This is a genomic window from Pseudomonas sp. AGC41 (genome assembly GCF_057334555.1).
The window spans coordinates 12,142-68,342 of sequence record NZ_JBHFJB010000028.1; the positions used below are offsets into that span (position 1 = coordinate 12,142).

The window sequence follows — 56,201 nt, forward strand, 5'->3', positions numbered from 1 at the left end:
ACAGAACGCTATACCTGTGGGAGCGAGCCTGCTCGCGAAGAGCGCGCAGCGCTCCAGGATCACCAGTCTAAAAAAAGAGACTTGAGTCTCTTTATTGAGACTCCGCAATCCCCAGCGCCACCATTTTCTTGTACAACGTCGATCTCCCCAGCCCCAACCGCTCGGCCGCCTCGACTACCTTGCCATCGCATTGCGCGAGGGTGGTTTCGATCAAGTGCCGGTCAAATCGAGCCCGGGCCTGGCTGAAGGTTTCCTGCGCCAATAACGGCTCCAGGCTCGGGCCTGTTGTGCGCGCAACCGGGATGAAGGTGCCGATGGCCGCGCGGATGTCAGCTGCGCTGAGCATCAGGTCGTCGCTGAGCAACGCCGCCCGTTCCAGCACGTTGCGCAATTCCCGAATGTTGCCCGGCCAGGCGTGCTGGCCCAGCAGGTCGAGGGCGTCGCGGTGCAGTTCGTGCTGGCTGCGCAGTTCTTCGAGGATCGCCTCACTCAATGCCGGCAGGTCATCCAGGCGCTCGCGCAGCGGCGGGACCTGGATCGGCAGCACGTTGAGACGGTAATAGAGATCGGCGCGGAACTCGCCGCGTTTGATTGCCGCTTCGAGGTCGGTGGAGGTCGCGGCAATGACCCGTACATCGCTCTGCAACACCTCGTTGGAGCCGACCGGTTCGTATTCCTTTTCCTGCAGTACTCGCAGCAGCTTGCTTTGCAGCGGTAGCGGCATGTCGCCGATCTCGTCGAGGAACAGCGTGCCGCCTTGGGCGATCTGCAGTTTGCCGGCGCGGCCCTTGCGGTCGGCGCCAGTGAAAGCCCCCGGCGCGGTGCCGAAGAACTCGGCTTCGAGCAGCGATTCGGGAATGGCAGCGCTGTTGATGCTGACAAACGCCTTGTGCGCCCGCGGCGAAGCACTGTGGATTGCCTGGGCCAGCAGTTCCTTGCCGGTGCCGGTTTCGCCGAGCAGCAGTACCGGCGAATCGGTGCTTGCGCTGCGTCGAGCGCGGCGCTTGACCTCAAGGCCGGCGTTGCTGGTGCCAATGAAGTGGGCAAAGTTGTACTTGGTCTGCCGCGCCCGCAGCAATGAGCGGGTGGAGGCCAGTTCTTCCTGCATGCTCAGGTAGCGCTTGAGCATCGGCGACAGGCTGCGCAACTCATCGAACAGGGCAAAGCCGATGGCGCCGATCACCGCGCCGGCACTGTCGTGGATCGGCAGGCGCATCACCACCAGCGGCTCCTTGGGGGTGTCCTGCATGTCCAGGAGGATCGGTCGGCCGGTACGCACCACCTCTCGGAGCAAGCTGCCGGGGATGACGCTTTCGCAGGCGCGGCCGATGGCCTGCTCTGCTGAATTCAGGCCGAAGCGACGGGCGTAGCGCTCGTTCATCCAGACGATATTCGCATCGCGGTCGACAATGACCGTGCCTTCGCTGGATTGCTCGATGATCTCGAATAGCGAGCGGATCGCCAGCGTGCGTACGCGCTTGTAGTCCTTGAGACTTTCGGTGGGATTCATCGGGCATTTCCACGGAGGGCGGGCTTGCAGAAGGCAGCCGGTCGTTCGGCCGCATTATGCCGGGGCAAGCAGGCTGATCCAAACTCCCTTCTGAGGCGACGTGGTTTAACTGGCAATACAAAACTTGTACAGTTGCCTCGATATGTATATGAAATTACGAGCACTCCATGAACAAATTTAATCCTCGAAAGCTCAAGCTGTCCAAGTGGACGGCATGCGCGCCGGTCAACCGAGAAAAGCATTTCCTTGTCATCCAGTTACTCAGCGATGAGCAGGGCGTGCCGATGCAAGTCGAGTTGCAGGCTGTTCACAGCGCACGCACCGAGCTTTTGGACTGGCAGGCGCTGCGGGACAGCAAGCGTTGGAAGATGGGCTGGAACTGACTCGCCAATCCCAAGGAGCAAAATTATTACTTGTACAAAAACAAAAAACTGTACAGGTTTTGGTAAGTGATGGCTTAATGGCGTCTAGCCAGGGGCATGGCCCTCAGGCGGGCCATTGCCACGCACTTAACGTCTCCGGGAGCCGCACCCATGTTCATTCGCACTCGCAAGCACCAGGACGCTTTGCACCAGATCCAGGCCAGGCAGGCGATCCTTGAAGCAGAGCGCGCGGCACTCCACGGCGCCCTGGCAGTCGTCGAGTTCACGGTAACGGGAGAGGTGCTCGGTGCCAGCCCGCTTTTTCTCGAGATGACCGGCTATTCCCTTGACGAAGTCTTGGGCAAGCATCACTCGATGTTCTGCGAACCGGCTTATGGGAGCAGTCGGGAAAACGCGGCGTTGTGGCAGCGATTGGCACGCGGCGAAAGCGCCGAGGCTCAGTTTCTGCACCTGCGGCGTACGGGCGGCGGGATTTGGGTGGAAGCAAGCTACGCCCCGGTGCGCGATCAGGGCTCGGGCGTGCAGCGCGTGGTCCAGCTGGTGCGCAACAGCCATGAGCGCGTGCTTCGCGCCCGGGCCGAGTCCAGCGTCATGCAGGCGATCGACCGCTCGATGGCGGTCATCGAGTTTGACCTGAGCGGAACCGTGGTGCGCGCCAATGAGAATTTCCTCAAGGTGATGGGGTACCGAAGCGAAGAGGTGCTCGGCCAGCACCACCGCGTGTTTTGCAATCCCAGCGAAGTGCAGGACGAAGCCTATCGCGGCTTTTGGGCCGCGCTGAACCGTGGCCAATACATGAGCGGGTTGTTCCAGCGTGTCGACAAACGAGGCGCGACGGTCTGGCTGCAAGCGACGTACAACCCGCTCTACGACGCCAATGGTCGTTTATATGGCGTGGTCAAGTTCGCCACTGACAGCACTCGCGAAGTCGAGCAGCGCCAAACTGAATCAAAAGCGGCGCGACTGGCCTTCGAAACGTCGCGCAAAACCGATGAGCACACTCAGCTGGGCACCTCGGTTGTCCAGCAGACCGTGACGGTGGTGCAGAGCATCGCTGATGAATTGCAGCAGGTCGCCATGGGCATTGGCGCGTTGAGCGCCCAGTCCGAAGAAATCGGCAGCATCGTCGACGCCATCCGGGGAATCGCCGAGCAGACCAACCTGCTGGCACTCAATGCCGCCATCGAAGCGGCTCGGGCCGGGGAGCAAGGCCGTGGTTTTGCGGTGGTCGCCGATGAGGTGCGCAACCTTGCGCGCCGCACCAGCCAGGCCACCGTGGCCATCTCCGACGTGGTCGGCAAGAACCGCGAACTGGCCAGGCAGGCGGTGACCAGCATGCAATCCAGCACGCTCAAGGCAGAGCAGGGCGTGAAGTTGGCAAACCAGGCGGGCACGGTCATTCTGGATATTCATCGCGGTGCGCAACAGGTGGTCGAGGTCATCGGCGAGTTTGCCCACGCCATGGACCAGCGCGGCGACGCCTGATCGCGTCACGCCGTCCCGGGATGCGCCGCCGCCAACAGCTCCTGGGTATAAGGGTGGCGGGGCGAGTCGAATACGTCGTGGCTGGCGCCTTGCTCGACGACCTTGCCGTCCTTGATCACGATCAAGTCATGGGCCAGGGCTCGCACGACCGCCAGGTCGTGGCTGATGAACAGGTAGGTCAAGCCGTGTTTTTCCTGGAGCTGGCGGAGCAGGGCGACCACTTGTTTCTGCACCGTGCGATCCAGCGCCGAAGTTGGTTCGTCCAGCAGGATCAGCGCGGGCTTGAGCACCAGCGCCCGGGCGATGGCGATGCGCTGGCGTTGGCCGCCGGAAAACTCGTGCGGGTACCGATGCCGGCTCTGCGGGTCGAGGCCGACTTCCTTGAGCGCCTGGATCACCTGAGATTCGCATTGCTCGGCGCTGGATCTGCTGTGGACCTCCAGGCCTTCGCTGATGATCTGCTGCACCGACATTCGTGGGCTGAGACTGCCAAACGGGTCCTGGAAGACGATCTGCATCTGCTTGCGCCAAGGCCGCAGTTCTTTTTGCGATAACTGATCCAGGGCTGCGCCGCTGAAACGGATGCTGCCTTCGGATTCGATCAACCGCAGGATCGCCTGGCCGAGCGTGGACTTGCCGGAACCGGATTCGCCAACAATGCCCAGGGTCTTGCCGCGCTGGATACTCAGGCTGATGCCATCCACGGCGCGCAGGTATTGCTTGCGCCGCAACAGCCCGCCACCGATGGGGAAGCTGACCCGCAAATCCTCAACCTGCAACACGTCTTCCCGCTCGTCCCGGGGCAGGGCTTCGCCTTCCGGCTCGGCGTGCAGCAGTTCGCAGCTGTAGGGGTGTTGCGGTGCGCTGAACAACGTTTCGCATGGCGCCTGTTCGACGATTTCTCCCGCCTTCATCACGCACACCCGCTGGGCGATGCTGCGCACCAGGTTGAGGTCATGGCTGATCAGCAGCAGGGACATGCCGAGCCGCTGCTGCAATGACTTGAGCAGCAGGAGAATCTTGCGTTGCACCGTCACGTCCAGGGCGGTGGTCGGCTCGTCGGCAATCAGCAACTCCGGTTCGCAGGCCAGGGCCATGGCGATCATGACCCGCTGGCGCTGACCGCCCGATAGTTGGTGGGGATAGGCCTTGAGCCGTTCGGCCGGGTTCTGGATACCCACCAGGTCGAGCAGTTCCAGGATACGCTGACGCGCCGCTTTGCCGCCCAATCCCTTGTGCAGCATCAATGTCTCGCCAATCTGTTTTTCGACGCTGTGCAATGGATTCAGCGACGTCATCGGCTCCTGGAAAATCATTGCGATCCGATTGCCGCGCAACTCACGCAAGGTCTTGGCCGCGGCGCCCACCAGTTCCTGGCCTCGATAGCGAATGCTGCCGGTGGTGCATGCGCCGCTGTCGGTCAGCAATTGCAGAATCGAGTGAGCCGTCACCGACTTGCCTGAGCCGGATTCGCCCACCAGGGCCAGGCATTCGCCAGGGCGGATATCCAGGCACAGGTCGCGCACTACCGGCAGGTCGTTGAAGGCCACGTTCAGGTTGCGGATTTCGATCAGGTTGTCGCTCATCTAAAAGCTCCGTTTCAAGACCGGGGATCAAAGGCGTCGCGCAACGCCTCGCCAATGAACACCAGCAGCGACAGAATCAGTGCCAGGGTGAAAAACGCCGTCAAACCCAGCCACGGCGCCTGCAGGTTCTGTTTGCCCTGGGCAATCAACTCCCCCAGGGACGCGCTGCCGGCCGGCATGCCGAAGCCAAGAAAGTCCAGGGCCGTCAGGGTGGATATCGCGCCGGTGAGGATGAACGGCAGGTAACTCAAGGTCGCGTTCATGGCGTTGGGCAGGATGTGCCGCACGATCACCTTGCGGTCGGTCAGGCCCAAGGCCCTTGCCGCTTTCACGTACTCCAGGTTGCGCCCGCGCAGGAACTCGGCGCGCACCACGTCCACCAACGCCAGCCAGGAGAACAGCGCCATGATCCCCAGCAGCCACCAGAAATTCGGTTCCACGAAACCGGACAGGATGATCAGCAGGTAAAGCACCGGCAACCCGGACCAGACTTCCAGCAGGCGTTGCCCGAGCAGATCCACCCAGCCGCCGTAATAACCCTGCAAGGCGCCGGCGGTAATCCCGATCAGCGCACTGATGGCGGTCAAGGCCAGGGCGAACAGGATCGACACCCGTGCGCCGAAGATCACTCGCGCCAGGACATCACGGGCCTGATCATCGGTGCCCAGCCAGTTGACCGTCGACGGCGGGCTTGGCGCCGGCTGGTTGAGGTCGTAGTTGGGCGTGTCGTCGCTGAAAGGAATGGGCGGGAAGAGCAGCCAGCCGCCGTCCTTGTGAATCAGGTTTTGTACATAGTTGCTGCGATAGTCGGCCTGGAACGGTAGCTGGCCGCCAAATTGTTGTTCGGTGTAGCGTTTGAAAACCGGGAAGTACAGCGAGCCCTGGTAGCTCACCACCCATGGCTTGTCGTTGGCGATCAGTTCACCGCCCAGGGTCAGGGCGAACAGGCCGATGAACAGCCACAGTGACCACCAGCCACGACGGTTTTTCTTGAAGCGTTCGAAACGCCGCCGGCCCAAGGGCGAAAAATTGAACATCAGGCGTTCCTCGCGGCGAAGTCGATACGCGGGTCCACCAGGGTGTAGCAGAGGTCACCGATGAGTTTTATCAGCAGGCCGAACAGGGTGAAAATGAAAAGCGAGCCGAACACCACCGGATAGTCTCGGGACACCGCGGCTTCGTAACTCATGCGCCCCAGGCCATCGAGGGAGAAAATCACCTCGATCAGCAACGAGCCGGCGAAGAACACGCTGATGAATGCCTGGGGAATGCCCGAAACTACCAGCAGCATCGCGTTGCGAAACACGTGGCCGTACAACACACGCCGTTCGCTCATGCCTTTGGCCCGTGCCGTCACCACGTATTGACGGGTGATTTCGTTGAGAAACGAATTTTTGGTCAGGATCGTCAGGGTGGCAAAGCCGCCGATGACCAGCGAGGTGACGGGCAGCACCAGGTGCCAGAAGTAATCGGCGATCTTGCCCAGCGTCGATAATGATTCGAAGTTGTCCGACACCAGCCCGCGCACCGGGAACCAGTTGAGCGAGGTGCCGCCGGCGAACATCACGATCAGGAACATGGCGAACAGGAACGCCGGCATTGCATAACCGATGATGATCGCGGTGCTGCTCCATACATCGAACGCCGAACCGTGGTGCACGGCTTTGCGAATGCCCAGCGGAATCGACACCAGGTAGGTGATCAGCGTCGCCCAGAGCCCGAGGGAAATGGTCACCGGCATCTTTTCCAGGATCAGGTCGGTGACCGTGGCGCCGCGGAAAAAGCTCTTGCCGAAATCCAGGCGGGCGTAGCTGGTGAGCATCAGCCACAGGCGTTCATGGGCGGGCTTGTCGAAACCGTATTGTTTCTCGATGTCCTTGATCAGTTGCGGGTCCAGGCCACGGCTCGCGCGCGAGCTGCCGGCCATTGCATTACCCGAACTGCCGACACTGGTGCCGCCGATACCTTGCAGGTGGGCGATGGCCTGTTCGACCGGCCCGCCCGGTGCGGCCTGCACGATCACGAAGTTGACCAGCAAGATGATCACCAGCGTCGGGATGATCAGCAGCAGGCGCCGTGCAATATAAGCCCACATCAATGATGCCCTCCGGGTGCGCTGCGCTTGATGCGTTCGGCGGTCATCTGTTCGTTGGTCAACGGCGTGGTGCTGACTTCCCACCAGCTTTCGATGGCTTCGTCATTGCTGGCCTGGACCTTCGGCATACCGAAGCGATTCCACCACACGGTCGAGCTGCCTGGCGGGTAGTAGTTGGGGATCCAGTAGTAATTCCATTGCAGTACCCGGTCCAGGGCGTGGGCATGGCGGAGCATGTCGCTCTGGGTAGTGGCCTTGACCAGGCCGTCGATGAGGGTATCCACGGCTGGGTTCTGCAAGGCCATGTAGTTGTTTGCACCCGGATCGTTGGCGGCCGCCGAGCCGAAGTAATTGTAGAGTTCCATGCCGGGAGAGGTACTCACGGGATAACCGGTGATGATCATGTCGTAGTCGCGACTCATCAGTCGGTTGACGTACTGGGACGAGTCGATGCGCCGAATGCTCATGTCGATGCCGATCTGCGCCAGGGTCCGCTTGTAGGGCAACAGCAGACGGTCGATACCGTTCTGGGTGTTGAGGAACGTGAAGCTCAGGGGCTCGCCTTCGGCATTCACCAACCGGTCGCCGTGGGGCTTCCAACCGGCCTGTTCGAGCAGCGCCAGGGCTTGCAGCTGTTTGTCACGGATTACGCCGCTGCCGTCGGTTTTTGGTGCCTCGAATACCTGCGTGAACACCTCATCCGGGACTTTGCCGCGCAATGGTTCGAGGATCGCCAGTTCCGCCGGATCGGGCAGTTGCCGAGCGGCGAGGTCGGTGTTGGAAAAGAAGCTCTGCTGACGCACATAGGCATTGCGCATCATCTGGCGATTGCTCCATTCGAAATCCCAGAGCATGGCCAGCGCCTGGCGTACGCGGCGGTCCTGGAACTGCGGGCGTTGCAGGTTGAACACGAAGCCCTGTGCCGGCTGAGGCGCGTCGGTGGCGAGGTGGGCCTTTTGCAGGCGCCCGTCGCGCAGGGCCGGGCTGTCGTAACCGATGGCAAAACCGGTGGCGGAGAACTCGCGGTTGTAGTCGTAGGCGCCGCCACGCAAGACCTGCCGGGCCACATCGGTGTCGCCGAAATATTCAATGCTGAAATGGTCGAAATTATACAAGCCGCGACTGACCGGCAGGTCCTTACCCCACCAGTCCGCATTGCGTTCGAATGTGATGCTGCGACCCGAGTCGACTTTGCTCACCCGGTACGGACCGCTGCCCAGCGGGGCTTCGTAGCCGCCGCCATTGGCGAAGTCACGGGTTTTCCACCAATGCTCGGGGAACACCGGCAGGGTGGCGATATCCAGTGGTAGCGTGCGGTTCTCGTTGTTCTTGAAATCAAAACGAACGCTGCGAGGCGACTCCACCACGACGCCTTTGACCGCGGCGAACTGTGTGCGATAGCGCAGGCTGCCCTGGGTCATCAGCAGCTCGAAGCTGTAGCGCACGTCCCCGGCGGTAATGGGTTTGCCGTCGGCGAAGCGGGCCTTGGGGTTGAGGTAGAAGCGCAGCGACAGACCGTCCTCGGCACGCTCCATTTTCTCGGCCACCAGGCCGTAGACGGTGTAGGGCTCGTCCAGCGAACGCTGGGCCAGCGGCGAATAGAGCATGCCGTCGACCTGGCTGACACCGATGCCTTTGTCGATATAGGGCAGGATATGGTCGAAATGGCCGATCTCGATGGCCGAGCGGCGCATCGTGCCGCCCTTGGGGGCCTGGGGATTGGCATAGGCAAAGTGGCCGAAGCCTTCGGCGTACTTGGCCGGCTCGCCATAAACAGTCAGGGCATGTTTGGGGGCGGCGCTCACACCGGCGGCGCCTGTCAGCAGGACCACGGCAGTGAGTAGCCAGGAGGGAAACGCCAGTCGCATTGTCAGCCTTAGAGCCGGGTGATCGATGACCAGGATTTGTACGCGAGCGGCGCGCTCATCGCCAGCCCCTCGCATCATGCAAACATGACGGCCCACCAAAGGGCGGGCCGTCATGTCGATAAACCGGGATCAGTCCTGGCGGCTGGTGACTTCCAGCAGGTGGTAGCCAAACTGGGTCTTGACCGGGCCCTGGACCACATTGATCGGGGCGCTGAACACCACGGTGTCGAACTCCTTGACCATCTGGCCTGGACCGAACGAGCCCAGGTCACCGCCCTGACGGCTGGACGGGCAAGTGGAGTTTGCCTTGGCGACTTCGGCAAAATCAGCGCCGCCTTCGATCTGGGCCTTGAGTTCGTTGCACTTGTCTTCGCTGGATACCAGGATGTGGCGGGCAGTGGCTTTGGCCATGGGAAATCTCCTTCAGTGTTTTCAAAGCGTCCAGCCTACCGGAATCAGTAGGGCTTTGTTGTCAAAAATGCGACGTGTCGATCAGAGTCCGACGATTCGCAAACGCTCGGCGTGCCTTATATAGAGCGCTACCGGGTCTGTTCCCTTGCGGTGTCCACTGGCGTTCGGGTGGTTGATGGCGTGCAAGTGGTCCAGTGGGTAATCGGAGCGAATGACCTTGCCCAAGTGGGAGCTGAAGCGTCCAACGATGCCATCGTTCTGCCCAGCCTCGGTAATGAAGTATTCGGAAAAGGCCCGGCAGAAATCATGCAGCGGGCCTGCTGCGGGGGAGGGTTCGCCTGGCGTGTCTTGAAGCGTGCCGCTCCACGAGTAGTAGCGAACGCCGTTGACCCGTTGCGGACCGTTACCGCCCCAGTTTCGGGGCAGGCCCTGGGGGTATCGGTCGTTGAACGCGCCCACGCTTTCCGTCGACAGTGCCGCCAGCGCCGCGATGGCGTTCTGTGGAAGCCGGGCCTGGCCGCTGAGTGCCGAGATGAAGTCGGCGAAAAGTGTCGCGACCCGGTTCGCCACATGCTCCGGCAACCGCCCGGGAGTCAGGGCCTTGCGCAGGAAGTCGGCCAGTTCCGAGCCCTGGTTGGGGCCGCTGACCGACGTGACCGAGGCGACTCGTTCGGGCGCTATTGCCCCTGCATAACGGGCTGCCAGCGCACCTTGGCCATGCCCGATCAAATTGACCTTGGTGGAGCCGGTTCCTTTCAGGACCCGGTCGATCTGCTTCAGCAGTTGTTCACCGCGGGCTTCATTGCAATGGGTAGCCGACAGGTACGGGATGAACACTCGCGCGCCGGCGGTGCGCAGAGCCTGTTTGACGTTTTGAAAGAGCCCGAAGGAGCCGATCCTGTCGAACCCGAACAAACCATGGACCAGCAGGATGGGAAAGTGAGTATTTGCATTCCGTTGCATGTTCATACCTTTTTCGAAGAGGTTCACCTGGATTTGCCGCCACCACTCTAATGCAGGCAACAAGCGAGCGGTGTAGGACCAAACCGCGGCAAGCCAGCGAAACTGGAATAGAAGAAGCAGGAAGACTCGCCTGCAACGCGGACGATGGCGAAGGTTCCGGAACACTTCCGATAGTGGTCGCGGCTGGCAGCTACAACATCAGGCGCAACAGCCCACCGACCGTGGTCGACTTGTCTGACTGCGCATTTGTCGCGGGCGGGTTCAAATGGCTTCACCGGCGCCGTGATGTGAACGGCGCCTTCTCCAAAGGACTGGAACGTGAAAATGAAAACTTACCCATCGACGCAGGAGCGTAGCGACCCATGCTGCGCGAGACTGCCCGCGCCTTCCCTGACGAAGGCCAGGGGTGGTGTGGTGGATCCGGCCTGGAACAAGGCCGTGGTCACTATCAAGCCGTATCCGACGATGACGAGCGGTGATGAAGTGCGGCTGCGTTGGCATGGACTCAATAACGAAGGCGACCCCTACCGGCATGAAACCAGCAGATTTATTACCGAACGGCAGGTCGGACGGGACGTGGTGTTTGTTGTTCGCGAACCGCATATCGCTGAGCTCGACGGTGGATCGCTGGAGGTCTCCTACCAGGTCGCCGGAAAGTGGATTCCCGGCGTGCTAGTGTCCCAGGCCTTGCAGCTTGAAGTTGGCGACACGCCCGAGCTGTTGTTGCCGCCGATTGCCGATGATGCGGTGGGCGGCAGCCTTGATCCCGCCCGGGTGCCGGAAGGGACGCGGGTGACCATTCGGCCCTATTCCAGGATGGCGCTTGGCGATCGGCTGGCCTTGAGTATCTGCCAGGATAACAAGGCGCTTTGGCACGACGTGCTGCACATTGAGAAGCATATGTTGGGACGTGAAGTGTCATTCTGGATCGACCCTGTACACATTGCCCCGTATGTCGGCCGCAGGCTGAGCCTGGTCTACGTTGTCAGGCATGGCCGCTCGGCACGCCAGGCCGAGTCATTGTCCGTGAATATCGGCCCCTTGGTGCGCCCTGCGCTGAAGGCGCCTCGGGTAACTGGATTGAACGAAGGAGTGCTCGACATCGAAACGCTGCAAGGTCCGGTGACGGTGGTCATCGATGGCGCTGGGTTGGCAGCGGGCGAATGGGTCGGTCTGCAATGCAATGGGACCTACACCCATGTGCAGGACCGGGAAATCTCCGAGGCGATGGTCGGCCAACCGCTTGTATTCGAGGTGCCGGCCGCATATTGGCAGGAGCAGCGAAACCGGTCGGTGCGACTGTTCTATCAAGTCGAAAGACTCGACGATGTCAGCCAGCGGTCTGTGGAGATCACCATCGAGGTGCGTACCCGGACGCCCGGTTGAGCGGGGCCCTCCCTTCACGGAGGGCCCCTATCAGATGGGTCAGGCCTGCACTCGCAACTTGCGATCGGCCTGGCGCAGCAGTTGCTCGGTGGCCTCCCAGCCAAGGCATCCATCGGTCACCGATACGCCGTAGCGCATCGTCGGCCCCAATGGTTGGCAACCCTCAAACAGATGGCTTTCCAGCATCATGCCAATGAGGGCGCGGTTCCCGTGCAGACGCTGTTCCAATACGTCATGGAACACCTGCGGCTGGCGCAACGGGTCCTTGCCGCTGTTGGCATGGCTGCAATCGACCATGATCCGGGCCGGGATCTTGAGGCGGGTGAGGTCGTCATGAATCCGCGCAACGCTCTGGCGATCGTAGTTCGGCCCGCGATGGCCGCCGCGCAGCACCAGGTGAGTGTCGGGGTTGCCCTGGGTCTGGACGATCGCCGGGTGCCCCTGGCTGTCCATTCCGAAGTGTCGATGAGGGTGAGCGGCGGAGCGCATGGCGTCGCAGGCGATGCCGACCCCGCCGTCCGTGCCGTTCTTGAAACCGACTGGCATGCCCAGGCCGCTGGCCATTTCCCGGTGAATCTGCGATTCCGTGGTCCGGGCACCGATGGCGACCCAACTGAGCAGATCGTCGAAGTAGCCAGCGGCCATGGGCTGCAGCAATTCCGTGGCGATCGGCAGGCCGAGTCGCAGCATCTCTCTCATCAGTTCCCGGGACAGGTTCAAGCCGGCAGCCATGTCGTCACTGCCGTCGAGGTCGGGGTCGTAGGCCAGGCCTTTCCAGCCGACGGTGGTGCGCGGCTTTTCGACATAGGCGCGCATGACCAGCAGCATGCTGTCGCTCACTTCGTGGGCGAGGCGCGCCAGGTTGGCGGCGTATTCGAGCGCAGACGCTGGATCGTGGATCGAGCAGGGGCCGACGATGACCAGCAAGCGGGAGTCTTCGCCGTCGAGGATCGCGCGCACCGCTCGGCGATGGGTCTCGACCTGTTGACTCAACGCAGTGGCGAGCGGCAATTGCTGTTTGAGCTGCAGAGCGCTTGGCAGACGCAGGGTCAGCGCTTCATTGGCAGGCGTGAGGGTGGACAGTGGCAAAGCAGAAACGGACGAATTCATGATCTGGCTTCCTGGGCGAGCGGCGGGTTCGTTCCCGCGCGCCGGCCCTATAGGGGTGTTCGACAATTGGCCGTGATGGCCGGCAGTGAAGACATGCCACCGGTAGGTGACCGATCGGAGGCGGCAGGCTGTCCCGAGCGGTGGCTGGTAAATCGCCAGGCGGCAAAACTGTCGTAACGGTAATAAGTGGCGTAGTTCATGGTTCGATCCTCAAGTTGTCTGGTGCTGCAATTGTCTGGGGCCTGAAAAAACAAAACCCCCGGTCGGGAGGCCGACCGGGGGTTTGGAAAACTCTGGTAGGCGACCCGTTTTAAATGGGCGCCGGTTGGGTATCAGGCGCGCCAGTGGCTAAACCAATACCCAAAATAAAAGCTGACCGGAGTCTGGACACTGTTCAGCCGGGCAGCCGCAACCGAGCGCGGGGCGCTGGCGGTGTGAAGCTGTGCAAGGGCGTTGAACATGGTCTGTCTCCGATGAATGACCCGCAGCTTACTAGAGCGCGGCGCGCTGGTTCAATAAGAAAATCCTATCGGCTTGATGACACCGTTCACGCCGCTTGAGTCCGGTGGGCTTTGTGACAAACTCAGCCCCTGCACTTTCTGCCAAGGACAAACCATGAGCCGAGCCTTCGCCGCAGTTCTGATGGCCAATGATGGCTTGCCCCGGGCTAACCGCTGGGTAGGGCAGGTGGTGCCACTTTGACGAGGTTTACATGATTTTCGAATGGCGCCCGGCTGAATTCGATGATATCGAATTCGCCCGACAACTGACGTGCAGCAATATGCTTGCCTATTATCTGCGTCATGATTTGCTATGGCAGGACGAAGCATTTGATCTGGCCTGGGTGATTCGCCAGAACTGGATCATCCATCGGGGCGAGCAGGCGCTGGGTTTCGTCAGCCTCAGCCGCGACGCTCGTGCGCTGTATATCCGCGAATTGCAGATCGACAAGGCGTTCCATGGGCAGGGGGCGGGAACTTGGGCGATCGGACAGGTCTGGACGATGGTGGCGCTGGAGCGTCGCCCAGCTTTGCGTCTGACGGTGTTCAAGGATAATCCGGCCAGGGAGCTCTACGAGCGCCTGGGGCTGCGCGTCGTCGGCGAGGATGAATGTTTTCTAAGGATGCAGCGGGACGTCGCCGCTTGAGGTTTCGGATGTCGGGTCAGGAAGATTGTTGTAACTTTTATCTGCCCCTTTGCGCTAGGTCTGTCGAATGCTTTTTGCTAAGGTGTGAGGCAACCCATACAAGACCAAATCGTGAGGTGTCTGCTTGATTAGGGTGTTAGTGGTCGACGACCATGATCTCGTCCGTACGGGCATCACACGGATGCTGGCTGACATCGATGGCCTGCAAGTGGTTGGCCAGGCCGAATCCGGGGAAGAATCCCTGATCAAGGCGCGTGAATTGAAACCCGATGTGGTGCTGATGGACGTCAAGATGCCGGGCATCGGCGGCCTCGAAGCCACGCGTAAACTGCTGCGCAGCCATCCGGACATCAAGGTTGTCGCGGTGACTGTCTGTGAAGAAGACCCGTTCCCGACCCGGCTGCTGCAAGCGGGCGCGGCGGGTTACCTGACCAAGGGCGCCGGCTTGAACGAGATGGTCCAGGCCATCCGCCTGGTGTTTGCCGGCCAGCGCTATATCAGCCCGCAGATCGCCCAGCAACTGGCGATCAAGTCTTTCCAACCGACCAACGACTCGCCCTTCGATGCGTTGTCCGAGCGGGAAATCCAGATTGCGCTGATGATCGTCGGCTGCCAGAAGGTCCAGATCATTTCCGATAAGCTCTGCCTGTCACCCAAGACCGTCAATACCTACCGTTACCGTATCTTCGAAAAGCTTTCGATCAGCAGTGATGTCGAGTTGACGCTGCTGGCGGTGCGACACGGCATGGTCGATGCCAGCGCCTGACAATGACCGAACTGTTTGATCCCAGCGCTTTCCTGTCCACCTGCAGCGGTCGCCCTGGCGTGTACCGCATGTTCGACAGCGACGCGCGCCTGCTTTATGTCGGCAAGGCCAAGAATCTCAAGAAGCGCCTGGCCAGTTATTTCCGCAAGACCGGCCTCGCGCCGAAGACCGCGGCCCTGGTGGGGCGCATTGCGCAGATCGAGACCACCATCACCGCCAACGAAACAGAAGCACTGCTACTTGAGCAGACGCTGATCAAGGAATGGCGTCCGCCCTATAACATCCTGCTGCGCGACGACAAGTCCTACCCGTACGTGTTCCTGTCCGATGGGGCGTTTCCGCGCCTGAGCATTCATCGCGGGGCCAAAAAGGCCAAGGGGCGGTATTTCGGTCCTTACCCCAGCGCCGGGGCCATTCGTGAAAGCCTGAGCCTGCTGCAGAAAACCTTCTTCGTTCGCCAGTGCGAGGACAGCTACTACAAGAACCGCACCCGGCCGTGCCTGCAATACCAGATCAAGCGCTGCAAGGCCCCATGTGTCGGGCTCGTGGAGCCCGAGATCTACGCCGAAGACGTGCGTCACTCGGTGATGTTCCTGGAAGGGCGCAGCAACGCGCTGACCGACGAATTGTCGGCGGCGATGGAAGAAGCATCGATCAATCTCGAATTCGAACGCGCCGCCGAGCTGCGCGACCAGATCGGGCTGCTGCGCCGTGTGCAAGACCAGCAAAGCATGGAAGGCGGCAGCGGTGATGTCGACGTCGTTGCGGCGTTCATCAACCCCGGCGGCGCCTGCGTCCACCTGATCAGCGTGCGCGGCGGCCGCGTTTTGGGTAGCAAGAACTTTTTCCCCCAAGTGGGTATCGAGGAAGACGTGGCCGAAGTCATGGCAGCCTTCCTCGGGCAGTACTACATCAGCAGCCCGGAACGCGACTTGCCCAGCGAGTTGATCGTCAACGTGGTGCATGAAGACTTCCCAGCCCTGATCGAGGCCATCGACAAGCTCCGCGGTCGCGAACTGACCATCAGCCACCGCGTACGCGGCACCCGGGCGCGCTGGCAGCAGCTGGCCGTGACCAACGCCGAACAGGCCCTCGGTGCGCGCTTGGCCAACCGTCAGCACGTGGCGGCGCGATTCGAAGCGCTTGCCGACGTTCTTAACCTGGACGAACCACCGCAGCGACTGGAGTGCTACGACATCAGTCATTCCAGCGGTGAGGCGACGGTTGCCTCCTGCGTGGTATTCGGTCCGGAGGGGCCTATCAAGTCCGATTACCGCCGTTACAACATTGAAGGCGTTACCCCGGGCGATGACTATGCAGCGATGCACCAGGCACTGATGCGGCGCTTCGGCAAGCTGAAGGACGGTGAGGGCAAGTTGCCGGACATCCTGTTGGTGGACGGTGGCAAGGGCCAGTTGTCCATGGCTCGAGACGTGCTCAATGAATTGTCGGTTCCGGACCTGATACTGCTGGGGGTGGCCAAGGGCGCCACGCGCAAGGCCGGTTTCGAGACCCTTTACCTGAACGATGCGGCTCATGAGTTCACCCTGAAGGGAGACTCGCCAGCGCTGCACCTGATCCAGCAGATCCGCGACGAAGCCCACCGCTTCGCGATCACCGGCCACCGTGCCCGGCGTGGCAAGACCCGCCGTACGTCTACGCTGGAAGGCGTGGCGGGGGTTGGACCGACGCGCCGGCGCGACCTGTTGAAACATTTTGGTGGCTTGCAGGAGCTGTCTCGTGCCAGCATCGAAGAGATAGCCAAAGCACCCGGTATCAGTAAAAAGCTCGCAGAGTCGATTTATGCGAACCTGCATAGCGAGTAGAATGCCCGTCAACCTCGTAGCCAGTTGTGCCGATGAATATCCCAAATCTGATTACCGTTCTACGCGTCCTGCTCATCCCGATCTTCATATTGCTGTTCTATTTGCCGTACCACTGGAGCTACGTGGCCTCCGCCTCGGTCTTCGCCTTCGCCGCCGCAACAGACTGGCTCGACGGCTACCTGGCCCGCCGCCTGGAGCAGAGCACGCCATTTGGCGCATTTCTCGACCCGGTGGCCGACAAGCTGATGGTCGCGGTGGCGCTGGTGCTGCTGGTGCAGGAACACGGCAACCTCTGGCTGACCTTGCCGGCAGCGGTGATCATCGGACGCGAAATCGTCGTATCGGCCCTTCGTGAATGGATGGCCGAACTGGGCGCCCGTGCCCAGGTTGCGGTATCGAACCTGGGCAAATGGAAAACCGCCGCCCAAATGCTGGCTCTGGTTATCCTGTTGGCGAACCCCTCGGACTTCAGCTTCTGGGTGCTGTTGGGTTACGCATTGCTGCTGGTGTCCGCAGGCCTGACATTGTGGTCGATGGTCCAATACCTGCGCGCCGCCTGGCCGCACCTGCGCACCGACGTTGATCCGAAATAAAACTTTTTTGAATCAAAGGGTTGACGGCGTGTTTTGAATCTATAGAATGCGCCACACCAAGACGCGGGAATAGCTCAGTTGGTAGAGCACGACCTTGCCAAGGTCGGGGTCGCGAGTTCGAGTCTCGTTTCCCGCTCCAAATATTGCGCTACAGAGTTCCACTGAATTCTGTAAGTAATTGAAATCAGGGCCTTTAGGCCCTTTTTTCGTTCCAGCGGGAACCACTGAAATCCAGCACTATCCGGTGCGTTTAAGTCCAGAATTGAGTCCAGGATTCTGACGAGCACTGAATCGGTTAAATGCTGGAGCAGATTGTGTAGCGAGATGAGCATCTGGCCCTGACTCTGTTCAGGAGCTCGCGATGGCACTCTCAGAAATGACAGTTCGGCATGCCCGAATCACTGGTAACGACTACACCCTCGGTGACAGTGATGGTCTCACACTCAACGTGACGGCCAGAGGTGGAAAAGTCTGGCTCTTCCGCTACTACTGGGCGGGCAAGCAGAAGCGCATGTCCTTGGGTTGTTACCCGCAAATTTCCCTCAAAGATGCACGTACTCGACGTGACGAGGCGCGCGCCTTGGTTGCCCAGGGCATCAATCCCTATGAGCATCGTAAACAACAGCGACTTGCTGTTCATGCTGCTAAGGAGCACACCTTCGAGGCCGTGTTCAATCAGTGGGTAGCGTTCCGCAGGCTAAGCCTGAAGGAAGGGCGCCAGAGCACGCTCTCGCAGATCTTGAGAATCTTCAATAAGGACGTCCTGCCCACGCTGGGCGGACGCTCCATCTACGATATCAATCGTCACGATCTATTGGATTTGCTGAGCAGGATCGAACAGCGCAAGGCCTTAACAACCGCCGAAAAATGCCGGACCTGGTTCAACCAATTGTTCCGCTATGCGCTGGTGAAGATCGAGGGGCTGGAACACAACCCAGCTTCAGACCTTGATGTAGTTGCACTCCCCAAACCTCCGGTTACGCACAATCCATTTCTTCGTATGGACGAGCTCCCGGGATTGATGGTTGCTCTTCGAAATTACGGCGGTGCCAACCAAACTCGGCTTGGCCTTCGGTTGTTGTTGCTGACAGGTGTCCGCACGGGCGAATTGCGCTTGGCCACACCCGACCAGTTCGATCTGGAGAAGCGCTTGTGGGTGATACCCGCGGAGGTGGTGAAACAGCTCCAGCTAGCCATGCGAAAGCCAGGTAAGCAAATCCAAAATGTACCGCCTTATATCGTACCGTTGTCGGTTCAGGCGCTGGAGATCGTGCGTTACTTGCTGGACCAGGTTGTCCCTGCGCAGCGCTACCTGTTTGCACATCGAAGTGATCTAAGCAAACGCATCAGCGAGAACACGCTGAATGGCGCGTTACGCCGTATGGGGTACGCCGATCAACTCACCGGTCATGGGATGAGGGCGACGATCTCGACGGCGTTGAACGAGATCGGATACCCGAAGGTGTGGGTGGATGCTCAGCTTTCTCATGCTGATCCGGATAAGGTGAGTGCGGCTTACAACCACGCGGAGTACGTTGAACAGCGCCGGACCATGATGCAGGACTGGGCGAACCGCCTGGATCTGTGGGGGCAGGGCCAGCTGAAAGCGGCAAGCTCACCGCTTACCATCCGATTGGAAGGGGCCGCTTCGCTGCCGTCACTTGAAAACGTGAGAGCAAATTCCATTCAGTTCAACGGCAACTTTCCAGTGGCAACGGTCTCGGTGCCCAAGGCTTCGGTTAACGACGAGTCGGATCTTGTCGTGTCGCATCAGTCGCCTGTCGTACCTCTTTCGGTGACGACTGAAAAACCGCATAAATCTCACGTGTCTGACATCCAGCGCGAACGTGCTGAGATGCTGGCCACCTATGAGGCTTCGAGTAATTTGCCGCTGCTTGTCTTCGCCAAATTGGCAGGCAAATCCCGAGATCAGATCAACCGTGATATCAAGGCTCGACGCCTTCTGTCCCTGAGCCTGGGGAATCGTGGTCAGCGCATTCCAGATTGGCAGCTTGATCCATTGCGACACAAGTTGGTACTTGCTGCGTTAGCGCGGTTTCCGGATGTTGATGGGTGGAGGCTCTATCGGACGGTCTGTGAGCCTCATGAGCGACTTAAGGGTCGTTCGCCAATTGATGTACTTACTCTGGAGAATTTCGACGTGACTGTGCGAGTCGTTTTCAGTGCGCTGGGTTTAAGCTGAGGTGCTGTTTTCGTGCGGTGATGGCGGATGTCGCTGCTTGCTTGGGATCATCCTTGCGCGCTGCCCCTGGGTGGCGCGGACTTCACAATTCGCCTGTGAGTTTTCACCTTAGTCGAACTGACGTTTGATTACGCGAAACGGGTATAACATCTCAAGGCGAGCAGGGCACAAGAGGGCGTGCGGGGGTCGCCTGAGAAGCACCTATAGAGAATGCTTCAAGTTTGAACACCGCCGCCCAATTATGATTAGCTTATCTTCGGCTCCACCCGTGTGTGGCGTAATCAAGAGTCACAATGGCAGCAGCTTCCGAAGCCACCTTGTGGAAGGTGTTGTCCTTGGTCGTGTCGCCGTAATCGCTGATTCCGCGGACGACCAATACAGGCACGTTCTGCTTTTCGCAGGCATCGAATACCCCGTAAGCTTCCATCTCAGCTACCAGTGCTTTTTCGTGAATGCCTTGGAAGCCTTCGAAGACCTCTGGGTCTCGAACGAGCAGTTCGCCGGAGGCAATGGTTGCTGGCGATACCATTAGCCTTGCTGCAACTTCCCCCGCGACGGACTCTGCCGGAATCGTGAAGCCCAGCTTTTCTGCACGCTCCTGCAGGCGAGCAGGCAGAGATGTGGTTGCGAAGTAAGCATTGAGATCTTGCTGGGTAGAAAGCCCGGGGCGTTGCATCTCTGGCCGTAGCGCAATCTTGCCCCCAGCGTGCGCTGCTGCCCCTTCGTAGTACACGACGCGCTCGGACAAAATGACTTCGCCGAGGCTCAATTTTTTACGACGTCCGCCCGCGATCCCCATCATCAGGACCTTTTTGGGGTTCAGCTCTGACAACAGAAGTGTGGTGATGCCGCTTGCATTGACGTTGCCTGCGTTGCCAAGAGAGGCAACTACACATGAAAGAGGGCCATCCGCTCGCTGTATGGTTACGGGCCAGAAATGAATGCCATTTTTGGAATAGCGTGCAGGTACATCCTCGCCGATACCGAACACTTTCTTCGCAGCGGCGAGCTCAATGGCGATGGCCGTGATAACCAGAAGATCTGGAGAGCGTGCTGCCTCCTTGGCCTCGATTTCCGCCAGGAAAAGTCCAACGGAAAGGTCTGCCAGCTTGTCCAAGCCGTAGAGCGGCTCCTGCAGAGACATGCTGTCCAGGCGCCCCTTCACCTGCTCGCCAGTGAAGTGGAACATTGTAAGAGGCTCCTTGAAGAAGGTATCACGCAGACCGCGTGCGCCTTCGCCATCTTCGCTGAAGCCACCGAGCTGCAGGTCAAATGGCAGCACGGGAAGCTTCCGTCTGCGCATCTTGCGGGCTCGGTCGGAAACTCCCTTACCACCGCCCAGGGCAATCATCGCAGTGGCCACTTCCACTTGCTCATCACCGATATTTCCGCCGGTGACCAAGTCATCCTCGACGTAGATGATTTCTGCGAAATTTTCAGCAGAGAGCCGGCGTATGAGTGTGCGCTGCTCGAGAGTCATTTTTTCGCGCATGGCCAGTTGGGAGGTAATGATCTTCAACTGTCGAGCGGGGGCGTAACCAGCCAACAACTTCTCCGCCTCGTAGGCCACCGTCCAATCGAAGGTCAGTGCATCTCCAGCGCCATTGGTGGGTAGACCAGCTAGGTAGACGACCAGGCCACCCTTTGCGGTCAGGACGCTTTTGGTCACCGCGCGGGTGAAGTCGTGCGCGAGGTCGATCGGGGCCTTCTCTGCCTTCTTGGAGATGCTGCCTGCAATTAGAATGAATTCATTTTCAAGGTTTGCCATCGTGACAGTTCCGGTAGCTGAGGTGTTGAGTGTTGGCTGATTTTTTAGGTGTTATGACTTAAGCAACGTCTGGATTTCATCCTTGTTTTTCAGGGCGACCTGAACAACCTCGGGCTTCTGACCTGCCTGATCATCAGTCAGGTTAAGCTGAAACATGAGGTAGAGAAGGAGTGCTTGTCGGCACTCAATGTGCATTTCACCGCTCTCCATTAGGTAATCACTTTCGATCAGTTGGCGCTTAGCGGGGCTGAGATCTGGATGTGCGGTAAGTACGACATCAACGATGGTGTTCCAGGCAGTGTCCTCCGAAGCTCGCTCCCGGTCGGCCCCCATGTACTTGCAGCGCTTGATTCGCGTGAGTGAGAAGTCTCGAAAGCCTTTGCGCTTGTGACAGTAAGCTCGGGCATGCCAGCGATTACCGTCATGTACCAAGGCGTGTGGGGACAGATTTCTCTCGCTGCCTTCAGGGTCGGTCATGGATTGATAGGTGACCTCAACATAACCCGCCTCGCGAATCGCGCGCAGAATCTCGCCGACTACATCGGCATTGAGCCGACGACCTAGCCGAGGTACTGCAGCAACTGGGGACTGCCAACCCAAAAAGCTCCCATATGGCACCTCTGGCTGAACAGCTACCCGTAACAGATCTTCTAGATAGCGCTCGACGGCACTGGACTGGAAGAGGGGCTTGAACGCCTCGGTTGCTCGGTAAACCCGGGCACGGGTGTCGTACTCCAGATTGTTCTCAGCAAGCTTCGTGTATTCAGTGATGTCCAGGGACGCCTGAGGCACGGAAATCCCGAAGAAGTTAGTGAGGCTGCTTCTGTTGATCTGCCCATCCCATCGCAGTCGGTAGTCGATGAACTCCAAGCGACGCTCCTGTCCCCAACGTGCTCCTTGCCGTCCCTTGCTGGTGGGTTGGTCGTCCGTGGGTGTGGACTCGGTTGTCATGATCGACCTCATAGCGTATAAAAACTAGACTGCATATAAAAAATATGCGTATAGTAATCATACGCTAGCAAGCTGCAAGGCGCAATTTTCTCCTTGGGCTTCGGATAGCGAGGAGGGAGAGGTGACCTACAGCGAGCCGTAAGAGCGATTGGGGCCTGATGCTCGAATCGCCGCGCCATCTCATCCGTCGGCATGTGGTGTAGCTGCTGGTAGGAAGGCTGTTGCGACTAACACAACATCTCTAGGAGGGAATGGCACATGCCACTCACCAACACACAAATCAAGTATTACGACAGTAACGTGCTGCGCCTGCCGAAGGATAAGCGGGAGACCTACAACGCACAGGTCGATCGTCTGATTGCTGCGCTGAAGGAAAGTCTGAAGACACAGGATAAAATCACCATCAAGAAGGTGGTGAAGGCAGGCTCGTTCGCCAAGCACACCATCCTTCGGCCGAATTCCCAAAACCCCGCCGACGTTGACGTGGTTTTCTACATCAGCGGCCAGAAGGTAGATGAAGAAACTTTCGCCACCTTGAGCCAGAAAATCTATGACGCCCTGATCAAGCTGTACCCCAACAAGTCAGTTGAAGACTTTGAAATCCAGCGCAAGGCAGCGAAGGTTACCTTCGTGGGGACTGGGCTGGAGGTCGATATCGTTCCAGTCATCGAAAACCCAAGCAAAGATGGCTATGGCTGGCAGTTCGACCGCATCGACGGGACAAAGACGGAAACCTGTGCACCTTGCCAGGTGAAGTTCGTGAAGGATCGCAAGGACGAAGACCCCGACTTCCGCACCCTTGTTCGTCTGGCTAAGCGCTGGCGTACCTGGAAGGAGTGCCCGCTTAAGTCCTTCCACATTGAGCTCATCATGGCTCACGTGCTCGAAGTGAAAGGGAAGACCGGCACGCTGGAGAAGCGCTTCCGTGACTTCCTCCTCTACATCGCGGACTCGGGCCTCAAGGAAGTCATCAAGTTCCCTGAAAACGGCCGAGTGCCCGAATTCTCTGATCCGGTCGTAATCATCGATCCGGTATGCGACACGAACAATGTCGCGAGCCGCATCACCGAGGAAGAGCGCCAGGAGATCGTCCAGATTGCTGAGGAGTCATGGGAGACCGCGCACTTCGCATCGGTGGAGGACGACTTCGAGATTTGGAAAGAGCTGTTCGGTAAGGGCTTCAAAGTCGAGGACGCAGCATGAGCTACAGCGCCACTCAAACTACCACCTACACCACCACTGACATTGAAGCAGTCGTACGACGTATCACTGCCGACCTCCTGATGATCGCCTCGAGCAGCGAAGCTGTAACTGAAGCCAAGGCACGAGAATGGGCCTATGACGTCGAGCTCCTGGCCAAGAACGGCTACCTGAAATTTGCGGATCTCACCCTGCTGAGCAACGGCGTTGAGCAAAAGGCCACTCGGTACTACGTCAACGAGTCTGGCTCCTTGGCCAATCAGCGTCCAGGTGATGCCCGCTGGCCGAAAATTCCGGGTGCCCACCTGCGTATCATTCTGTCCTACAACGACAGTTACACCCAGCAAGCCCGGGAGAAAATGTCTGGCAAGTTGAAAATCAACTGGACGACCTCCTACGACGACATCAGCCACTCACAGCTCACCCAGAGTGGTGGTCGCGAATACTCCAGCAACGGCTACGGTATGGAACGAAAGGACTACACCCGATGAGCAACAATAGCGTATTTGACTCGGCGATTGAATTGCCGGAAGCCCAGCTGACTGAGCGTGAGAAAGTGTTGCTCGGGTTTAAGGGCCGCTACGAGCGTGTGCAGAACCAGCTCCAGCTGCTGCTAAATCAGGGCCAATTGTCTGAGTGGAGCAAGGTGCACCATAAACGTGTACTGCCGATCTGCAATCTGGTTGCCGACCAGTACCCTCTCGTGATCTTTCATGGCGACGTTGGTACCGGGAAAACTGCAACAGCGGAATGCATTGCCAACCGTATTGTCCGCGATTCGCGCGCTGAGGATTCCGTCCTGTTCAAACTGAGTAACCGTGTTCGTGGTTCCGGCAAGGTCGGTGAGATGGGCACACTGCTGACCCAGGCTTTTGCAGAAGTTATCGAAGCAGCTGGTAAAAAGCGCCGGGCGATTCTTATCATCGACGAAGGCGACTCGATTGCAGCTTCCCGCTCGCAGAGCCAGAGTCACCACGAGGATAAAGTGGCGGTGAATACCTTGATCCAAGGTGTGGACGAACTGCGAAAATATGGCGGTCGGATCGTGATGATTTTGTGCACTAACCGGCTTTCCGTCTTGGACGCGGCACTTCGTCGTCGAGCAGCCATCGTTGAAGAGTTCACCCGCCCAGATGCAACTGAGCGGAAAGAGCTGTTCAGCATGGATCTGGTAGGCATGGAGCTTACGGACAAGCAACTCTCCGAGCTGGCAGCCGTCACTGGAGAGCGGAATGGTCAACCAGCATGGACATACTCCGATATCCGAACTCGTCTCTACCCGACTGCAATGGCTAAAGCCTTCCCAGATCGGCCGCTGAGCTACAAGGACTTGACCGACTCGATTCTTGCGATGCGTCCGTCTCCGGTCATGGAAGATAAGTAGACGACCTGGTTGTTTTATCGGCTAGAAAATGGGGGATGCGGGGCGACCGATCCCATCGCTAATCTTTCTCAGAGCTTCGATTACTGGTAATGGGAAACCATGGTTTCCAGCCAGGCACCTGCTCAAACGGAGTAATTATGAAAGGCGACAATGAAATCTTCATCTCGGTCGACATCGAGGCATCAGGTCCAATTCCTGGTAAGTACAGCATGCTGTCCATCGGCGCATGTGTCGCTTCGAACCCAGCTGAGCGTTTTTCATGCTATCTGAAGCCTATCTCAGATGAGTTTGTGCCAGCGGCTCTGGAGGTCACGGGACTGTCCTTGGAGAAGATGCGCAAAGAGGGGCTGGAGCCTGTTGAGGCGATGTCTCAGTTTAAGACCTGGGTGGAGTCACTGGCGGGCTCTGACCAGTCGATAGTGTTCGTGGGTTTCAATGCATCATTCGATTGGAGCTTTGTGAATTACTATTTCCATCAGTTCCTCGGCGAGAACCCTTTCGGTATCGCGGCGTTGGATATCAAATCAATGTTCTTTGGTACCTCTCAATGCACTTGGAAGTCGACCCGCTCAAGCGAAATTGAGAAGGTTGTGAATCCTGAAAGCTCAGGCAATCACGATGCCTTGGACGACGCAGTTTACCAGGCGGAGTTGTTCAACCTCATTCGAGAAAGGATCGTGACTGGTAAGTAGATGTTGAAGAAACGAAAACCGGGCAGTTTGGATAGTGCCGCCTGGTCTCATGGCCACGTTGCTGAACGGCCGCTTCAACTCAAAGCGGCCGTTCGCGCTCATCTGCAAGGCGGCATGTACTGATGGCATCCGTGCCAAGCATCGGCACTGCTACGAGACATGCCAATCCATCAACCGCGACAGCTCGGGATCAAAGATTGATAGGATGGTTTCTACTCCCCCCTTGGGATCTGGCTCATGATCCTTTTAAAATCAAAGCTGCGAATACGGCACTCCTCGAGCAGTTCGGCAAAGTGTTTCATGTAAAGCATCGCATTGGCTTCTGAGGGCTTTGGTCTTCCGATGAGTACAATCGAAAGCATATTCTCAACCACTCTTTTTCCATGGGTGATCAGCTCATGATCGTTCCAATACTGCATGTAACGCCGTCGGCGATACGCCAACTCCACAACATCTTGAAGAGACTTCGGCAATAGAGCCGGTTTCTGGACATGCTCAAAGCGAAGCCTAGTGGGGTCGTTGGTTTGTACATAATTGTGCCCTTGTGAGAATGCCCAATCACGCAGGAATTCTCCGATCCCTTTTTCGATTAGATGGTGTCGATGCGCGTTGAAATCATTACTTATGACAAATGTGGGCACCACAGGTGCATCCGTGTTACGCAACCTATACGTAGTCTGGACAAGGATGACGAAATCAATCTCCGAAAATCTAGCGGGTTCCTTTCCATCACCTGTCAGGCGAAAACTGAACCTATCGACGAGCTGAGAGATGGGTATGCTTTCGACAGACTCATTAAGAACTAGGGCCACCCCAGGGGTATCAGGGTCTAAGCCCAGCAGCTTCTTGGATGAGGCGATCTGTCGCTTGGCATTCCTCAGTACCCCTTCGATCATACGAGTAGCTCTTGAAAAGATATTAAAGAGATGTGATTCGCCGCCAGGCGTGCACTTGATTGCAGCCTCCAAATCGTAGGCCCCGAAAATCAGCGGAAATTCCGGAGACTCCATTATCGGCTTAGCGCCTTCCAAGATCTTGTTCTTGGGGTCGATGTCTAGCGTCTTCATCTCCACGACCGCTTGCCGGTCGAAGAACAAATAGTCAGCAATTTTAACGCCTGGCGGCTGTGGCACATGACCATCCAAAGGAGTCACATGTGCTTGGCTTTCCAAGAAGCGTTGCATACGCTGCTCGATGCCGCTTTCTTTATCCATTCGACCCTCATACGTCGGGAAGGCAAGCCAATCTGCCGGCTATTCCAAACCGATCGTCTGCTTCTTAACTTGCCCAAGCTGCAACCCAATTGTGCTATATCTCTCACTGACCGCACTTAGCTTCCCACGTTGCTAGCAGAAACAGAGCCATGGAACCAGCAAGGTTAACTGCCAGTTCAGCGTGACGGGGAGCGGCTTTAGCACCACTTTTACCTTTCCCATGAGCATCGCTGAGGCGGTTTCGCAACGCTCCCAAGCCTTCGACGACAGCTGTGCAGCCTCCCAAGATTTGCTTGAACACAACCTCTTCATGCTGTGCTTTTGTGAGGTTAAGAAGCGAGGCAGTTTGCTTGTAGAGCTTGTTAAGGTCGGGAGTCGTTTCGTACTCGCTCTTACCAGCTTCATCCAGGATATGTTTGCAGACGGATTCCAAGAGCGTTCGGGACATGGTGATAGCACCCTCGGGATCCGAAGCGCGACGTTCAAGTGCTTTAATCCATGCTATGCGGACGTGCTCAGCGTCAAAGCGATTCATCGCCTCCGACACAACCGCGTCTGACGGATGTACGTCTTTAGATTCTGCGAATTCGACCAGTTTTCTGAACTCATCCCAGATGAATGTCCTGCGCTCAGCGTAGGAAGGAAACTTCGGCTGAATGAAGCCCCAAAACTGATCCAAGTTCCGGTGGCGCTTCACCCAAGCCGGAACGAGTGAAGCCGCACGCGGGTCGTCAAGCACGCCCTGCCGGTAGAGCTGGTAATCCCGCTCATCATCGTTGTTACCGTTGCCTGTCGCACGATTGATGAAGATCGATTGCAAGGCGTCAACATCATCTATTAGGGACACAGTCTTTTCACCTCCCTGTCTGAAGACTTGGATTGTGAATCTATATAGCAGTAATCCCGGCCAGTAGCTGCCTCCGCTTAGTAAGGTAACTGAAGTAGCCGGCGGATATGCTCCGGCCTAACGGGGAAAATGTATCTGAACGCGTGGGGCGGGCAGCTCTAGGAGCACGAATTGGTCGTGCAGGGCGAGTGCTCCTACTAGCGGCTCTATGACTGGTGTCGAGCGTTTCCCAAGAGCGGCGGGACGAGCCCTATCACTCGACGAACCAAATATCTCAGAGCCTTCAGCCTCGCCAGGCCCGCGGCATCTTTGACGATGTGGATGCATGATAATCGATACCCCAATTTTTGCCCCGCTCGCACCTGGTGCACGAGCAACCGCGAAGGGAGATTTCTGGCAGATTCCCGTATGGCACTGGCTGGTTTTCAGTAAATAGGCAGCGTGTGCAAACCAGGCGTGCTCAGTGTCGAGCGCTACATCCATAGCCAATGTCATCCATGGAGCCCTCGGGATTGAGCACTTTTTCACCGCTCGGCATGCGCTGAGGATTTTCTTGTGATTCGCTTGTTTCATTAGCTTGCTTCCGGGCTGAGGTAGCTTCCGCCCTCTGTGCCAGTGCTTGGCTGAGAGAGGTCGGGACGGTTTTGCGCTTAGCTTGGATGAGCTAGAATTGATAGTTTTTAGCCTGCTTACAGAGTGTCGAAATGGAACATCAGTCTGAGATTTCTCATCTTACCGATGAACAAGTTGAGGAGCTGTATCGGCGATACGTAGCTGGTGAGCGAAATTTAGATCTTGTTGCTGAATATAAGATTGAAATCTCTCCAAACAGCTTGATCAAAGTATTTCCCCCGCTGCAGTTGAATGGTGTTTCCTGTCCTCACTGTGATCTGCAAATGTATGAGCGGAGAAAGAGCAAAAGTGATATTGCATCGGGAGATACAGTAGGTTTTTGCAAGGAATGCGATCACAAGTTCTACGTGGTCCGTTCTCGAGGCCGGCAGAGGCGCTGTGCGTGTGGTCCATGTGTGATAGTTCAAGCACAAGAGCAAGCGGAAAGAGAAAGATCGCTTCGTGAAAAAATTTTCCAATACTGGCAGCTTCGTGTTGGCGATGCAATTCCGTATGAGCAGTTGGATATTCAAGAAAAAGTCTATCTCCTGGCATTGGTGAACGCGCAAGCGGACCTCAATCTCTCAATCGTCAAATCTGTCGCTGAACGCATGAGAGATATTTGGTTTGCTCCGTCAGAAAGCCTCGAAAATGAAATTCTGGTTCTACTTTATAGGCGCCGGATTATCGCTGTAGACCCTGAGTCACCTATCACAGCGTTCGACTCCGAAAACGTCGAGTCGGCACGGGTCATAGGCGTGAGGTGGATCATCAACGTCACTCTTGGTGACGCGCGAAGGTCTTCCATAGAGGATGTGCAGAGGAAAATTGTTAAAGATTTCTCACTCCCGCCAGTAGACTTTGATGCCCATCAGTTGAATACGGTGGCAACGAGTATTCTGACTGAACAGGCCATACGGCAAATTCGCTATCAATGTGATCGTTATTCTCTGCCATTTACTGCTGAAAAGAAGGGTAGAGATGTTATTGGCACGCTTCTGCTAAATTATAGCTTGGCTGTGGTGTGTTATTTTGCGTATTTGGCTGTCCGTAGAGCCAATGACTATTATTTGGATGCTAGAGTTAGCAAGACACAGGCATCAAATATAATACCTGGAAGAATGCAGGAGTATGGTATTAAAGCAGAGAGCGAGGCTTGGGATCTGGCGGCAAAACGGTATCTCACGGGCGATCCAAGATCCGAGCTTAATAAAGTGGTCTTCGATCTGGTTTTGCGAGCTCAGGATGGAGGTTCTTACAAAAAAGTGGATGAGTATTTCTCGTTTGTTTCTAAGGTCGATACTCCAACGATTGCATCTGTTTTTAGTTGTCCTGTTTGTGGTTCGAATGCGGTGCATGCGAGCGTTAAAGAAAACTGCATTTTTGTCGATTGTAAAGATTGTATATCGAGATCCCCAGTTATCCTAACAGCGCAGAGTTGAGCATCTCCTCGATTGGGGCATTCGAGAGACAGAAGCCCCAGGATGTCATAGGTACTTCCTGAGTGTCGTAGCAGTCCCCGTCACAGGATAGATGCGCCTGCAACAGGCAAAAAATCAAACTAACTCAATTTCGACCGGCAGAGGGCAACGATGGGCCGAAAAAACACTCAATGTGGTAAGTAGGTTTCTATCTGGTGGTAGCCGTGACTGAGTCACACCAGCTGGAAATCCGACCTTTTCAACAGAGTCGGCCATACTGTCGTTCGCCAGCGGCAGGATCCGGCGCTAAGACAGAGCGGCTTCCAAAGCCTCCTCATCCACAATGTCGTCAGACTCGAAGATGCCGGTTTCGGCAATTTTTTCTCGAGCGTTTTCAATGTCCTGCACGAACATGACAACAGCGAGATCCCTCGTCGCTCGGGAGCAACACACGTAGAAAAGCCTTCTGGTGCGATCCATCACGCTATCCTTGCCCAGTGCAAGGTTTTCCAGATCAGTATCTGAGGGCTCCATAATGCCGAAGTATTTTTCGTAGGAGAACTGCCTTTGCCCTCTGCCTTCTTCGTCATCTATGAGCACCAAAACGCGTTCGAATTCCGCCCCCTTCACTCCCTGCTGGGTCGCAAACGGTGAAAGATCTTCGAGGTAGTGACGATAGCCAGCCAATTCACCGACACCGCAACGTAGGAAAGCCGACACGGCGGGGATCTCAGGATCATCATCGTAGGCTGTGTGGTCTAGGCCCAGGTATTTTGTCCACGCTTCGTCCAGTTGTAGCAGACCTGCCGCCTGGGAGTGAGCGAGCACGTCCTGCAGCAATGCATCGCTCGAAAAAATTAGTCTGGCCAACTCTGTTGTGGATGCTTGCAATGCCCGAAGCACCGCTACCGGATCGCTACCGACCAGAGCCGTTGGCTGCAGTAACGGACATTCCGAACGCAGGAAAGTCATGACGTCGAGCCTTCGGTTTTCTGAAACCGCCGTTGCCAAGGGTAGCAAGTAATTCAGAAACGGCCGCAGCGGCCATGCGGTGCCGTCCTTAAGGCCCTCCTTGATGGACGGTGGTGCATCGTTGTCATTCAAAGCCGCGTAAAGATTCGGAAAGCCCAGCCTCGCTGCCGCCATCCGATGCACGACAACCAAAACCCTGAAGTCAGCGGCAGGCTCATCACTTACCCAATGATCGTCATCGTTCGTACGCCGCATCCATTCACGAACTTTAGCCAGCTTCATTGAGCGATGGTCATCTGCTCTCAGTAGGAAGAATCGAACAGATCCCATAACAGGTTCAGGATTGCCGTCGACCCAGTTCATCCGGCCTCGTGTTTGAGACAAACCGTCATCGGGCTCCCGGATAGCATTCACTACCTGGAGCACTCGCTGCGGACACCTGAAATTTTCTGGCTTGGTGATTTGCTCCCAGCCTGCGGCCGTCTCAATGATTCCAGCACCTTCAAGGTAGATTTTTTGCATCGGATCGCCAAAAAATCCGAGGCAGAACTCCACAGGAGTCGTCTCGGCGATCCTTCTAAATGCAGCCACTACTTCCGGACGCGTGTCTTGGCTTTCATCAATGAAAAGGACTGGATACCTGCTGGCGATGACATCACGAAGCAACTGGCTCTGCTCGATTAGCTCGACCGCCGCCGAAATAACGTCGAAGTGCCCGAGTACACCTCGCCCGAAATCGCTTCCGGCGCCGTAGTTAAAATGAGTCAAATGCCTTACGGCCTCAAGGTGACGCTGGTAACGCGCGATATCTGTCACGAGCCGCTCACGAGTTGCTGCTCGAGTCCTAGGCTTGTCGTGATGCTGCTGCGCCTCGGCGATTTTCTCGTGGATCCTTGCGATGACCCAAGCCTTCAAGTTCACTTGGAATGGCCTGATTACCGTCCACAGAAAACTATGAATTGTCGAAACATGGAAGAGCGGATCATTACCTACGTCCCCCCAGATCTCTTTGACCGCTACTTCAGTGTAGGTAATGCAAGCGACTCTCTGACCACGCACGTTGAGCTTTAGTCTTCGCGTTTGGCCGAGGTGCGCAAGGGCCTTTACCAGCGACGTCGTCTTTCCAGAACCCGCGCCAGCAACCATGACAAAGCTGCGTTGAGGACGCTGGTCCAAGCACATGCGCAATTCGATGTCTGCTTGAGTATCCGGTTGACCGATACGTGCAGTCATACCTCACCGCCATTGAGAGGATCCTCAGCCGCAGCTACTACAGGCGGTGGTGGGGCGACCAGATCCTCCAACCAACGAAGACCGTCCGAAATGTAATTTGGCACCGCCCATGCCGACGGCTCCTGCGCCAGCAGGCCGAGAGCGAAATCAGTTTTACGAAAACTTGAGCTTTTGACCTTGCGGTAAAGGCGCTCCGCTATACCTGCGATGTCCAGATTATTGGAACCCTTGATACGAAGGCCGAGATCCTTTCGTTCCAGGTGCTGCGTCCAAGTTAGATTTTGCAGTGCAAACGCTTCCTCCAACGTCCTGCCTGTCCTAACTTGAGTCGCTCCGTCCCACACCACTTCTACTGGTGTTTGGTAAACAACGCGTACAAGGGCGCCGCCTTCTTCGTCTCGGAGTTGAGTCCGTTGTTCGGCAGTCGCAGCCAGCAGATCGTCAATCGTGGTGCGCGCAGGCAGCCACTTGATCAACGTCTGGTTTGAAGTAAGAGCTCCGGCTTCATGAACCATGCACGCCTTACGCCCTGTACGTCTTGCTTCATCCTCCTCAGCGTCTTCATTGTCGTCAGGCTCCGCATCCGCTGGATCCTCATCAGCTGGCAACTCGCCGTTCGCAGGTAAAACGCCCGCTGCGGGCGGCGAAACACTGTCTATGTCGGTAACGATCAGGGAAGTGAGCCCTAAGTATTCAATGAGGCCTTTGAATCGATAGCCGAACGCACCGCCTACCTCTAAAACGCTCAAGTAGTTCGACTGAAGCCGAGGTGCAGCCTTAGCAATCATTTGTGGCATCAGGAGACGCTCGACGTTCCCCTCGACCAAAATGGCCGCATCAGCGAAGAACAGGTCGCAGTGAGTTAGCCTGAGGTATCGTTCAAGGAAATCCCTGGTGCGGTCATTTGGTTCGTTAGGATCTACAGCCGCCTCATAAAAAGCCGCCATGCTGAGGACTTGGGATTGCTGTATGCCGGCATCCGCTACTCGCCTGAAATATCGAATAGGCTTAAAGCCTCGCTCATAAAGGACGTGAGGCGAGTGCGTCGAGACTACAAGCTGGCTGGTGCAATAGGAGGCGTCCTCCTCGGGCACCGCGAGGATATCTAACACCTTTCGAATGAATACCTGCTGTAGCTGAGCATGAAGATGTGCCTCCGGCTCTTCAATGAAGATCAAGTGCAGCGGTGGGCGATTTTCCTCAATATCCAGCCATCGACCGTGGACATCGAGCAGCTCAACTACCATATAAATCAGGTTCTTGAAACCCAGACCGTTGTACCTGTCAGGCAAGGTAGCCGTGACCTCTGCCGCTCCGACAGCGCCGAGCGCGTAGTGAACACGTGCCCCCTCATGGCTACTCAGGATCGTCGCAGGGTTCAATGCGGTCTTGATCAGCAGCCGAGGGTTATTGACCCCCGGATAACCCAGATCGGCCAAGCGCTCCAACGTGGGGCCGAAAACACGTTCCAAATGGTCATTAAGCAGACTCTCGGACTGGTATAGCGCACGCTGAGTATCATAGTCCTCGCCACGTTTCTCAAGGTTCCGTTCATAGAAACGACTCAAACAGCGGGAGAGGTCTTCGGATCGAGATCCAGCATTGGAGTCGGACAGGTGGCGCTGGGCATGCAAACAGTCGACCTTTACTAGGCTAGCCAGTACGTCCCTGCCACTTCGCCCCTTATCTGGAACCAGTCGTAGAGGCGTGTACCCATCACGCTGTTTAAACCCGGCGTCAAATCCGGCAGTATCGAGTATGTAGTACCGCAATTCCAAATCACGCCGAAGCCTTTCACCTACGGTGTCTGCAATGAAGTCACAAAGGTCACGCGGTCGCGGGTCGTACCTATCCTGGGCAGAGGCTAATTCCACGTCTCCCTGCGCAACGCCTTCCCCAGCTGGCTGTAGCTGAGCGCGACGAGCGCTGGCTCTTGCTTCTTGGAAACTGCTTCTTAGGAGGCCAGCATCTGCTGCTGCGAGCTCCACTCGAATCCCAACCCGGCTACCTTGCCATTCCAGGCTGGGTAGCAGATCTACCACTCGATGCAGGTCGGCCGGCGTGACGCAAAACCAGATGTCAATGGAGATGGTTGGTAGTTCGACGCCGTCCGCCCCCTCTCCGAAAGCGTTGATGGCATCCCAGCACTCTGAGCTGAAATCATGGAGGGTAAATCGATCCTTGGAAGCTGAGGTAAAAAGCTGCAAAGCGTGCGCCGCAGATGTTTTACCGCTGTTGTTGGCCCCGACGAATATTGAAATATTGGCTGCCAGATCGATGCGAGTGTCCTTCAGGCGACGGAAATTACGCACCCAAACGGTCTCAATATGCATATCACTTCGCTCCCTGAAGATAGTATTTTTGAATACTGAATGAGTCGCTTCCAATTTCCTAGACACGCCTAGGTGATTTAGTTGGGTGCTCATGCCCTGTGAACAATGTCTGTTTCTTGTCGATTATGGCCTATTGTGAAGAACTGCGTTCGTCCCAGGGTGCCGTCGACGAAAAGAAGGGAAGCGCCTCGAGAGGAATAATAGAGGGGTAAAGCAGGGAGTCCGAATTCAAGAGTCAATTCTGCGTTTCGATCCCTCACCAACGGTGTCAGTGAAATTTAATCTTTTTTGATTTTAAGAAACGGATTATCGAGTGGCATCAATTCAAAAAATAGCTTGGGATCCTCAACCAAGTAGCCCTTCAGGGTTGTTTTCTTTCTAGGGCCTTGCACTTGGCATGCCCAGATATTCAGACCGTTGTCTCGCTTCCTATGAACCCTCAGCTTCTCGAACTGCTTTTGCACCCAGCGCCATGCCTCAACCTCCTGATCTGAACCCTGCGAAACGCCTGGAAACTCCTGCGCATAGCGTTGGAAGAGACCTGGCGTGACCAAAAAAACGCTGCCACCTACCGTGTGGATTTTGGCCTTGCTGTCGTTGATGATCAGTTTGTGGCTGAGAATGCCTTCCTTGACCCAATTCAGGAATGCCTGGCCTGGGTTATCCGATTGAACCGTTGAAGTTTCGATAGCACTTTCTGACAGAGCGTCACTGGCCTCAGGCTCTTCCAACTCGAACATGTCCAGCAGCGTGCCGAGGTAATCGACATCCTCTAGTACCATGGCATCCGGCTGCGGCTGGCTTTGATCTGATTTAGTCCTGACTGTATCGGGCACTGGTGTTGGTAGCGGGGTGTCAGATGAGCGTTCATGCGCCACAATGCTCACCATTCCGCTGAACGCCTCAGGCCGGTCTTCGTTCCCCCAGATCAACGCCGGTTGAAGGCGTAGAAAGGTAAAGCTTTGCTGCCAGTCTCCCTGTATCACTTGCGCAGTCCAGATGGCTTTGCCTTCCGGTGTGGACTCCACCAATCCATGCGATTGCAGCTCGTCAAACACCGCGAGATTGGACGAGGGAATGCCTTCAATCGATTGCGACAGCAGGTAGGCTCGCAGCTTGTCTGTGACAACCTTGCTGACTAGCCATAGTGCGTCGTGCGTCAGCCATCCTGCGGCACCTGGCTGGTTGAGTTTCAGTTCGTGCTGAACCAGATGACGCAGTCCGCTGATTAAGTGATGTTGCAGTGAATGAATGGGTGCTTGCAGCGCCTTGCTTGGGTTGCCACCGATGTTCTGCGCAGTGGAAAAGCGGTCGGCCTGCATCACCAATTCACCGAGCACGCCAGCACGTTCGTACTGGCCGGCCAGGACATACAGCAGGCTGGCCCACATCGTAGGAAATCCACTGAGCCAATCGAGGATTGAGCGGTCGAGAATCTGGGTGTAGAGCAAGCCCGCGGCCGCGCCGTGCAGGTGGTAGTCGCGACCCTTGAGGTAGCGAAAACGGTAGGGCTGATCCAGGGATCCCTGCCAAGGATGCCAGACACGGCCATCCTGGCGTCCGACCAGCAGGTCCACGGCGATCTTGCCGATGTCATGCAACAGGGCGCCGTAGGCGATGCCAGCGGACCAGGCGTCGGTTTGGGCTGCTTGGTCTTCGGGCGCAGCGCCCATGGGAAGCAGATACGACTGACGCAGTTTCAAACTGCAAGCGACCAGTTCCAGTCCATGGTCTAGCATGCCGCCAAGATAAGCGTGGTGGTGCGTCTCGCTGGCTGGAAGCTGCTGGACCAGCTCGGCGTAGCGATGGATCGGATTTAAATAGAGCTGGCTGAATTGCGGATGGGAGAGGGCGGTGTACTGCCAAATGCGATCAAGCAATTGGCGGCGATGCTCGGCTGCTAACAAGCTCTGGGACGATTCGATAGGCAGATACCCATCGGCGACGTTTAAGGTCGGTGGCGGAGGAGGCTTTTGCCTTTTGTGCCGAAACAGACTGAGCATCATGGTCCTCCCGGAAACTGGCAGAGTCAGTGGCCTTTTAGCCTTTTCGGATAGGGCTCTTACCCTTGACTCCCCATTCCCTTCCAACCCTTACCGGTCCTTTTGACGCGTTTCCTTTTGTGCGGCAATCGGAATATCGATTTGTCCTGGTGCCGTTTTGTTGGATGCGCATGCTGGTACGAAAACGGAAAGTGTCGGTACACTGCGGTGCGAATTTTTTCGGGTCTTGTCATGAATCTCACTGACGCCACGCTCGTGCTGCTGCTCGCGGCACGTATCCATGGGACAGACGAAGCCGTCAGGGCCTCGGCGAAGAGCGTGGTCAAGAAGCTGCCGCGCAGCAAACGTGATCTGATCTACAAGGTGATCGACAGCCGAAGTCCACTCGAGCTGGTGGATTACCTGGCGGAGAATCTGGATACGTAACGGCGCACTGCGGTTACGGGATTACTTCATGTTCTTTGCGTCAGAGCTCCGCAGTGTGGGAGTTTTTCTGGGTGTAGAAAAAGGGTCCAACTCGTGTTGGACCCTATGAAGCGTTGTAGCGGTGAGGTGACGATCAAGCTCCGTCGTTCACGCATCGCGAGTCATCCATTCCCGCCTGCTTCCGTTGCTACTCCAGGTTGAGCACAAACTCCGAAGCGCATCGGGCCTGGCCACTGGCGCGGAAAATCGCGCGGTTGTCAGCCTTGAGCAGGCCGAGCCAGGAGTCGATGTAGCCCTCGTGCCTCAGCTCTCCCTGAATGCCGGCATAAGCACATAAAAAAGCAGCACCCATTTCGGCGATCAACTCTTCAAATGCATAGCCTGGCGAGCCAAATGGACACGGTGAGGTCACGCCTTCGCGCTGCAGTCGAGAGTGGTGGCCGGTCCAGTGCGTCAGCTCGTGAAGTGCAGTGGCGTAGTACCCACCTTGATCGTGGAACTGCGATTTTGTCGGCAGTTGGATGAGATCCCTGATCGCGTGGTAAAAGGCTTCGTCGGCAAATCGATGGATGATATTTGCGCCCGAGCTTAACAACAGATTTTCCGCAGCGTCGTTGGGGAAGAAGGGATCGCTCGATTCCGTCTCGAGCACGGTTTCGTTGAGCGTTTCGAGCCCCTCCGTTTGCTCGATGTTGAACAGAAAATGCGTCCTGAGAATGCCAAAGTGAGCGACCTTGGGCTGACCGTTTTCATCGAGTACGGGTTGGCCTGAGTCGGTCTGTTCCTCGCGCTCCATCGGCTTGTAGAGCACTGCCAGTGTGCTGCGCTCACCCTTACGGATGTGTCCACCGGCTTTTTTGGCTTGGTTGAAGGTGAGCCAACGATCTTGAGTGAACCCCTGCAACCTGGCCTCGGCCCATAGCAACGGTAAATTGATGCCCGAATAGGGACGCTGTGTGACGGCGTTGATGGGATAGGGCTGGTGATGGCCGACGTCAGCTGAGCCACTTGAGGACCAGGGTTTGATCCAAGGGGCTACGCCTTGGTCCAACGCGGAAACAATTTTGTCAGTTACGTCTTGGTAGATATTACGCATGGCATTCTCCTCAAGAGAAAACGGAGGAACGCCTTGCCCGTCGGGGAGGGTTCCCCGGTGGGTGTTGATTGGATTGGTGCAGGACTGCGTATAGCCTGAGTTGGATCAGTGGCCGGGTATGGGCGTTTGCGTTTAGCGTTGCTGCTCTTCCGCAAGCGCTATCAGTAAGGCGTTAGGTTGGTCTGATGCCTGAAGTAGGCTGAGGCTCAGTCGCAGCAATGGTTCATGTTCGGCATCACTCACTGAGCCGAACTTGGCTATCTCGAACACCACGTAGGGGGCGTTTGGATCGGCCAGGTGAGCTTTGAAGGCTGCGCGTATGACGTTGCTCAGCCTATCGAGCTGCAGCTTTTCAGGATGACTTGAACCATCGAGCGATACTGCGTGTTGCCACGCGTCTGGAGTGAACACAACGGGCAAGCGCAGGGTGTTCAGTGCTTCGCTTGTGAGTGAGTCGGACATGGTGTGCCTCCGTTGATAGTGCGAAGAAACCTGTCCCATAGGGGAAATAATTTCCCCGCAGTGGGTTGAAGAAAGCAAGAAGGTTTGGGACGAGCCGAGCTCGAAAGGCGCTCGGGAGAGCAGTAGGCGTTCATCACCAGTGAAACGTGACCGTACGAGCCACCGAACGCTAATCGCACTTGGGGGAACCATCACCGGAGTGACGTAGCTTTGAAGGCTCTGGCTACCTGGGAAGGTGCTGTCGTTAACAGCGATCCGTACTCTCTATGTAGCTGGATGATATGGGCGGGTCAACCGCCACTGAGGCGCTGATCCACGAGCTTCGTCTTCTGTCTTCCAGTGAGAGGTTTTCGACTGATTAAGCTGATAAACGGTTAAGTAGAGGCGGTTTTCAGTAGTAGGCTGTAATCTCGATTTCCACAGGAATACGGTCAGAAGAGGGCGCAATCATGTCGGCTCAGCAGCCACTTCAAATCTCCCGCGCACACCGCTGGGCATATGCATGCGGTATGTTCGCCAAACGTGGTTATCGCAGGTTGAAAGGGTTTGAGTCTCGTGTGGCCAAGCGTGCAGTGACGGCAGGTTTGCCTGCAGGTAATTTACTCATTCGCGGGATCTTTCTGCTTGCCCAATTGGCCCTGTTCGGTGCATTTCTTTTTGTTAGCTTTTGGTTGTTTCTGCTGGTGTGCACATTCGTCGCATTAGCAGCTATCCCATTTCAAGATTCAGACACTCCAGGTATTGATGATCTCGATGATCCAATTCATAGAACGTCTTGGCCTGAACGGTACGATAAATGGGGCTCATTGAAGTAACCTCCCTGGTTATTTTGAGCCCGATTTACCTGAAACCATTCTTGCTCCGCTCATTAACTGAGAGGTCCCGTTAGAACTCGCTGTCTGCGCAGCCTGGGTTCCCCGGCTGAGCATTCCTTCTACACCTGAACCTACGCTATACCCAGCCCAGCTCATTGCGGCTAGAAAGACCATCGGCAGCACGATGAACATCGCCCCCATCACATACTCAATCACCTGCGCCGTGACCGTTCCATCCATAAATCCGGATGTCGGCAGCGACAACAGCACCTGATTGGAGGTCGACACTTGATTATACAAGGTGTCGAGCATGCTGGAGTCGACCCAACGGGCCAACTCCCACCAGAAGGTCAGCATGTGCAGCGTGAACAGCGCGAACGTCACCGTCATGACGGTCTTTAGCTGGTAGGTACTGACCAGCAGAATCAGCGGCACGCTGATGATGACGCCCATGATCAAGAAAGCCTGCACCATCGGCAGGGCAGCGCGTAGTGCATTCATTGCCGGGAAGTTGCTGAACGAGCCAAGGGCCAGCCCAGTGTTTGTGGCCAGGTTATTGAGCCCCTGATTGATCGACCCACCGCGAGCACTGGAGCCATAGTCCTGGTACACCTGTCCGGGCGACATGGACATCGATTGTTGGCGTGGGCTGACCAATTCGCGCAGTGTGGCATCCTCGATCTCGTTGCTCGAACGGCCAGTTAACCAGCCTTTCAGCTGAGTCAGCAGCGACGGATCAACTTGCTCGATCAACCGTTCGCGCAACCCGATACCGCTGTCACTCCACCATTGTTTGCAAGTGGGGTAGCCCGCGCCATTCTCCAGCCGTGGCAAGGAAATATCGCGGGTTTCATCGTAGGGCCAACTGACTCGCGGCGTCCGTGAGCGATCAGTGTCGTAGTATCCCGGAGTGTCGAGAAAATAGCGTGAGCCGATCCAGGACGCATCATGACTTTGTGCCTTGTCCAGCTGCGGACGATTGGTGAACAGCCGAGAGCGGGAATAGCCGTAGCAGTTGCGAGTGAAGTCGGCGACTTCCTGTAGCAATACCTGGTTATCGATGCGAGAACTGTCGATCTCCATGCGCATCTGACGGATGTCCGGTGCGCAGGGGATGGACGCGCTGGCCGCTGCGGTCACTCCTTTGCTCAAGGCATGCACCAGGAACCACCAGATCGGCACGTTGGCAGAGCGTTCGCCGATGGTGTTGAACGTGGTGCCCCAAGCGGTTTCCGCTGGCTTGGCCACACTGACACCGCACCGTTGGCTCGCAGCATCATCGAACGCCATTGACGTGAGGCTCAATGGAAAGACCGGCGCGCAGCCGAACAAGACAACCATGTAGGCCAACCAAAGCCGGTTCTCGATTCGAGGTACCGAGAGCAATCCCTTGTTGCCTTCATCCGCGCCTTGCTGACGGGCCGACAACCACTCTTGCAAGATGATCGCGCCGAAGGGTGCGGCGAACAGTCCAGTGTCGGACAGGACGTTCCAGATACCGTTGTTGATGATCCATGCCAGCAGGGAGAGGTAAAACTCCAGGTAGCTGTTGGTGCTCATGAGCATGGTGGTGACCTCACAATCGAGAGAGCTCGACGCAGGTAAAGAGCAAAAGCCCTAATGTCCCGGCGCGTTTCACGCGCAGTCGGTCCTGCGGTCGATGTCGGTAGCGCCTCAGCAGGTCCCACCAGAGCGCAAAGAGGACGCCATAGAGCAGGGCGCGCCACCACCGCAGATAAGGCCGTATCGATTCCAAGGTTTGCTGCCAGGCCTCGAAACTGCCCAGCGCAGTGCGGCCGATCCAGGCGACCAGTGCGGCGGTCAAGATCATCACTGCTGCAACCCGCAGACTTGAAAGCAAAGTGAATAGCAGTGAGCGTTTCATGGCTCACTTGCGCCTGGCGTCGGCGTCGTTGAGTCGGCCAGGTTCAGGGTCGCCTTGCTCGACGGTACGCGATGCGTCGGCACCACCGGCATGCCGGTCGAGCACCAGGCTGGTGGTGTTGGTGGCCAGCATCTGCCGTACCTGCAGTTCGGTCTGCAGCAGGCGTATTTCGCGCTCCAGGGTGTCGATGTTTTTCGTCAAGGCGCTCTGGGCCGGCTCGGCGGAAGCGATGTTCGGCTCGTGACTGCCTGCCAGCAGCGTGCGCAGTAGCAGCAGTGCCTTGTCGAGCACGCTGGACAAGGCCGTCTCACTAGCTAGGCGCCGTGCCAACAGATCCTGGTCGGGATCGTCGCGCAGCGCTTCAATCACGCCACGGGTCACCGGCAGCATCGGGCTGGAGGCTTTCGCCAGGTTGTCAGGGGTAGGCGGCAGCGAGCCCGACAGCAGCCCTTGCAAGGCCTTGAGACGTTCGCTGTAGGCCTCCTGGATCAGCGGCGATAACCCACTGCCAGCGGTAGCACGCAGGGTTTCGCAGGTGTCGCAGGTCGCGACTTCGCTTTCCCCCAACACGCGTACGGCCCATTCGGATTCCTCTTGGGGCGAGGTCCATGTCTGGCAAATAGCCCCGCCTAAGCAGTCGCTACTACTGATCGAAGTGCTGTCATCCACCGTGCGGTTATGCAGCAGGTTATAGCCCGCTCTCACCACGTCGGAAGTCACACGAATGGGCGTCTGCCCATTCCCACCAGCCTTCGAACCGCCCACCCAGGACACCCCATTGTTGCCGTTATGGGCCTCGGTGCTTTTCACCGCGGCCACCGCATCACCGGCTGTTTGCTCCAGATTGCCCTGCATCTCCTGGTTTTTGGCCAGTTCGCCCCAGCCGGCTTGACCGACCTTATCCGCCATCTTTTCGGCCATGGCCTGGCAGGTCAGCTTGGAGCGGTCGAAGTCGATGCGCCCCTGCATCACACCATTACTGAGCAACTCATAGAGACCGGGGTTGGCGCGCTGGATGATCAACGCCGGCAGCGACATCACGGCTTGGGTCGCGTTCTGCACGATGCTGCTCATGATCTGCTGGAAACCTTCGGTCACGCCATTCAGTTGGTTTTGCAGGGTGTTGGTGAGGCTCATGTTTCCGCACATCATGTTCGCTCGCCATGACCCGCCGACACCGAGACCACTGGGCCGGTAGAGCGAACTCGGTGAGCCGACCGCCGAGCCGCCACCAATGGTGTACATCACTCGGTCGTCGAGTACTTCGCCTTGAGTGCCCAGGCGGTAGTCACCTCCGGCGGCGTCGGCATGCGTGGCCATGGTGAGTAGTCCGCAGAGCAACAGACTCGACACGCCCAGCCATCGTCGTCCGAGAAGCCGACTCATGAAGCACCGCCTTCGAAGTCGATGCTGAACAGGAAAGTTTGTCCCTCACGTTTGCAGCAGCTATAGGGACGCCACAGCGACCAGGCGTAGCCGCCATCTGCGCTCTGTACCGGATCGCTGGGGAAGATGGCACATGTGGGTTGAACCAGGGGGGAGAGCAATTGCCATTTGTGGGTCGAAGCATCGTTTTCAACGATTGGGCCAGGCGGCCAATAACCATCGCGTGGTACGGGTGTGAGCGGGACATACACGTGCGGTTGCCAGGTGCGGGTAATGACGTCACCCGCTCGCTGCGCCATCACCGCAGCGGCTTTGAAGTCGTCGGGTTGCACCAAAAAACCTTGTCGGGGATAGACGTTGCCCCACATGTTTCCCGCGAGCTGACGACCGATTTCACGGATTCCCGGCACGCGTGACTCGGGGTAGAGGCTTTCCGGGATGCCATGACGCCAGGCCAGTGAGTCCAAAGTGCTCAGGTAATAGGGCATGAACGCAGTGGCGCCGCTGGCGCAGGCGTAGCCGGATTGCGAGGCAAGTTGCATGGCGGCCCAGCCACCGGGATGGCCGATGCCATCAACGTTTTTGAAACGAGGCAGGTTGTCGCGTTGCGTGTTCGGCGTGATCAGGTTACCACCACCTTCCGCACCGCTGATGGGAGAGGAGAGTGCGGCCATCTCGGTCCAAGGATTGGCACCGGTGGTGGCATAGCTCGAGACCACCAGCTCAGGAATGAAGTGACGAACCTTGGTTGAGGTTTTCACAGTGCAGCCGAAGGGGGTGCAGAGCAACCAGAAGCAGATGCCGACGACCTTGTATTCGAGACAGTCCGGAGTGAGTACGGAGGCGGTAATGTTGCCGGTATCCAGCGCTACGCTTGACCCGGATGCCAGCAGAATACTCAGCACCAACGGATGTAATTTCTGGGACGAAATGTGCGGGCAGGCAGCAGACATGATCCAGGCTCTGGGTGTATGGCCTGGACAGGTTCAATAATCGAGAGAGGGGTGTCAGTGAGAAAGCCGAACGCAGGATTGTCGGATTATAACGATCTTCTAGATCAGCAGAGGGTCATTCAGCGCTCAGCGTACGAGCAAGCGCGTCAGACTCGATGAGCAACTGATCCGTTTTGATCTCGAAAATGTTGGCGAGTTTGCAGAGGACCAATAACGACGGGTTGCCTACGCCTCGTTCGATTTGACTCACATAGGTACGATCCACCTCGGCCATGAGCGCCAATTGCTCCTGGGTAAGGTTCTTCACACGTCGCATCGAGCGGATGTTCTCCGCCAGTTGCAGACGGAGCTGTTCGTAGTCTTGAGTCATGCGCGCAAACTGCGCCTTGAGGGACTCTCAATCCACGGGATATAGTCTACATTGGCCTGATTGGGCTCTTTTTTGATGCTTAAGCGAAGTACCAGTTTTGTTTCTATGCTGCTTGGGACAGACCCAGCATTAATAAATAATCGAAAGCTAAGGTGTCTATGGACGAAAATTACGTTTCAATTCCGGCGGCGGACGGCTGCCCGAGCCTTTTGACACCGTGGGGCAGCGAATTTGCGCCTATGATCGAACGCGGCGTGCAATGCGCCCAGGCCTGGCTTAATACACCCGGTGACGTACCGCTGTGGTGGGAACTGGCGCAGGCACGGAAGACTTGTCCGGCAGGAGACTCTCAGGATGCTTTCGAAGCAGGATTTTTATTGAGAATTCAGCAACGACTTCAAGGCGTTTCACCGTAGCCGTGCGGCTCCAACCCTGACGATATGGCCTACACGGGAAAATTTACTGGAAGGTATGGTTCCAGGCTCCATTCCTCTAGAATGGAGATCTGACAGAAATGGCGTTGGTTTGTGACAAACAGATTTACGTAGCTAGGATTCTGATAAGTGCAGATTCTGCACGCTCTGAGAACGTGGAGCGCGATATGAAAGCCGACCAAGTGTTGAGTGACGATCTGGTGAGCCGACTGGAGGGTAAAATCCCAGCCATGGCAGAAGGTGCGATCAATACGGCCTATATCAACGCGCTGGCGGCCGGACGCAGCGTGATGGAAGTCATGGACGGCAAGCTCGTTGAGACGACTGCCGACGGTAAGCACAAGGTTATTCGAGTGGCCAAGCCCAAGCATAAAGTGACCTTGGGCGGGATTATCAAGGTGCACCGCTGCTCATGACCGTCCCTCGGCTGAGGGTGTTTGCCGGCCCTAATGGTTCCGGTAAAAGCACAATGAAAAGTGCCGTCCCTTCTCACCTGATCGGGATCTACATCAACCCGGATGAAATCGAAAAGGCTGCCAAAGAGGGCGGACGACTGGAGTTCAGCGATTTTCAGCTGGAAGTCGAAGGTGACGAGGTTCTCGGCTTTATCAAGGCGCACCGACTGATTCGGTCGACCCAGCTCGTTGAAGAGGCGGCCAAAATAGGCTTCAGCAATAACGGCCTGAATTTCCAGTCCGTCGCGATGAACTCCTATGTTGCTTCCGTGCTCTCTGATTTCATGCGGCACAAGCTCCTTGAAGCCCAGTTGTCTTTCACCTTCGAAACGGTGATGTCTAGCGAGGACAAAGTCGCTTTTATGCTTAAGGCAAAAGCGTCGGGATATCGAACCTACCTTTACTTTGTTGCCACTGAAGATCCTGACATCAATATCAACAGGGTCAAGAACCGTGTCGCGGCAGGTGGGCACCCAGTCCCCACGGAAAAAATTGTGCAGCGCTACGGTCGTTGCCTGAACCTATTGCCAGCAGCCATCGCAGCCTCGAACCGGGCTTATATCTTTGATAACTCCGGCGCTGATTTGGTGCTGCTCGCTGAAGTAACGGACGGGACCGACCTTGAGTTCAGGGCTGATGAGATCCCTGACTGGTTCATGCAGGCCTACGTGGAGAAGGTGTTCAAGGATTTACTGCCGGGTTGATCGAAACCTAGGATCAGCTCCGTTTCACTTAATTCCTCGCATCCTATCAATCCGCTCAGCTACCCGATAAGCCGCCTCCAATTCCGAGCAGCCGGTGCTCTGCATCAGTGTCCAGCGCTCGGCTTTTTCCTCGGGCTCCGTCATGGCCAGGGCGAGATAAAGACTCGGCGGCACGGCCCGAAACAGCGTTTCGAGCTTCTTCGATAGCACGACCCCTTCAGTGTATTTACCCGGCTCCTTACTGGCGGAGAGCAGCAAGGCTTTCTGTGCCGGCGTGAGTTTCTTGAACCGTGCGATCTCTTCGATTTCCGCGGGCGGCATGTTCAAACAAATCCACCATTCGATCATGTTCAGCATGGTCTGCGCGGCGGAAGGAAAGTCGGCAAGGTTTTGCGTCGCCAGCCAGAACCAGGCTCCGAGCTTGCGCCACATCTTGGTCCCCTTGACCACGAATGGCGCCAGCAGTGGGTTTTTGGTGATGATATGGCCCTCGTCGGTGACCATGATGATCGGTCGGCCCAGGTACTGATCTCGCTCAGCAAGGTTGTTCACGGTGTTCATCAGGCTGATGTAGCTGATGGACATTTGAGCCTCATAGCCTTCGCGAGCATAAATGGCCAGGTCGACAAGGGTCACATCGCTCTCGGGCCAAGGCGTGCCTTCACGATCGAACAGTTCACCCTCGAAACCCTGGCAAAACAGGTCCATGGACTCACCCATTTCCTGGGCACGCTCACGACGCTTCTCCGGCAAGTGCGTGTCGGCGGCGACGCGCAGCAACGCGTCCCGCACGTCTCGGGTCAGCACCTGCCGGCCTGCGGCGACGCAGGCCTGCGCCGCGTCAAGGATGCACTCGCGGATCAAGCTGCGATCGGCTCGACTCAGGCGCGCCTCTTCCTTGGCCTCGCCGCCGGTGATCATCAGGCGGGCAGTGATTTCCAGTTCGCCTAGAACATCGCGCTGGTTTTCGCGACTGGCTACCGTCTCATCGTCCAGCTCATCGATCGACAGACTCGCCACCTGATCCGGCTGCCCGACCAGGCGCCAGGCATCGGTGAACGGGGCGAGGCTGACCGCGGTACCAGGTTTCAATTGGACCTTGTTGACCGACAGGCCTTGCGTTGCGAAGTAGTCGCCCTGCAAGCCGAATGAGTTACCGGCCTCAACGATAAACAGGCGAGGGCGGTACACCGCCATGACCTGCATCAGCAGGGTGACCAGGGTGGCCGACTTACCGGCGCCGGTCGGGCCGAACAGCAGCAGGTGGCCGTTCATGGCCCGGTCTAGGCGTGACAACGGATCAAGGCTCAACGGCGAGCCACCACGATTGAACAGGGTGATGCCCGGGTGGCCGGTGCCGGTGCTGCGACCCCACACCGGGACCAGGTTCGCTAGGTGCTGGGCGAATATCAGGCGTGTGTACCAGTTACGCGTGTCGCGGGCCGGGTTGTAGGCCATCGGTAACCAACGCAAATAACTGTTACAGGCGGCAACCTCGTCGCCTTCACGTACCGGCTGCAGGCCCGTACCCAGTAGTGCATTGGCCAGACTGACCGAGCGCTGGTGCAGTTGCTGTTCATCGTGACCACGCACGTAGAAGGCCAGGGTTCCCCGGTACAGCTTGTGCTGGCGGCCGATGACCGCGCGAGCCTCTTCGACATCCTGACGGGTCTGGGTCGAGGCCAGGTTTTCACCGATGGCTTTGCGCGCCAGGCGGTTCAACTGCTCCTCGAGCACATCCTGCGGTTTGACCACCAAGGTTAGACTCATGACTGTACCTTCGGGTAACTGGTCGAACAGTGCATTCACCGCGTCACCTTTGCGGGTTTCTCCGGTGAGTTGACCAATCAAGGGCGCTCGGCGCAGCTTGTCCACCACCATGACCCGATGGGGTTGATCATCGAAAAACCAGAGCCCGTGCTGGACATCCGAGCGCGGTTCGTTGAAGAACAGCCGCTCGGCGAAGTCATGATCGAAGGGCAGTTCCAGCGACTCGCCGTCGCCCGACTCCGGATAGGCCACGCGGCGGTAGAATTCCTCGGGGTCTTCGTCGGTGAGCCTGGGTGCCGGATTGAACCAGGGCAATAACCAGGCATACAGACCTTGGCCATCGACTCGCGTCGATTGCACCCCGCATGCCTGCAACGAAGCCACGATACGTTCGCAAGCCTGCTGCAGGGATTGCACTGGACTGAGTCCCATCTCCTCGGCGCCAGACTCAATCCAGCGATAGATCACCAGGCGCACCCGTCGATTATTGCCGCGCCAGGGTAGGCGCGTGACGGCCTTGTCCTCGAACAGACCTCCCGGCTTGGCGATGGCCTTCAGATGACGACGGCTGAGTTCCAAAAACGTTTCGGTGAAGACCGTGCCTCGCGCGCTGTCCTGAATATAATCGGTGAGCCGGGTCAGGTAGGGGGTGAAGTCGCTGTCGTCCTGGCAGAAAAACTGCACCACCCACGGCGCTTGATCCAGTTCGTCAAAGCTATCCTGCAGGGCATCTTCAAGGGCATCGCGGGCGGCCATCAGCCAATCGGGTTCGCGTCCCTCGGTGCCGATGGGCAGTAACTCGAACACCGCGCCTACCGAGCGATTGTCATCCAGGAGAAAACACTGCTCGGTGTCGAGGTATTCGACCCAAGGCAGATGATCGGTGAAGCTGGGGTTGTGTGCATACAGTGCAGCTTCATCGGCCAAGGTGGCACGAGGGCGCAATGGGTGGCGCCAGGCTTTCCACGCAGAAGTGCGGCTGCCCGAATCGCCGGTACGCACTACAAGTCTTCCTGACGTTCACCCGGCAATGCGTACTGCACCTGTTGGTAGAACGGAAAGACTGTCGAGTAACCTGGGATCGGTGCCTGCTCGGTACCACTCAGGTGCGGGTACACGTACAGCACCAGATCGGGATTGGGCAGGCGCGGGAACAGATTGTGGATCTCGTTCGCTGCGGTGCGCGTATACGGTTCCTGGAGAGGCGCGGAGACATCTGCCTGAGCCAGCGGGCGGCGTAGCTGCTGCCGAGCCTCCAGCAGTTGCTGTTGAGTGCCTTGCGAACCGGCGCCGTTCCAGATGTCCAGCATGGTTTGCTCGCCATGGGGCAGCAGCGTGTCCTTGTCGGTGGAACACCCTGCCAGGCCCCAGCAGAACACGCTAATCCAGATTAGGTAGGGAGGCATGATCTTTTTCATGGCGAACACTCCGGCCCTTGGGCTCGTAGTCGATGGTGATCTCATGGTCGAGGTGCAGCGCGACTTGGGCGGCCGGTGGCACGTACACGGCAGCAAAGGTCTCACCATAGAGTTTGTTGATCCACTCACGGATGTCGCTGACCCCACCGCTGAGAATTGAATTCAGCGCGCTATTGCCACTGCTGCTGGTGATCCCGAGCGTGCTGTCGCCTGAACTGATCACGCTGCTGTTGTTCTGCTCATCCCCGAGCAAGGCAGCGACACCTGCGCCAGCCGCCGTGATCAAGCTCTGGCTGCCGAGGTACTGTTGAGCGTTTGAGCGGCGCTCACCGGCAATGCAAGGAATGCCATACGGATCGGACAGGTAACCGAGTCCGCCACGAATCTTGTCGGTGTTTGAGCTCTGGGTGGTGGAGGCATTGCGACTGGCTACTGCCTTCGGCTGGGGCACCGTGCGAATGGTGCCGTCGGTAAACACAAAGGTAATTGACTCGACCTGTCCGCGTACGCACGACAGGGTCCAGTCGCCGGAGGCTGTGCCGCTCATCACGGCCCCTGCGACGTCCGGCAGGTCGATGCCGTTGGCTGTCAGGTTCTCCGGACCAACCAGCACCTTGAAGGGGTAGGGATCATTCACGGTGCCGTCCACCGGGACCCGGCCGATCAGCGCGGTCATGGCGACCGAGCCCATCAGCGTGGCGTTTTCGGGAATGGTGTAGATCGGCTGCGCGCCTTCGTTACGATCAGCGGAGCGTGTCAGGTCACGTTCACCCTTGGTAACCTCGCGTAACTGCTTCTGGCTGCGGTCGATGGCATTGTCCTTCAAACCCTCCAGTGAGTTGAAGGCAGTAGGCAGACTCAGGGCGGACGCGGTCTTGGTTTTGCCCTGGGCGTCGGTGGGTAGAGCATCCGAGGGCTCTATCCACTGCAGTGCATCATTGACAGAATGCTGCCCTTCGAACTGAGTACCGTCGCCCGGCTCAAGCCCCAGTCCGATCGGCATATCCTTGCCTTTGCCGGTCAGCCCCGACAACTGTTCCTGCAACTGCGTCAGCAGACCGCGAGCCTGACGACTGTCTTGTTCTGCTTTGAGTCGGACTTCGTTAGCTTGTCGGCGGCCTTCGTCGACCTGTTGGGTTACGCTGCCAAGCGCGGTCCGGATGCGCGAATCAACACTATTTTCCCTCTCACGAAGGCGGTTGTTCTCCGTCTGCAGCGAATCGTTGTGTTTTTTCAGGCCGAGCATATCGCTGCGCATGGCCTTCACCTGGCCGACCAAGGTGGCAACCGTGTCGCGTGGGGTATCACCCGCAATGCCGAGCGACTTGGCCTGCTCGGCGGATAACTGGAGGTTGTCCTGAGCAGCCGGACTTTCTGACGAAGGCGAGGTACCACCCGCGACCCAACTTTTCAGGATGATGAACACCACGCCTAACAGCACAGCCGGTACCAGCCATTTGAGCAAGGCGTTAGCTTTCATTGTCAGCACCTCGCGCAATGGGCGGAAGCAGCACGGCGCGTTCGAGGCCGGCACCGAGGGTGACGAGGTAGGCAATCGTGGTGTCTTCAAGGCTGCCGACAGGCCCGAGGAAAGCATGCTGGAAGGACGCGGCGAACAACTTGGCCTGAAGCTGACGCGGATCGAGTTGCACCGTCGCTACACCACGGTTGCGTAACTTCACCGCCGTCACCCAGTAATCACCGAGTCGCCAGGCGGCGATGGGCGTGCTGGACACGTTTTCAGTCGGCAGCAGGGTCGGCAGTTCGGTGCGCAGCTTGAGCGGTACGCGGCGTACGCCGGGTAGGGATTCTACGGTGCGCAGCGGCGCGTACACGCTCTGTGCGGCATAGCGCGTCAAAGCGACCGGGATCGGTGTACGTTCTGAAACAGGTACGGTGCTCGATTCAGCCTCGGTAGCTTGCACCGGAACATTCTTGAGAATACGCACAGGCTCCAACGGTTGATCACCAGGAGTGGCCGCGATATCCAGGAGGATAATCTCTCCCGTCGAGACCGATTGCAGTTGCAGGCGGGTCGGAGCAATGGCTTCCGACGCTCGCAAGTACAGCGTGCCGCCGGTTGATTGCACGCGCAGCTTGCCCGTCAGGGTTGAGGGCACACCGACTCGAACAGCCTCATTGACAAAGACCACTCGCTCCTGATTGATAACCAGCGGGACCGCAAGAGGAAGGCGTTCCCAGTGCATCAGCTCGACGGCCTGCGCTGCAACTCCCCATAGCATCAGTGCGATGATGATCCCCAGGGTAGAAATCCGCGTCATGGCTCACCTCCAGGCAGGGAAATTTTTTGCGGCGTGCCCTGATAACAGTCCAGTGCCAGACCCCACTTGTTGCGTTCGGGATCCAAGTCGAATCGCACCACGCGCAATGGATAACGCACCACCACTCGTTTCACCGGCTCGGCGGCGTAATACTCATCGGCATTGAGGTCGAGCCTGACCAGCCAGCTGTCGCGATCAAGTTGCTTGACCCTGAGTTCCGGATCTTCGCTATAGCCTCGGCCCAAAATTTCGTAGACGCCACGCACCCGCTGGCGCAGCTCGCCGGCGGCCTTGCGGTACTCGTAGTCGCCATCGAGGAAGGCCTTGCAGGCGGGGGTGAGGTAGGACTGCAAGCCATAGATGGCGCGGCGATAGTCCTGCTCGCCATCCGAAGGCCAGCGGTTGAGTTGGCCAAAGATGTACAGGGCAAAGGCGTAGACATTCTCTGAGGGAATATCCCACCACTTACGCGTACTGCCCGAGCGCAGATCCGGGGGGACATGCACGGTCAGATCGGTCGGTGCCGAGCGCCAGCCGTACCAGAGCCCGGCACAGACCAGGGCAAGGATCATTACCGCCAGACGCAGGCTGAAGATGTGGGCCTGTTGGGCATCCACCTTGTTCCGAAATCGGCTCATGGCTGCCACCGGGATAGGGCAGGGCGCAGTCGACGCGAACGGCGAACCGTCCAGGCGCCGGAGTGCAGAATCAAACTTCCGCGCCCCAGGCGCCAACGGCTGGCGAGTACCCATTCGAGTTTGCGGTACAACCAGGTCTCGGGGCGGGCCCGTTTGGCCCGACGCAGTAGCGTGCCACCGGCCAATAACACCACCGCCATGCCCGCGATCATGCTGGTGGGCGCGACGGCAATGGAAGCGGTGGCGATTGCCAGAGGAACGCCCAGCAGAAGGCCAATGACGGCGCCGATGCCGAGTGCTACCCACATCTCATCATTGGTCAAACCGCGCAATACAGCGGGGTCACGGTTGAGTCGCTCCGGCAGAAAGACCAAGGTGCCGTCGGCAAGGCGTTCGATACTGTCGTTCATGTCGACCTCACAGAATCGCGGCTGCCTTGGTCAGGAACCATATGATGATCACCACCAATAGCGCTCCGATACCAACCACCGCGCCGAGGTCCTTCCAGGTCTTGCGCTGGTTCTGCACGTCGGCATAGACGGTCAGGGAGTGCCAGGCCACGCCGAGAAACGCGAGCAGAGCGATCAGCAGACCAAGCAGGATGCCGCCGTCGTAGGCGTAGTTTTTGATCGTCTCGATCAACCCGGAGCCTTCACCCCGTGAAGGAGCTTCCATGGTCGGAAGTTCGGCAAAAGCCAGGCTTGGACCGAGCACCAGCAGCAGACCAATCAAGCGCTGGCTCGCGCGATCACGCATGTTGTTTTTCAGGGGGACAAGGCACTTGAGCATGACGGCGATCTCCTGGATTAGGAAAGGGTGAAGAACATCAGGACCAACAATGCGAGCAGCACGCGCATGGCGCTGCCACCGAAGGCGCCGAAGCGCACACTGCCGGCCGCCCATCCCCGGTAAGCCGTCCACATCACCCAGGCGCACCAGAGCAACGCCAGAACGAGAACCAGGGACAGCCACAGCGTCGAACTGCTCTGCGGTGCGAAGCCGGTGGCGTTTTGGAATGCTGCGATCTGAGCGTCAGTCATGCTCATGGCGAGGCCTCCGCAATCGGAGTGTCGAGGCGGTAATCGCCGACCAGCTCATCGGGGTCGCGGGGCTGAGCACGGGACGGGGATAGGTAACTCCGCACGCCTTGGTGGATGCGCTGGATGTCTTGAACTAGGCGGGGATAGTCGAAGCGATAGCGATCGTCTGGTTCAGCCGTGCTGGCTACCTTAGCTCGCGTCGCAAGACGTTCGAGAGTGTCGAGTTGCCGCTGGATAAGGCTGAGTTGATCCTGCTCATGAGCCGAGTCGGCATAGCTACTGCCGTGAACGATAGCTAGCGAGAGTAGTAAGCAGCGAAAGACGGTAGTCGACATGATCCTATCCCGTATGGAGCTGGGAGCAGAATCAAGTCAGGGGGCGGATTATTCAGCATTAAACGCGAGGTAGGATGTATCGCTTTTTCGGAGGAGAACCGAATAGGTTTACTCACACATACATCGGCAATCGATTCGGCGCAAAAGAAGGCTCAGACAGCTCTCAGTCCAAAAACGATGTGTTTTTCATGAGGCAGTGAGTGGGTCGGCTCATGCATAAGGCAGCATGGGTGACGAAGAGCGAATCATCGCTTAGCATTGGAATGTTCGTTTCTCATTACTCTCACCTGAAGGAAGTTTTCATATGTCTCGTTTGGCTGAATTTCGTAAGCTTGAGCAACAACTCGCCGAACAGCTCGCAGAGCTTGAGTCGATGAAAAGTGATTCCGGCTTGAAAAAAGAAATGGAGTTTGAAAGTAAATTGCGGGCGTTGCTTGGCGAGTACGGCTTCAGCTTGAAGAACATCATTAGCATCCTGGACCCAGAGGCTGGCCGTCGTTCCTCAGCATCGAGAGCAGCCCCTGTAAAGCCAGCTCGTAAAGCTCGCGATGTGAAAATTTACAAAAATCCGAACTCTGGTGAGCTGATCGAAACCAAGGGAGGTAACCATCGGCAGTTGAAAGAATGGAAAGTCGAGTTTGGCGCGGACGTTGTAGAGTCGTGGCGTACTCAGTAAGATCGATTTGACCAGGGCTTTGTAAGGGCCCTTCTTTGCTACTGAGGATGCTGAATCCTCAGTGCGAATCTTGGTCCCACTTCTGCACCCATCTTCAGAGATATTTCTTAAATGTCGTTGCTGTGATTGCTACTGTGATGCCAAGCATTACGGCACAAGGCAAAAATACAACCATAGGATTGAGCGAAAAGGGCAAGGACAGGTAAATTATCCAAGGCACGATCAGCAGAGGTATCACTGCTCGTTTAGCGCGGTGATAAACAAAACTGCTTTCTCGCCCAGCTCCAAACTTGCGCAGGTCGCGGCGCATCAAACCATCGACAAAACCAGTGAGCATGGCCAACAAAAATAGTGGTGTTGCCAGGACTAGAATGGTCAGGCGCACCACGAAGGTAAAGGCCACATACACAGCGGCCATTACGAAGTCCTCGATGCTTACGTAGAGCTGGTTGATCCAGCTCCAGAAGCCGTTGCCCTGGCTCGACACCCGCGCCTGCCGTGCGAAGTCCGCGAAGCCAGTCTTGACCAATAACCATTGATTGAGAAAATCCAGCCACTGGACAATCGTCTGTCCAGGTTGTTGGAGGATGAGAGAAGATTTGAAGTGCTCACTCAGCCAGCCCAGTTCGTTCGCCAACATGGCTTGGCTGTGCCGCCAACCCTGATCGCCCCAGAACAGCAGCAAACCGGCGTACTCGATGAGTATCGAGAACAGCAACGAGGCGATCAGCAAACCGATAATGCGTAAGACCAAGCCAATAACCGAGACGATCAATCCCGGGCGCTGGATCGGTTGTGGCGGCGTGTTCTGTACGGAAGTCGCCATCCTTTACTCCATTGCGCACCGTTAAGTTGATGCTGCCACGGCGCCTGCCGAATACCTGTTTGCTGAATCAAAACCTGTAACGGGGCGGGCTACCCCACCTGATCCAGATCGAAGTTGATTGTTGGGCCGCCTCCGCTTGCGCTCCACCATTGCCCTGCTTGTTCGTTATAGGTGGCTCGCATCCGCTGAGTGAGCTCCTGCAGGTCCTTGGGCATGGCATCGTCGTTGGAGGGCTTAGGCAAAGGCATGCGGACTTTCCAGAGCTGGCCGCCGGCCTGGAAGGAGAACATCTGCCCCTTGGGCAAACTGACGATATTCGCTGGTTCGATCAGTGGCACACTGGTGCTGCTGACGCGATCCTGCGAAGACGAAGTGAAGTCTGTATTGGCCTCAGGATCGGAGGTGTCTGTAGCGCCCGAGACCAGAGTCTTGGTCAGAACGTTGACCTTGGGTAACTGCTGGGTGAGTAACTCCGCGGTAGCGGTTTCACGCACGCGTAGCATCTGCAGGGTGTTGAAATTGCCGATCACCTGGCCGGCCTTGGCCCGGTTACCGATTCGCGCTTCGATGTCGCTGAGGGTCTGGGTGTAGGCCGTCACCTGAATGCCGGCGCCACCTCCCTTGTTTATCAGCGGGATGAACTCGTCGCCCATCAACTCGTTGAACTCATCGGCGTGCAGGTTGATCGGTAGCTTCTCACTGCTGCTGCCTGCGGGCAGGCCGTGGTCAATGCCATGTTTGTAGATGTGGCCCGCAACCGAGACCAAGTCGGCGAACATGGAATTGCCCACGGCGGCAGCCACCTCGGCATCGGTCAGCGCATCCAGGCCGACATAGACGATGCCGCGCTTTCGGATGATTTGCATCCAGTCGAAGATCGGCCGCGGATCATCCAGATCGGTGTAGTTGGGGGCCAGTAGCTGGGCGGTCTTGCCGGTGGTGAGTTTCTCCAGCAGCGGCAATAGCGAAGCCACGATTTTGTCGAAGTAAGTACGGTCGTAGCGTACCGCCGAACGCAGTCCGTCCAGTACCGGATCGAATACCCGTTTCACCGCCAGGTACTGCTCGATGGCCACCACGCGCTTTTCGCGCCCGACCATATGCCGGGGAATATTCTTTTCGGTCAGCTTGCCTTCAAGCTGGACAATCACTTCCCACGCTTTTGGGTCGGTCTTGGCGAAAAACTGCTGGGCGTATTCTATGAACAGCGCGTCGATGTTGACCACATGTCGCTGAATTTGCAGGTAGTCCGGACGTCGGCCCAACTCGATTAGGGCGCGGGCGATGATGTTGACGAAACGCCAGGCGAACTCGCGAAACGCCGCCGAGTTACCTTCACCACTGAGCTGCCCAGCGATGCGCGACGCCACTTCCGAGATGCGCCCGAAACGTCCCACGGCGTTGTAGCGGGCGGAGATCTCCGGCCAGCCTAGATGGAAAACATAGAACTCCTTTTCTCGACCTGCACGTTTGGCTTCGACGTACATGCGTTTGAGCAAATCGGCGTCGCCCTTCGGATCGAAGACGATCACCACCTCGTGTTCAACGCGATGGATGTCTTGGGTGATGTACACCTCGGCGAGCCGCGTCTTGCCAACACGGGTCGTGCCCAGCACCAGGGTATGTCCGACTCGTTCACTCAGCGGCAGACTGACTTCCGTTTCGTCGGGCTCAACCCCATGCAACAGCGGTGAGCCACCGACTGGGGGTAAAGGGCGCAGCGGATTAAAGGCGCTGTCCCAGGCCGTGACAAGGGCCAGTGTCGAGAGCGGAAACGGTGCATGTTCTAGGCGACGTTCGAGTCCACGTGCCAGGCGGTAACGGGTCGGTTGGTCGACGTAGTGAGCGACGGCCGGATCCTGGGCCTCGACCAAGCGCTGGGTGTGCAGGCGGGTCCAGCGAAAGCCTCGGCCCATGAACAGACGTTTGCGGCTCACCGGAATCTGCCGGCTGGTCAGCTCGTAGCGAGGCAGCCGGCGGATATTGCGCCGATAGCGCAACACCTCCCAGGCTTGTCGCAGGCGCATCAAACCGAACAGGGCATAGGCCAGCGCCGCAATCAGACCGATCTCGGGTGATAGGGCCACGGCCCAGGGCGAATACACGCATAACACCGCCGCGGCGACGCAGATCGCCACGGTATACAGCTCGACTGCGGGCCGGAGCTTGGACTCCATCGCATGCTCGGCCATGACCCAGACTCACTGTTCCAGTGAGGTGGCTGTGATTAAGACAGGGTAGTGCTCAATTTTCAGGCGAGAGGCGATG

52 protein-coding genes, 1 tRNA gene and 2 pseudogenes (1 of these 55 running past the window's edge) are annotated in these 56,201 nt (G+C 57.5%); 21 read left to right on the forward strand and 34 right to left on the reverse strand.

Annotated elements, in window-relative coordinates; translation table 11 throughout:
- Positions 1 to 91: 91 nt before the first annotated feature.
- Positions 92 to 1,510, reverse strand: a complete 1,419-nt coding sequence (locus tag ACE04F_RS04760) for a sigma-54 interaction domain-containing protein (protein WP_486105257.1) — start codon at positions 1,508 to 1,510, stop codon at positions 92 to 94.
- 167 nt (positions 1,511 to 1,677) lie between these two features.
- Between ACE04F_RS04760 and ACE04F_RS04765 the strand changes: the two genes are divergently transcribed.
- The 3 genes and pseudogenes from ACE04F_RS04765 to ACE04F_RS04775 form a co-directional block, all read left to right on the forward strand.
- Positions 1,678 to 1,893: a TIGR02450 family Trp-rich protein gene (locus ACE04F_RS04765; protein ID WP_486105258.1), complete on the forward strand. Its 216-nt coding sequence runs from the start codon at positions 1,678 to 1,680 to the stop codon at positions 1,891 to 1,893.
- A gap of 150 nt (positions 1,894 to 2,043) precedes the next feature.
- Positions 2,044 to 2,823: pseudogene (locus ACE04F_RS04770) on the forward strand (PAS domain-containing protein); the annotation flags it as partial.
- Between the two features lie 108 nt (positions 2,824 to 2,931).
- Positions 2,932 to 3,378, forward strand: a pseudogene (locus ACE04F_RS04775) (methyl-accepting chemotaxis protein); the annotation flags it as partial.
- Positions 3,379 to 3,383: 5 nt separating this feature from the next.
- Here ACE04F_RS04775 and ACE04F_RS04780 read toward each other — a convergent pair.
- From ACE04F_RS04780 to ACE04F_RS04805, 6 genes are all read right to left on the reverse strand, one after another.
- Positions 3,384 to 4,964 carry an ABC transporter ATP-binding protein gene (locus tag ACE04F_RS04780; protein ID WP_486105259.1) on the reverse strand — a complete coding sequence of 527 codons (1,581 nt, stop codon included), beginning with the start codon at positions 4,962 to 4,964 and terminating at the stop codon, positions 3,384 to 3,386.
- A 14-nt stretch (positions 4,965 to 4,978) separates the two neighbouring features.
- Positions 4,979 to 6,001, reverse strand: coding sequence for an ABC transporter permease (locus tag ACE04F_RS04785; RefSeq protein WP_486105260.1), 1,023 nt, complete (start codon positions 5,999 to 6,001; stop codon positions 4,979 to 4,981).
- Entirely contained in the window at positions 6,001 to 7,059 is a 1,059-nt protein-coding gene (locus ACE04F_RS04790) for a microcin C ABC transporter permease YejB (RefSeq protein WP_305495286.1), read from the reverse strand. Before ACE04F_RS04790 ends, ACE04F_RS04785 begins: the two co-directional genes overlap by 1 nt.
- Positions 7,059 to 8,927, reverse strand: a complete 1,869-nt coding sequence (locus ACE04F_RS04795; RefSeq protein WP_486105343.1) for an extracellular solute-binding protein — start codon at positions 8,925 to 8,927, stop codon at positions 7,059 to 7,061. Before ACE04F_RS04795 ends, ACE04F_RS04790 begins: the two co-directional genes overlap by 1 nt.
- A gap of 129 nt (positions 8,928 to 9,056) precedes the next feature.
- A complete protein-coding gene (locus ACE04F_RS04800; protein ID WP_007912303.1) occupies positions 9,057 to 9,338 on the reverse strand; it encodes a peptidylprolyl isomerase in 282 nt (93 codons plus the stop codon).
- 81 nt (positions 9,339 to 9,419) lie between these two features.
- Complete coding sequence (locus ACE04F_RS04805) at positions 9,420 to 10,301, reverse strand: esterase/lipase family protein (protein ID WP_486105261.1); 882 nt, start codon at positions 10,299 to 10,301, stop codon at positions 9,420 to 9,422.
- Positions 10,302 to 10,625: 324 nt separating this feature from the next.
- Here ACE04F_RS04805 and ACE04F_RS04810 point away from each other — a divergent pair, with 324 nt between their 5' ends.
- Entirely contained in the window at positions 10,626 to 11,687 is a 1,062-nt protein-coding gene (locus tag ACE04F_RS04810) for a hypothetical protein (protein WP_486105262.1), read from the forward strand.
- A 39-nt stretch (positions 11,688 to 11,726) separates the two neighbouring features.
- Here ACE04F_RS04810 and ACE04F_RS04815 read toward each other — a convergent pair whose 3' ends face one another.
- Positions 11,727 to 12,797, reverse strand: a complete 1,071-nt coding sequence (locus tag ACE04F_RS04815; RefSeq protein WP_486105263.1) for a 3-deoxy-7-phosphoheptulonate synthase — start codon at positions 12,795 to 12,797, stop codon at positions 11,727 to 11,729.
- A gap of 712 nt (positions 12,798 to 13,509) precedes the next feature.
- On the opposite strand from ACE04F_RS04815, the gene ACE04F_RS04820 reads away from it, so the two are divergent.
- The 6 genes from ACE04F_RS04820 to ACE04F_RS04845 all read left to right on the forward strand — a co-directional run bounded on the left by ACE04F_RS04820 (position 13,510) and on the right by ACE04F_RS04845 (position 19,332).
- Positions 13,510 to 13,944 (forward strand): GNAT family N-acetyltransferase, encoded by a 435-nt coding sequence (locus tag ACE04F_RS04820; RefSeq protein ID WP_486105264.1) that lies wholly within the window; start codon positions 13,510 to 13,512, stop codon positions 13,942 to 13,944.
- A gap of 124 nt (positions 13,945 to 14,068) precedes the next feature.
- On the forward strand, positions 14,069 to 14,710 hold the full coding sequence (gene gacA, locus ACE04F_RS04825) for a response regulator transcription factor GacA (RefSeq protein WP_003200277.1): 642 nt from the start codon (positions 14,069 to 14,071) through the stop codon (positions 14,708 to 14,710).
- Between the two features lie 2 nt (positions 14,711 to 14,712).
- Entirely contained in the window at positions 14,713 to 16,536 is a 1,824-nt protein-coding gene (gene uvrC, locus ACE04F_RS04830; RefSeq protein WP_486105265.1) for an excinuclease ABC subunit UvrC, read from the forward strand.
- Between the two features lie 32 nt (positions 16,537 to 16,568).
- Positions 16,569 to 17,129 carry a CDP-diacylglycerol--glycerol-3-phosphate 3-phosphatidyltransferase gene (gene pgsA / locus ACE04F_RS04835; RefSeq protein ID WP_030141409.1) on the forward strand — a complete coding sequence of 187 codons (561 nt, stop codon included), beginning with the start codon at positions 16,569 to 16,571 and terminating at the stop codon, positions 17,127 to 17,129.
- Between the two features lie 63 nt (positions 17,130 to 17,192).
- A tRNA-Gly gene (locus tag ACE04F_RS04840) sits at positions 17,193 to 17,268 on the forward strand.
- 222 nt (positions 17,269 to 17,490) lie between these two features.
- Positions 17,491 to 19,332, forward strand: a complete 1,842-nt coding sequence (locus tag ACE04F_RS04845) for a tyrosine-type recombinase/integrase (protein WP_486105266.1) — start codon at positions 17,491 to 17,493, stop codon at positions 19,330 to 19,332.
- Between the two features lie 250 nt (positions 19,333 to 19,582).
- On the opposite strand, the gene ACE04F_RS04850 is transcribed toward ACE04F_RS04845, so the two are convergent.
- Together ACE04F_RS04850 and ACE04F_RS04855 are read right to left on the reverse strand one after the other, a co-directional pair.
- Positions 19,583 to 21,100, reverse strand: a complete 1,518-nt coding sequence (locus ACE04F_RS04850; RefSeq protein ID WP_486105267.1) for a phosphorylase family protein — start codon at positions 21,098 to 21,100, stop codon at positions 19,583 to 19,585.
- A gap of 51 nt (positions 21,101 to 21,151) precedes the next feature.
- Positions 21,152 to 21,970: a helix-turn-helix transcriptional regulator gene (locus tag ACE04F_RS04855; RefSeq protein ID WP_486105268.1), complete on the reverse strand. Its 819-nt coding sequence runs from the start codon at positions 21,968 to 21,970 to the stop codon at positions 21,152 to 21,154.
- A gap of 339 nt (positions 21,971 to 22,309) precedes the next feature.
- On the opposite strand from ACE04F_RS04855, the gene ACE04F_RS04860 reads away from it, so the two are divergent.
- From ACE04F_RS04860 to ACE04F_RS04875, 4 genes are all read left to right on the forward strand, one after another.
- Positions 22,310 to 23,254 carry a CBASS oligonucleotide cyclase gene (locus tag ACE04F_RS04860; protein ID WP_486105269.1) on the forward strand — a complete coding sequence of 315 codons (945 nt, stop codon included), beginning with the start codon at positions 22,310 to 22,312 and terminating at the stop codon, positions 23,252 to 23,254.
- Entirely contained in the window at positions 23,251 to 23,742 is a 492-nt protein-coding gene (locus ACE04F_RS04865; RefSeq protein ID WP_486105270.1) for an HORMA-1 domain-containing protein, read from the forward strand. Before ACE04F_RS04860 ends, ACE04F_RS04865 begins: the two co-directional genes overlap by 4 nt.
- Positions 23,739 to 24,635: an AAA family ATPase gene (locus ACE04F_RS04870; protein ID WP_486105271.1), complete on the forward strand. Its 897-nt coding sequence runs from the start codon at positions 23,739 to 23,741 to the stop codon at positions 24,633 to 24,635. The genes ACE04F_RS04865 and ACE04F_RS04870 overlap by 4 nt, the downstream gene beginning before the upstream one ends.
- A 137-nt stretch (positions 24,636 to 24,772) precedes the next feature.
- A complete protein-coding gene (locus ACE04F_RS04875; RefSeq protein ID WP_486105272.1) occupies positions 24,773 to 25,327 on the forward strand; it encodes a 3'-5' exonuclease in 555 nt (184 codons plus the stop codon).
- A 212-nt stretch (positions 25,328 to 25,539) separates the two neighbouring features.
- Here ACE04F_RS04875 and ACE04F_RS04880 read toward each other — a convergent pair whose 3' ends face one another.
- Both ACE04F_RS04880 and ACE04F_RS04885 read right to left on the reverse strand, forming a co-directional pair.
- Positions 25,540 to 26,541: a hypothetical protein gene (locus ACE04F_RS04880; RefSeq protein ID WP_486105273.1), complete on the reverse strand. Its 1,002-nt coding sequence runs from the start codon at positions 26,539 to 26,541 to the stop codon at positions 25,540 to 25,542.
- Positions 26,542 to 26,644: 103 nt separating this feature from the next.
- Entirely contained in the window at positions 26,645 to 27,388 is a 744-nt protein-coding gene (locus ACE04F_RS04885) for an abortive infection family protein (protein WP_486105274.1), read from the reverse strand.
- 704 nt (positions 27,389 to 28,092) lie between these two features.
- On the opposite strand from ACE04F_RS04885, the gene ACE04F_RS04890 reads away from it, so the two are divergent.
- The gene (locus ACE04F_RS04890; protein ID WP_486105275.1) at positions 28,093 to 29,442 is read left to right on the forward strand and encodes a hypothetical protein; all 1,350 of its coding nucleotides are present in this window, start codon (positions 28,093 to 28,095) and stop codon (positions 29,440 to 29,442) included.
- A 285-nt stretch (positions 29,443 to 29,727) separates the two neighbouring features.
- On the opposite strand, the gene ACE04F_RS04895 is transcribed toward ACE04F_RS04890, so the two are convergent.
- The 3 genes from ACE04F_RS04895 to mobH form a co-directional block, all read right to left on the reverse strand.
- The gene (locus tag ACE04F_RS04895) at positions 29,728 to 31,626 is read right to left on the reverse strand and encodes a UvrD-helicase domain-containing protein (RefSeq protein ID WP_486105276.1); all 1,899 of its coding nucleotides are present in this window, start codon (positions 31,624 to 31,626) and stop codon (positions 29,728 to 29,730) included.
- Positions 31,623 to 33,959, reverse strand: coding sequence for an ATP-dependent nuclease (locus tag ACE04F_RS04900; RefSeq protein WP_486105277.1), 2,337 nt, complete (start codon positions 33,957 to 33,959; stop codon positions 31,623 to 31,625). The genes ACE04F_RS04895 and ACE04F_RS04900 overlap by 4 nt, the downstream gene beginning before the upstream one ends.
- A gap of 278 nt (positions 33,960 to 34,237) precedes the next feature.
- Positions 34,238 to 35,962, reverse strand: coding sequence for a MobH family relaxase (gene mobH / locus ACE04F_RS04905; RefSeq protein ID WP_486105344.1), 1,725 nt, complete (start codon positions 35,960 to 35,962; stop codon positions 34,238 to 34,240).
- Positions 35,963 to 36,193: 231 nt separating this feature from the next.
- Here mobH and ACE04F_RS04910 point away from each other — a divergent pair, with 231 nt between their 5' ends.
- On the forward strand, positions 36,194 to 36,388 hold the full coding sequence (locus ACE04F_RS04910) for a DUF7740 domain-containing protein (protein WP_025214500.1): 195 nt from the start codon (positions 36,194 to 36,196) through the stop codon (positions 36,386 to 36,388).
- A 187-nt stretch (positions 36,389 to 36,575) separates the two neighbouring features.
- Here the strand turns inward: ACE04F_RS04910 and ACE04F_RS04915 are convergent, their stop codons facing one another.
- Entirely contained in the window at positions 36,576 to 37,484 is a 909-nt protein-coding gene (locus ACE04F_RS04915; RefSeq protein WP_486105278.1) for an ArdC family protein, read from the reverse strand.
- Positions 37,485 to 37,616: 132 nt separating this feature from the next.
- Positions 37,617 to 37,946, reverse strand: coding sequence for a hypothetical protein (locus ACE04F_RS04920; RefSeq protein WP_486105279.1), 330 nt, complete (start codon positions 37,944 to 37,946; stop codon positions 37,617 to 37,619).
- Positions 37,947 to 38,395: 449 nt separating this feature from the next.
- Between ACE04F_RS04920 and ACE04F_RS04925 the strand changes: the two genes are divergently transcribed.
- Entirely contained in the window at positions 38,396 to 38,761 is a 366-nt protein-coding gene (locus ACE04F_RS04925) for a DUF3742 family protein (protein ID WP_486105280.1), read from the forward strand.
- Between the two features lie 9 nt (positions 38,762 to 38,770).
- On the opposite strand, the gene ACE04F_RS04930 is transcribed toward ACE04F_RS04925, so the two are convergent.
- The 5 genes from ACE04F_RS04930 to ACE04F_RS04950 form a co-directional block, all read right to left on the reverse strand.
- On the reverse strand, positions 38,771 to 40,327 hold the full coding sequence (locus tag ACE04F_RS04930; RefSeq protein WP_486105281.1) for a conjugal transfer protein TraG N-terminal domain-containing protein: 1,557 nt from the start codon (positions 40,325 to 40,327) through the stop codon (positions 38,771 to 38,773).
- A gap of 10 nt (positions 40,328 to 40,337) precedes the next feature.
- Positions 40,338 to 40,646 carry a hypothetical protein gene (locus ACE04F_RS04935; protein WP_486105282.1) on the reverse strand — a complete coding sequence of 103 codons (309 nt, stop codon included), beginning with the start codon at positions 40,644 to 40,646 and terminating at the stop codon, positions 40,338 to 40,340.
- 3 nt (positions 40,647 to 40,649) lie between these two features.
- Entirely contained in the window at positions 40,650 to 42,032 is a 1,383-nt protein-coding gene (locus tag ACE04F_RS04940; protein WP_486105283.1) for an integrating conjugative element protein, read from the reverse strand.
- Complete coding sequence (locus ACE04F_RS04945) at positions 42,029 to 42,985, reverse strand: TIGR03756 family integrating conjugative element protein (RefSeq protein ID WP_486105284.1); 957 nt, start codon at positions 42,983 to 42,985, stop codon at positions 42,029 to 42,031. Before ACE04F_RS04945 ends, ACE04F_RS04940 begins: the two co-directional genes overlap by 4 nt.
- Positions 42,986 to 43,100: 115 nt before the next feature.
- Positions 43,101 to 43,355, reverse strand: coding sequence for a helix-turn-helix domain-containing protein (locus tag ACE04F_RS04950; RefSeq protein ID WP_046062023.1), 255 nt, complete (start codon positions 43,353 to 43,355; stop codon positions 43,101 to 43,103).
- Positions 43,356 to 43,513: 158 nt separating this feature from the next.
- On the opposite strand from ACE04F_RS04950, the gene ACE04F_RS04955 reads away from it, so the two are divergent.
- From ACE04F_RS04955 to ACE04F_RS04965, 3 genes are all read left to right on the forward strand, one after another.
- On the forward strand, positions 43,514 to 43,771 hold the full coding sequence (locus ACE04F_RS04955; RefSeq protein WP_336072179.1) for a LasR-specific antiactivator QslA: 258 nt from the start codon (positions 43,514 to 43,516) through the stop codon (positions 43,769 to 43,771).
- 185 nt (positions 43,772 to 43,956) lie between these two features.
- Complete coding sequence (locus tag ACE04F_RS04960; RefSeq protein WP_017529804.1) at positions 43,957 to 44,205, forward strand: hypothetical protein; 249 nt, start codon at positions 43,957 to 43,959, stop codon at positions 44,203 to 44,205.
- Complete coding sequence (locus tag ACE04F_RS04965) at positions 44,202 to 44,948, forward strand: ATPase (RefSeq protein ID WP_486105285.1); 747 nt, start codon at positions 44,202 to 44,204, stop codon at positions 44,946 to 44,948. The genes ACE04F_RS04960 and ACE04F_RS04965 overlap by 4 nt, the downstream gene beginning before the upstream one ends.
- A 24-nt stretch (positions 44,949 to 44,972) precedes the next feature.
- On the opposite strand, the gene ACE04F_RS04970 is transcribed toward ACE04F_RS04965, so the two are convergent.
- The 9 genes from ACE04F_RS04970 to ACE04F_RS05010 are packed head-to-tail and all read right to left on the reverse strand — an operon-like array spanning position 44,973 to position 52,431.
- The gene (locus ACE04F_RS04970) at positions 44,973 to 47,720 is read right to left on the reverse strand and encodes a conjugative transfer ATPase (RefSeq protein ID WP_486105286.1); all 2,748 of its coding nucleotides are present in this window, start codon (positions 47,718 to 47,720) and stop codon (positions 44,973 to 44,975) included.
- Entirely contained in the window at positions 47,720 to 48,136 is a 417-nt protein-coding gene (locus ACE04F_RS04975) for a TIGR03751 family conjugal transfer lipoprotein (protein ID WP_486105287.1), read from the reverse strand. Before ACE04F_RS04975 ends, ACE04F_RS04970 begins: the two co-directional genes overlap by 1 nt.
- Positions 48,099 to 49,616 (reverse strand): TIGR03752 family integrating conjugative element protein, encoded by a 1,518-nt coding sequence (locus ACE04F_RS04980; RefSeq protein ID WP_486105288.1) that lies wholly within the window; start codon positions 49,614 to 49,616, stop codon positions 48,099 to 48,101. The genes ACE04F_RS04975 and ACE04F_RS04980 overlap by 38 nt, the downstream gene beginning before the upstream one ends.
- The gene (locus ACE04F_RS04985; protein ID WP_486105289.1) at positions 49,606 to 50,418 is read right to left on the reverse strand and encodes a TIGR03749 family integrating conjugative element protein; all 813 of its coding nucleotides are present in this window, start codon (positions 50,416 to 50,418) and stop codon (positions 49,606 to 49,608) included. The genes ACE04F_RS04980 and ACE04F_RS04985 overlap by 11 nt, the downstream gene beginning before the upstream one ends.
- Complete coding sequence (locus ACE04F_RS04990; RefSeq protein ID WP_221399177.1) at positions 50,415 to 51,056, reverse strand: PFL_4703 family integrating conjugative element protein; 642 nt, start codon at positions 51,054 to 51,056, stop codon at positions 50,415 to 50,417. Before ACE04F_RS04990 ends, ACE04F_RS04985 begins: the two co-directional genes overlap by 4 nt.
- Positions 51,053 to 51,466: a TIGR03750 family conjugal transfer protein gene (locus tag ACE04F_RS04995; RefSeq protein WP_486105290.1), complete on the reverse strand. Its 414-nt coding sequence runs from the start codon at positions 51,464 to 51,466 to the stop codon at positions 51,053 to 51,055. The genes ACE04F_RS04990 and ACE04F_RS04995 overlap by 4 nt, the downstream gene beginning before the upstream one ends.
- A gap of 7 nt (positions 51,467 to 51,473) precedes the next feature.
- Positions 51,474 to 51,845: a TIGR03745 family integrating conjugative element membrane protein gene (locus ACE04F_RS05000; protein ID WP_027912520.1), complete on the reverse strand. Its 372-nt coding sequence runs from the start codon at positions 51,843 to 51,845 to the stop codon at positions 51,474 to 51,476.
- A 17-nt stretch (positions 51,846 to 51,862) separates the two neighbouring features.
- Complete coding sequence (locus ACE04F_RS05005; protein ID WP_027912519.1) at positions 51,863 to 52,102, reverse strand: TIGR03758 family integrating conjugative element protein; 240 nt, start codon at positions 52,100 to 52,102, stop codon at positions 51,863 to 51,865.
- The gene (locus ACE04F_RS05010; RefSeq protein WP_027912518.1) at positions 52,099 to 52,431 is read right to left on the reverse strand and encodes an integrative conjugative element protein, RAQPRD family; all 333 of its coding nucleotides are present in this window, start codon (positions 52,429 to 52,431) and stop codon (positions 52,099 to 52,101) included. Before ACE04F_RS05010 ends, ACE04F_RS05005 begins: the two co-directional genes overlap by 4 nt.
- A gap of 304 nt (positions 52,432 to 52,735) precedes the next feature.
- Here ACE04F_RS05010 and ACE04F_RS05015 point away from each other — a divergent pair, with 304 nt between their 5' ends.
- A complete protein-coding gene (locus tag ACE04F_RS05015) occupies positions 52,736 to 53,107 on the forward strand; it encodes a histone-like nucleoid-structuring protein, MvaT/MvaU family (protein WP_486105291.1) in 372 nt (123 codons plus the stop codon).
- 94 nt (positions 53,108 to 53,201) lie between these two features.
- On the opposite strand, the gene ACE04F_RS05020 is transcribed toward ACE04F_RS05015, so the two are convergent.
- The 3 genes from ACE04F_RS05020 to ACE04F_RS05030 form a co-directional block, all read right to left on the reverse strand.
- Complete coding sequence (locus ACE04F_RS05020) at positions 53,202 to 53,933, reverse strand: TIGR03747 family integrating conjugative element membrane protein (protein WP_486105292.1); 732 nt, start codon at positions 53,931 to 53,933, stop codon at positions 53,202 to 53,204.
- Between the two features lie 89 nt (positions 53,934 to 54,022).
- Positions 54,023 to 56,125: a type IV conjugative transfer system coupling protein TraD gene (gene traD, locus ACE04F_RS05025; RefSeq protein ID WP_486105293.1), complete on the reverse strand. Its 2,103-nt coding sequence runs from the start codon at positions 56,123 to 56,125 to the stop codon at positions 54,023 to 54,025.
- A gap of 9 nt (positions 56,126 to 56,134) precedes the next feature.
- Positions 56,135 to 56,201 carry the end of an integrating conjugative element protein gene (locus ACE04F_RS05030; RefSeq protein ID WP_486105294.1) on the reverse strand. Its footprint extends 449 nt past the window's final position, so the window shows 67 of its 516 coding nt (coding positions 450–516); its start codon lies off the right edge, out of view; the stop codon is at positions 56,135 to 56,137.

Bases quoted from the DNA above. Each gene is read 5' to 3' on its own strand.
- ACE04F_RS04760 (WP_486105257.1), bottom strand. From the start codon at position 1,510: ATGAATCCCACCGAAAGTCTCAAGGACTACAAGCGCGTACGCACGCTG.
- ACE04F_RS04765 (WP_486105258.1), top strand. From the start codon at position 1,678: ATGAACAAATTTAATCCTCGAAAGCTCAAGCTGTCCAAGTGGACGGCA.
- ACE04F_RS04780 (WP_486105259.1), bottom strand. From the start codon at position 4,964: ATGAGCGACAACCTGATCGAAATCCGCAACCTGAACGTGGCCTTCAAC.
- ACE04F_RS04785 (WP_486105260.1), bottom strand. From the start codon at position 6,001: ATGTTCAATTTTTCGCCCTTGGGCCGGCGGCGTTTCGAACGCTTCAAG.
- ACE04F_RS04790 (WP_305495286.1), bottom strand. From the start codon at position 7,059: ATGTGGGCTTATATTGCACGGCGCCTGCTGCTGATCATCCCGACGCTG.
- ACE04F_RS04795 (WP_486105343.1), bottom strand. From the start codon at position 8,927: ATGCGACTGGCGTTTCCCTCCTGGCTACTCACTGCCGTGGTCCTGCTG.
- ACE04F_RS04800 (WP_007912303.1), bottom strand. From the start codon at position 9,338: ATGGCCAAAGCCACTGCCCGCCACATCCTGGTATCCAGCGAAGACAAG.
- ACE04F_RS04805 (WP_486105261.1), bottom strand. From the start codon at position 10,301: ATGCAACGGAATGCAAATACTCACTTTCCCATCCTGCTGGTCCATGGT.
- ACE04F_RS04810 (WP_486105262.1), top strand. From the start codon at position 10,626: ATGAAAACTTACCCATCGACGCAGGAGCGTAGCGACCCATGCTGCGCG.
- ACE04F_RS04815 (WP_486105263.1), bottom strand. From the start codon at position 12,797: ATGAATTCGTCCGTTTCTGCTTTGCCACTGTCCACCCTCACGCCTGCC.
- ACE04F_RS04820 (WP_486105264.1), top strand. From the start codon at position 13,510: ATGATTTTCGAATGGCGCCCGGCTGAATTCGATGATATCGAATTCGCC.
- uvrC (WP_486105265.1), top strand. From the start codon at position 14,713: ATGACCGAACTGTTTGATCCCAGCGCTTTCCTGTCCACCTGCAGCGGT.
- pgsA (WP_030141409.1), top strand. From the start codon at position 16,569: ATGAATATCCCAAATCTGATTACCGTTCTACGCGTCCTGCTCATCCCG.
- ACE04F_RS04845 (WP_486105266.1), top strand. From the start codon at position 17,491: ATGGCACTCTCAGAAATGACAGTTCGGCATGCCCGAATCACTGGTAAC.
- ACE04F_RS04850 (WP_486105267.1), bottom strand. From the start codon at position 21,100: ATGGCAAACCTTGAAAATGAATTCATTCTAATTGCAGGCAGCATCTCC.
- ACE04F_RS04860 (WP_486105269.1), top strand. From the start codon at position 22,310: ATGCCACTCACCAACACACAAATCAAGTATTACGACAGTAACGTGCTG.
- ACE04F_RS04865 (WP_486105270.1), top strand. From the start codon at position 23,251: ATGAGCTACAGCGCCACTCAAACTACCACCTACACCACCACTGACATT.
- ACE04F_RS04870 (WP_486105271.1), top strand. From the start codon at position 23,739: ATGAGCAACAATAGCGTATTTGACTCGGCGATTGAATTGCCGGAAGCC.
- ACE04F_RS04875 (WP_486105272.1), top strand. From the start codon at position 24,773: ATGAAAGGCGACAATGAAATCTTCATCTCGGTCGACATCGAGGCATCA.
- ACE04F_RS04880 (WP_486105273.1), bottom strand. From the start codon at position 26,541: ATGGATAAAGAAAGCGGCATCGAGCAGCGTATGCAACGCTTCTTGGAA.
- ACE04F_RS04890 (WP_486105275.1), top strand. From the start codon at position 28,093: ATGGAACATCAGTCTGAGATTTCTCATCTTACCGATGAACAAGTTGAG.
- ACE04F_RS04895 (WP_486105276.1), bottom strand. From the start codon at position 31,626: ATGACTGCACGTATCGGTCAACCGGATACTCAAGCAGACATCGAATTG.
- ACE04F_RS04900 (WP_486105277.1), bottom strand. From the start codon at position 33,959: ATGCATATTGAGACCGTTTGGGTGCGTAATTTCCGTCGCCTGAAGGAC.
- mobH (WP_486105344.1), bottom strand. From the start codon at position 35,962: ATGCTCAGTCTGTTTCGGCACAAAAGGCAAAAGCCTCCTCCGCCACCG.
- ACE04F_RS04910 (WP_025214500.1), top strand. From the start codon at position 36,194: ATGAATCTCACTGACGCCACGCTCGTGCTGCTGCTCGCGGCACGTATC.
- ACE04F_RS04915 (WP_486105278.1), bottom strand. From the start codon at position 37,484: ATGCGTAATATCTACCAAGACGTAACTGACAAAATTGTTTCCGCGTTG.
- ACE04F_RS04920 (WP_486105279.1), bottom strand. From the start codon at position 37,946: ATGTCCGACTCACTCACAAGCGAAGCACTGAACACCCTGCGCTTGCCC.
- ACE04F_RS04925 (WP_486105280.1), top strand. From the start codon at position 38,396: ATGTCGGCTCAGCAGCCACTTCAAATCTCCCGCGCACACCGCTGGGCA.
- ACE04F_RS04930 (WP_486105281.1), bottom strand. From the start codon at position 40,327: ATGCTCATGAGCACCAACAGCTACCTGGAGTTTTACCTCTCCCTGCTG.
- ACE04F_RS04935 (WP_486105282.1), bottom strand. From the start codon at position 40,646: ATGAAACGCTCACTGCTATTCACTTTGCTTTCAAGTCTGCGGGTTGCA.
- ACE04F_RS04940 (WP_486105283.1), bottom strand. From the start codon at position 42,032: ATGAGTCGGCTTCTCGGACGACGATGGCTGGGCGTGTCGAGTCTGTTG.
- ACE04F_RS04945 (WP_486105284.1), bottom strand. From the start codon at position 42,985: ATGTCTGCTGCCTGCCCGCACATTTCGTCCCAGAAATTACATCCGTTG.
- ACE04F_RS04950 (WP_046062023.1), bottom strand. From the start codon at position 43,355: ATGACTCAAGACTACGAACAGCTCCGTCTGCAACTGGCGGAGAACATC.
- ACE04F_RS04955 (WP_336072179.1), top strand. From the start codon at position 43,514: ATGGACGAAAATTACGTTTCAATTCCGGCGGCGGACGGCTGCCCGAGC.
- ACE04F_RS04960 (WP_017529804.1), top strand. From the start codon at position 43,957: ATGAAAGCCGACCAAGTGTTGAGTGACGATCTGGTGAGCCGACTGGAG.
- ACE04F_RS04965 (WP_486105285.1), top strand. From the start codon at position 44,202: ATGACCGTCCCTCGGCTGAGGGTGTTTGCCGGCCCTAATGGTTCCGGT.
- ACE04F_RS04975 (WP_486105287.1), bottom strand. From the start codon at position 48,136: ATGAAAAAGATCATGCCTCCCTACCTAATCTGGATTAGCGTGTTCTGC.
- ACE04F_RS04980 (WP_486105288.1), bottom strand. From the start codon at position 49,616: ATGAAAGCTAACGCCTTGCTCAAATGGCTGGTACCGGCTGTGCTGTTA.
- ACE04F_RS04985 (WP_486105289.1), bottom strand. From the start codon at position 50,418: ATGACGCGGATTTCTACCCTGGGGATCATCATCGCACTGATGCTATGG.
- ACE04F_RS04990 (WP_221399177.1), bottom strand. From the start codon at position 51,056: ATGAGCCGATTTCGGAACAAGGTGGATGCCCAACAGGCCCACATCTTC.
- ACE04F_RS04995 (WP_486105290.1), bottom strand. From the start codon at position 51,466: ATGAACGACAGTATCGAACGCCTTGCCGACGGCACCTTGGTCTTTCTG.
- ACE04F_RS05000 (WP_027912520.1), bottom strand. From the start codon at position 51,845: ATGCTCAAGTGCCTTGTCCCCCTGAAAAACAACATGCGTGATCGCGCG.
- ACE04F_RS05005 (WP_027912519.1), bottom strand. From the start codon at position 52,102: ATGAGCATGACTGACGCTCAGATCGCAGCATTCCAAAACGCCACCGGC.
- ACE04F_RS05010 (WP_027912518.1), bottom strand. From the start codon at position 52,431: ATGTCGACTACCGTCTTTCGCTGCTTACTACTCTCGCTAGCTATCGTT.
- ACE04F_RS05015 (WP_486105291.1), top strand. From the start codon at position 52,736: ATGTCTCGTTTGGCTGAATTTCGTAAGCTTGAGCAACAACTCGCCGAA.
- ACE04F_RS05020 (WP_486105292.1), bottom strand. From the start codon at position 53,933: ATGGCGACTTCCGTACAGAACACGCCGCCACAACCGATCCAGCGCCCG.
- traD (WP_486105293.1), bottom strand. From the start codon at position 56,125: ATGGCCGAGCATGCGATGGAGTCCAAGCTCCGGCCCGCAGTCGAGCTG.